This window comes from Methanolobus bombayensis (assembly GCF_017873415.1).
GTDB lineage: Archaea > Halobacteriota > Methanosarcinia > Methanosarcinales > Methanosarcinaceae > Methanolobus > Methanolobus bombayensis.
The window spans coordinates 288,358-346,028 of record NZ_JAGGKD010000002.1 but is presented as its reverse complement, the minus strand read 5'-3'; the positions used below and the strand labels follow the sequence as shown (position 1 = coordinate 346,028).

The 57,671-nt window shown below is 36.4% G+C and carries 40 protein-coding genes and 1 tRNA gene (2 of these 41 only partly in view); 19 read left to right on the top strand and 22 right to left on the bottom strand.

Annotated features, from left to right (window positions below; all coding sequences use genetic code 11):
* Window positions 1–97, top strand: the 3' portion of a protein-coding gene (locus J2746_RS03835; protein ID WP_209616556.1) for a hypothetical protein. The gene continues 341 nt to the left of window position 1, outside the view; only the last 97 of its 438 coding nucleotides appear in the window; its start codon lies beyond the left edge, outside the window; it ends in the stop codon at window positions 95–97.
* A gap of 91 nt (window positions 98–188) precedes the next feature.
* Here J2746_RS03835 and csa3 read toward each other — a convergent pair whose 3' ends face one another.
* Window positions 189–788 carry a CRISPR-associated CARF protein Csa3 gene (gene csa3 / locus J2746_RS03830; protein WP_209616553.1) on the bottom strand — a complete coding sequence of 200 codons (600 nt, stop codon included), beginning with the start codon at window positions 786–788 and terminating at the stop codon, window positions 189–191.
* A gap of 362 nt (window positions 789–1,150) precedes the next feature.
* Between csa3 and J2746_RS14950 the strand changes: the two genes are divergently transcribed.
* From J2746_RS14950 to J2746_RS03775, 11 genes are all read left to right on the top strand, one after another.
* Window positions 1,151–3,682 (top strand): tetratricopeptide repeat protein, encoded by a 2,532-nt coding sequence (locus tag J2746_RS14950; RefSeq protein ID WP_209616550.1) that lies wholly within the window; start codon window positions 1,151–1,153, stop codon window positions 3,680–3,682.
* A gap of 36 nt (window positions 3,683–3,718) precedes the next feature.
* Window positions 3,719–6,778, top strand: coding sequence for an ATP-dependent helicase (locus J2746_RS03820; protein WP_209616547.1), 3,060 nt, complete (start codon window positions 3,719–3,721; stop codon window positions 6,776–6,778).
* 97 nt (window positions 6,779–6,875) lie between these two features.
* Window positions 6,876–9,092, top strand: coding sequence for a DEAD/DEAH box helicase (locus J2746_RS03815; RefSeq protein WP_209616542.1), 2,217 nt, complete (start codon window positions 6,876–6,878; stop codon window positions 9,090–9,092).
* A gap of 139 nt (window positions 9,093–9,231) precedes the next feature.
* On the top strand, window positions 9,232–9,714 hold the full coding sequence (gene brxF / locus J2746_RS03810) for a BREX-3 system P-loop-containing protein BrxF (protein ID WP_209616539.1): 483 nt from the start codon (window positions 9,232–9,234) through the stop codon (window positions 9,712–9,714).
* Window positions 9,715–9,727: 13 nt separating this feature from the next.
* Window positions 9,728–13,468, top strand: coding sequence for a DUF6079 family protein (locus J2746_RS03805; RefSeq protein WP_209616537.1), 3,741 nt, complete (start codon window positions 9,728–9,730; stop codon window positions 13,466–13,468).
* Window positions 13,469–13,477: 9 nt separating this feature from the next.
* Window positions 13,478–16,273: a DNA methyltransferase gene (locus tag J2746_RS03800; protein WP_209616534.1), complete on the top strand. Its 2,796-nt coding sequence runs from the start codon at window positions 13,478–13,480 to the stop codon at window positions 16,271–16,273.
* A 1-nt stretch (window position 16,274) separates the two neighbouring features.
* Entirely contained in the window at window positions 16,275–18,092 is a 1,818-nt protein-coding gene (locus tag J2746_RS03795) for an ATP-dependent nuclease (RefSeq protein ID WP_209616530.1), read from the top strand.
* Window positions 18,089–19,948: an ATP-dependent helicase gene (locus J2746_RS03790; protein WP_209616527.1), complete on the top strand. Its 1,860-nt coding sequence runs from the start codon at window positions 18,089–18,091 to the stop codon at window positions 19,946–19,948. Before J2746_RS03795 ends, J2746_RS03790 begins: the two co-directional genes overlap by 4 nt.
* Window positions 19,941–22,871: a DEAD/DEAH box helicase gene (locus J2746_RS03785; protein WP_209616524.1), complete on the top strand. Its 2,931-nt coding sequence runs from the start codon at window positions 19,941–19,943 to the stop codon at window positions 22,869–22,871. Before J2746_RS03790 ends, J2746_RS03785 begins: the two co-directional genes overlap by 8 nt.
* Window positions 22,868–24,868, top strand: a complete 2,001-nt coding sequence (gene pglZ, locus J2746_RS03780) for a BREX-3 system phosphatase PglZ (protein WP_209616521.1) — start codon at window positions 22,868–22,870, stop codon at window positions 24,866–24,868. Before J2746_RS03785 ends, pglZ begins: the two co-directional genes overlap by 4 nt.
* A complete protein-coding gene (locus J2746_RS03775) occupies window positions 24,868–25,620 on the top strand; it encodes a hypothetical protein (RefSeq protein ID WP_209616518.1) in 753 nt (250 codons plus the stop codon). The genes pglZ and J2746_RS03775 overlap by 1 nt, the downstream gene beginning before the upstream one ends.
* Before the next feature lie 40 nt (window positions 25,621–25,660).
* On the opposite strand, the gene J2746_RS03770 is transcribed toward J2746_RS03775, so the two are convergent.
* From J2746_RS03770 to J2746_RS03760, 3 genes are all read right to left on the bottom strand, one after another.
* Window positions 25,661–26,341, bottom strand: coding sequence for a hypothetical protein (locus tag J2746_RS03770; RefSeq protein WP_209616515.1), 681 nt, complete (start codon window positions 26,339–26,341; stop codon window positions 25,661–25,663).
* 562 nt (window positions 26,342–26,903) lie between these two features.
* Complete coding sequence (locus J2746_RS03765) at window positions 26,904–27,224, bottom strand: hypothetical protein (protein WP_209616512.1); 321 nt, start codon at window positions 27,222–27,224, stop codon at window positions 26,904–26,906.
* 91 nt (window positions 27,225–27,315) lie between these two features.
* On the bottom strand, window positions 27,316–27,795 hold the full coding sequence (locus J2746_RS03760) for a DUF1998 domain-containing protein (RefSeq protein WP_209616509.1): 480 nt from the start codon (window positions 27,793–27,795) through the stop codon (window positions 27,316–27,318).
* Window positions 27,796–27,986: 191 nt separating this feature from the next.
* Here J2746_RS03760 and J2746_RS03755 point away from each other — a divergent pair, with 191 nt between their 5' ends.
* From J2746_RS03755 to J2746_RS03745, 3 genes are all read left to right on the top strand, one after another.
* Window positions 27,987–28,421 carry a DUF6508 domain-containing protein gene (locus tag J2746_RS03755; protein ID WP_209616506.1) on the top strand — a complete coding sequence of 145 codons (435 nt, stop codon included), beginning with the start codon at window positions 27,987–27,989 and terminating at the stop codon, window positions 28,419–28,421.
* A 12-nt stretch (window positions 28,422–28,433) separates the two neighbouring features.
* Complete coding sequence (locus J2746_RS03750; RefSeq protein WP_209616503.1) at window positions 28,434–28,652, top strand: hypothetical protein; 219 nt, start codon at window positions 28,434–28,436, stop codon at window positions 28,650–28,652.
* 255 nt (window positions 28,653–28,907) lie between these two features.
* Window positions 28,908–29,378 carry a hypothetical protein gene (locus tag J2746_RS03745; RefSeq protein ID WP_209616500.1) on the top strand — a complete coding sequence of 157 codons (471 nt, stop codon included), beginning with the start codon at window positions 28,908–28,910 and terminating at the stop codon, window positions 29,376–29,378.
* 11 nt (window positions 29,379–29,389) lie between these two features.
* Here J2746_RS03745 and J2746_RS03740 read toward each other — a convergent pair whose 3' ends face one another.
* The 10 genes from J2746_RS03740 to J2746_RS03690 all read right to left on the bottom strand — a co-directional run bounded on the left by J2746_RS03740 (window position 29,390) and on the right by J2746_RS03690 (window position 42,611).
* A complete protein-coding gene (locus J2746_RS03740) occupies window positions 29,390–29,683 on the bottom strand; it encodes a hypothetical protein (RefSeq protein WP_209616496.1) in 294 nt (97 codons plus the stop codon).
* Window positions 29,684–29,768: 85 nt separating this feature from the next.
* Complete coding sequence (locus J2746_RS03735; protein WP_209616493.1) at window positions 29,769–30,209, bottom strand: DUF429 domain-containing protein; 441 nt, start codon at window positions 30,207–30,209, stop codon at window positions 29,769–29,771.
* Between the two features lie 1,078 nt (window positions 30,210–31,287).
* Entirely contained in the window at window positions 31,288–32,412 is a 1,125-nt protein-coding gene (locus J2746_RS03725) for a ribonuclease III family protein (protein WP_209616490.1), read from the bottom strand.
* 204 nt (window positions 32,413–32,616) lie between these two features.
* Window positions 32,617–33,861 carry a class I SAM-dependent methyltransferase gene (locus J2746_RS03720; RefSeq protein ID WP_209616487.1) on the bottom strand — a complete coding sequence of 415 codons (1,245 nt, stop codon included), beginning with the start codon at window positions 33,859–33,861 and terminating at the stop codon, window positions 32,617–32,619.
* Between the two features lie 12 nt (window positions 33,862–33,873).
* Window positions 33,874–34,980, bottom strand: a complete 1,107-nt coding sequence (locus tag J2746_RS03715) for a glycosyltransferase family 2 protein (protein ID WP_209616484.1) — start codon at window positions 34,978–34,980, stop codon at window positions 33,874–33,876.
* Entirely contained in the window at window positions 34,964–36,931 is a 1,968-nt protein-coding gene (locus J2746_RS03710; RefSeq protein ID WP_209616481.1) for an NAD-dependent epimerase/dehydratase family protein, read from the bottom strand. Before J2746_RS03710 ends, J2746_RS03715 begins: the two co-directional genes overlap by 17 nt.
* Before the next feature lie 158 nt (window positions 36,932–37,089).
* Window positions 37,090–40,368: a tetratricopeptide repeat protein gene (locus tag J2746_RS03705; RefSeq protein WP_209616478.1), complete on the bottom strand. Its 3,279-nt coding sequence runs from the start codon at window positions 40,366–40,368 to the stop codon at window positions 37,090–37,092.
* Between the two features lie 71 nt (window positions 40,369–40,439).
* Window positions 40,440–41,189 (bottom strand): radical SAM protein, encoded by a 750-nt coding sequence (locus J2746_RS03700; RefSeq protein WP_209616476.1) that lies wholly within the window; start codon window positions 41,187–41,189, stop codon window positions 40,440–40,442.
* Window positions 41,186–41,794: an ATP-binding protein gene (locus J2746_RS03695; RefSeq protein ID WP_209616473.1), complete on the bottom strand. Its 609-nt coding sequence runs from the start codon at window positions 41,792–41,794 to the stop codon at window positions 41,186–41,188. Before J2746_RS03695 ends, J2746_RS03700 begins: the two co-directional genes overlap by 4 nt.
* Window positions 41,781–42,611 (bottom strand): viperin family antiviral radical SAM protein, encoded by an 831-nt coding sequence (locus J2746_RS03690; RefSeq protein ID WP_209616470.1) that lies wholly within the window; start codon window positions 42,609–42,611, stop codon window positions 41,781–41,783. The genes J2746_RS03695 and J2746_RS03690 overlap by 14 nt, the downstream gene beginning before the upstream one ends.
* A gap of 98 nt (window positions 42,612–42,709) precedes the next feature.
* Here J2746_RS03690 and J2746_RS03685 point away from each other — a divergent pair, with 98 nt between their 5' ends.
* The gene (locus J2746_RS03685; protein ID WP_209616467.1) at window positions 42,710–43,480 is read left to right on the top strand and encodes a hypothetical protein; all 771 of its coding nucleotides are present in this window, start codon (window positions 42,710–42,712) and stop codon (window positions 43,478–43,480) included.
* Between the two features lie 49 nt (window positions 43,481–43,529).
* Here the strand turns inward: J2746_RS03685 and J2746_RS03680 are convergent, their stop codons facing one another.
* The 4 genes from J2746_RS03680 to J2746_RS03665 all read right to left on the bottom strand — a co-directional run bounded on the left by J2746_RS03680 (window position 43,530) and on the right by J2746_RS03665 (window position 46,626).
* Entirely contained in the window at window positions 43,530–44,342 is an 813-nt protein-coding gene (locus J2746_RS03680; RefSeq protein ID WP_209616464.1) for a hypothetical protein, read from the bottom strand.
* 1,386 nt (window positions 44,343–45,728) lie between these two features.
* A tRNA-Gln gene (locus J2746_RS03675) sits at window positions 45,729–45,801 on the bottom strand.
* 56 nt (window positions 45,802–45,857) lie between these two features.
* Complete coding sequence (locus J2746_RS03670) at window positions 45,858–46,262, bottom strand: hypothetical protein (RefSeq protein WP_209616461.1); 405 nt, start codon at window positions 46,260–46,262, stop codon at window positions 45,858–45,860.
* 40 nt (window positions 46,263–46,302) lie between these two features.
* A complete protein-coding gene (locus J2746_RS03665; protein ID WP_209616459.1) occupies window positions 46,303–46,626 on the bottom strand; it encodes a DUF2551 domain-containing protein in 324 nt (107 codons plus the stop codon).
* A gap of 163 nt (window positions 46,627–46,789) precedes the next feature.
* Here J2746_RS03665 and J2746_RS03660 point away from each other — a divergent pair, with 163 nt between their 5' ends.
* The gene (locus tag J2746_RS03660) at window positions 46,790–47,239 is read left to right on the top strand and encodes a hypothetical protein (protein ID WP_209616455.1); all 450 of its coding nucleotides are present in this window, start codon (window positions 46,790–46,792) and stop codon (window positions 47,237–47,239) included.
* Window positions 47,240–47,547: 308 nt separating this feature from the next.
* Here J2746_RS03660 and J2746_RS03655 read toward each other — a convergent pair whose 3' ends face one another.
* The gene (locus J2746_RS03655) at window positions 47,548–48,696 is read right to left on the bottom strand and encodes an RNA-guided endonuclease InsQ/TnpB family protein (protein ID WP_209616452.1); all 1,149 of its coding nucleotides are present in this window, start codon (window positions 48,694–48,696) and stop codon (window positions 47,548–47,550) included.
* Between the two features lie 53 nt (window positions 48,697–48,749).
* Here J2746_RS03655 and tnpA point away from each other — a divergent pair, with 53 nt between their 5' ends.
* Together tnpA and J2746_RS03645 are read left to right on the top strand one after the other, a co-directional pair.
* On the top strand, window positions 48,750–49,166 hold the full coding sequence (gene tnpA / locus J2746_RS03650; RefSeq protein WP_209616449.1) for an IS200/IS605 family transposase: 417 nt from the start codon (window positions 48,750–48,752) through the stop codon (window positions 49,164–49,166).
* 2,004 nt (window positions 49,167–51,170) lie between these two features.
* Window positions 51,171–51,407, top strand: a complete 237-nt coding sequence (locus J2746_RS03645) for a hypothetical protein (protein ID WP_209616447.1) — start codon at window positions 51,171–51,173, stop codon at window positions 51,405–51,407.
* A 2,010-nt stretch (window positions 51,408–53,417) separates the two neighbouring features.
* Here the strand turns inward: J2746_RS03645 and J2746_RS03640 are convergent.
* The 3 genes from J2746_RS03640 to tes form a co-directional block, all read right to left on the bottom strand.
* Window positions 53,418–55,103, bottom strand: a complete 1,686-nt coding sequence (locus J2746_RS03640) for an ABC1 kinase family protein (protein ID WP_245249965.1) — start codon at window positions 55,101–55,103, stop codon at window positions 53,418–53,420.
* Window positions 55,104–55,378: 275 nt separating this feature from the next.
* Window positions 55,379–56,566: a hypothetical protein gene (locus tag J2746_RS03635; protein WP_245249964.1), complete on the bottom strand. Its 1,188-nt coding sequence runs from the start codon at window positions 56,564–56,566 to the stop codon at window positions 55,379–55,381.
* Between the two features lie 78 nt (window positions 56,567–56,644).
* Window positions 56,645–57,671, bottom strand: the 3' portion of a protein-coding gene (gene tes, locus J2746_RS03630; RefSeq protein ID WP_342451783.1) for a tetraether lipid synthase Tes. It continues 452 nt past the right edge of the window; 1,027 of the gene's 1,479 nt are visible here — the last part of the coding sequence; its start codon lies off the right edge, out of view; it ends in the stop codon at window positions 56,645–56,647.

The following is a 57,671-nucleotide window of genomic DNA, read 5'->3' as shown; positions in this document are numbered from 1 at the left end:
AATTGACCTGAAAGCTCATGAATTACCAAAAAACATGTTGATGTCAAAAAAGTGGAAAGTTGTCCATGATGAAAATGGAAAAGTGATTGAAGGTTAAAGATCTCCACAACATTGAGTAGATAAGCTAATATCTTCTTTTATCCAATTCTTTGCGTTAGAAGTACATTCGTTGCTATTACATATTGTGCTTATATCACTGCCAATCTTCCAGAATCTGTCAGTGAATACCCACCATCATCCGAAATATATCCCATGGTCTTAAGTTCCCTTAAATGATTATATGTCATTCCTTTGGAGATACCTATAGTAGCAGCAATATTCTCTACAGCAACATTACCATTCTGAATTATCTCAAGAATCATCTTCTTTGTAGGTGATAGGTTAAAGCTCAAAATAGGGAATTCAATCATGAAATTATCTTCTTCAGTAACGTACACTACTTTTTTGACCATGTCACTTCTTGCAAAGGCACCATATAATGCACCGAAGGCTTGAGGTTTTCTTCCACCTGACACATTTATCAGAACACCCCTACCCAATGCATGTTCTTTTTCAATAATATCTACAACATCTTTTGCAACTCTTACAGGGTCATAGAGCGATGTTATTGTTTTTTTAATTTCAATTACCTTTCCAAAAGTGGCTTCAAGAGTGTTTTCGGCCTGAACTTTCCTGTCAACTGCATTCTCTTCTGTTAAAATGATTATTTTTGAAGGTGATAGACGAGTTACACAAACCAATACAGGTTCAAGATTGTAAAGAGTGGTTATTAAAGTTGAATTGTTCATTATTCTTGTATTAAAATGAATAGTATATATTTGTTTTTCATTAGATGCGGTTATCTATAAGTTTCTATATAGTTTTGTACGTAATAACTATCATAAAGTTTATATCAGATATAATTTGTATATAGTAAACATTCACTAATCAATAATACTCGTGTATTGATTGGTGAATGGGATGTGTCGGGTAAGAGAACAGGTGGTACTATGGGAAAGGAAAAAAGGCAGCATATGTCATTGATAGGGCAATGCTGCCTACTAAAAACGAAATAAATCTCTAATCAACTTCACGTCATAAAAGTTCATAGAACCAAATAAAAAGACTTTAATCCGAACAAAGTATATTTATACTGAATGTGGGTGAGAGTGTGTCTGAACTAAAAAAATATCTTAAAAACGGTTTTGAAATCTCTCTGTTTCTGAACGATGGTAAGGTTGTAAAAGGATTCGTTGAAGATATAGGAGACAGTTATATTATAGTTAGGAATGGAAACTGGGTCAGGGGAATCAATATTCATTCTATAAACATGTGGGAAATGGAAACAGACTATAAAGAGGTGAAGTCTGAACTTGCTACTGATTTTAAACCCTGTGTTTCCAACGCCGAAATAAACGTTTCGTCTTTACCTATTACTGCTGATGAGACAATAGAAAATCTTGGTTTAATGGCCGAGTTGAACAAGCTGACCATGGACTTCAATAAAGGTTCCACTCTGACCGGATCATTCCAACTGAAGGATATGGATATTTGTCTACCTTCAAACTTGAATTTCTCTGGCAGTCAGGAGCATAAGAAAACATGGGAAAAGGTCAACAACCAGTATAGGGATGCGCTAAAGAATAATAATTTGTCACAATTGTCATATCTGGCTGAAGAGCTTTCAACCATAGCAGCAGCATATCCTTACTGTGGCATTTTCAATTATAAGGCAGGAATGTTCCTTTCCATGATAAATGACAATGTTTCTGCTGCAATTGAATTCATGAAGGCTTTCCTGGCTGAGGATAGAGTGGAATTCATCTATAATGCTGCCTGCGCATCGCTTTATGCTCAAGATGTGGAGAGTGCTTATCGATACTTTGGTATTTACTTCAATTTTGTTCTTCCATCAATGGACCTTGATGCATGGATAACTTTTTGCTTACTTGGTGAAAAAGCAAACGATTTCTACATTTTTTCAAAGGTAGTTGAACATAATCTGATGGACTTGAACAATAAAGATCTGGAAATGAGGAATAATTGGAACCTTTTGATAAGATCCCTTATCTTTGTACTCTATAAAAGAAATGATTATAAAAAAGCTGCGCATCTTAAATCCCTGATGGACATGGTGCATCTTGAAAAAGATCAGATATCCCAAATGCTTGTTTCATCTTTTAGCGGGCTTAACATAATTTCATGTGAAGAATATGAAGACATCCTCGGAAAAGTTAGTTCTCGTCCTAGCCCTCCAGATGATGGGAAAAATATTCCCGAGGACATGTGCCCTGAAATTGCTTCAGAATCCAGAAAAACTACCTTCATGTCTGGTAACATCTATGCATTCAAAAATGAAGGGTATGGTTTCATAAGAGATTCAGAAGGCATTGAAAGATATTTCTATCACAAGGATATCATTGATGAAGGGCTACAATCAGAGCTAAGTAGTGTCAGATGGGGCAACGAGATACCTGTGTTGTTTGAACCATCCAAAGGTAAAGAAGGCCAGGCAATTGCAGTTAAGATACTATCACAGATTATTCTCGATAATATCATCAAACTGGCAGAAGCTTTTGCAAAGGAAGAGGACTTTGTGAGTGCCCTTAGTCATATAAATGAAGCTATTGAGCTTGATCCTGATAATATCACTGCGGTAGATTTACGTGAAAAGTGGAAACAGGTCTGCAAATCGGAGCTCAACAAAGGAAGCAAGAGATTCAGTCTCAACCCTACAACCACAGAGGAATGGTACGATAAAGGTGTCACACACCTTCAGCTTGGGCAGTATGATGAAGCTCTCATGGCCTTTGAACATTCATCCGAAAAAAGTTCTTCATTATCAAGTATATGTCATGCAAAGGGAGTGGCCTACTTCAATTCCAGAAGATACGATGAAGCACTTGAATGTTTTGTGAAAGCCCTAGAAATTAACCCTCTAAATCACAGAACGTGGTTTGGCCAGGGATGCTGCCTTATGAGAAAAGGTGAATTTGCAGAATCGCTCAAGTACTTTGAAAAGGCAATTGAATTCAGGGTTGATTTTGAAGAGGCATGGACTAACAAAGCCATATCCTGTTTCCTTCTTGAGAATTATTATGACTCTATTCATGCTTTTGACAGGGCTCTTCAGTTAAACCCGGATAATTTCTCAGCATGGTCCTGGAAAGCTGCAGCCCACCTCAAAAAGGACCAATATCAGGAAGCATACTTCTCAGTTAGTCGTTCTCTGGATATAGCTCCTTATCATGCAGAATCCATGTTCTGCAAAGGATACATCCTTTCCAAAGAGGGCAATTTAGAAGAAGCACTTCACTGGTTTGAGAGGTCTCTTTCATCTGAACCCTATAATATCAAGGCTCTTACAAAGAAAGCGTTTGTGCTGTCTGGTTTGAACAGAAATGATGAAGCTCTGGAGGATATTGAAGCAGCTCTTGAATTAGGCAGGGATAATCCAAAAACATGGTATTACAAAGGTGTCATTTTGATGAATACCGGTGAATATGAGCAGGCCCTTGAAGCACTTGAGAGATCTCTTGATATCCAGCCAGATGTTGAAAGGGTCATCCGTTCCCAACAAACAGTACTGATGAAACTTGGCAGAAATTATGATGAGAATCTGGTATCGGATTTGGAATGCCATGAAGACAAGGTCTTGGAGGATTTCATGGCAGACTCATGTGTTTCGGAAATCAAGGTATAGACAAGGTAAAGATGTTTTTAAAATGGAGAGATTAGATTGGTTGAATCAAAACTAAATTCTGGCCAGTTAAGGGCTGTATCCTATACAGAAGGTCCCTCACTCATACTAGCTGGTCCAGGTTCAGGAAAGACATTTACAATTACTGAGAAGGTTGTCAACCTTATAGAGAATGGTCTGAAACCCGATCGGATACTTGCACTTACCTTTTCTGAAAAAGCTGCCGGGGAAATGGAGGAAAGAATCGAGAATATTATTGGTACTGGAAGTGGCATTGATGTATCAACATTCCATTCGTTTTGTAATAATATCATCAGAGAATTCTCCTTTGATCTGGGCATAAATTCTAGTGTCCGGCTGATATCAAAGGAGCATTCGAATGTATGGGGCATAAATCATATCGATACTTTCGGTTTTGAGAATATCATAATCCCGCATTCTCCGTATGACCTTATAGACAGCCTGCTTGAGGGTGTTTCACAATTCCATGATCATCTTATCTTGCCTTCAGACATTCATAGTTATGTTGATACACAGTTATCTTCGGAAGTAGAACTGGATGAGGAAAAAGTTGACACTCTCCTGAAACTGCGGGATCTTGCTAGGTTTTATGACCACTACCAGCAGTACAAGCATAGCAACAGTTTCCTTGACTACGATGACATGATCTCAAAGACATGCTTGCTGCTTGAGAACAATAATGTTGTCAAGAACAAGGTAAGAAATCGCTATGATTACATCCTTGTTGATGAATTCCAGGACACTAACTATTCCCAGCTATACCTTGTTAATTTACTGTCTGACGGCAAAAATCTTACTTGTGTAGCAGATGACGATCAGTGTATCTACAGGTTCCGTGGAGCCTATCTCTCCAACATCAGACAGTTACAGGAATATTATCCTGACCTTGAGAAGATAGCTCTGGAGCTTAACTATCGTTCCACTTCACAGATAGTTGAACTTTCAAGGCAACTCATTGGCTTAAATCCGGAGAGGGAAGAAAAGGAGATTCTTTCTGCAAATGGTAACGGTTCAAAGGTTAATGTCGTGAAAGCGCCTGATGATGCAAGTGAAGCTGAGTGGGTGGCATCGGAGGTTAACCAGCTGGTAACTGAGCAGGGACTGAATCCTAGTGATATCTATATCCTTACCAGGAAACGTGCCGATGGTAAGAAGTTCAGTGATGCTCTTCGTAAGTATCTCATACCGGTGGAGTACGTAGGATCGCTGCAGTTGAACCAGTTTCCTATAGTGCAGGAAGCCATAGCTTACATGCGGGTGGTAGCAAACCCCTTCAACAATGGTGTTGCCTTTGCAAAGGTATTTGGAAGAGAGGGATTGAGCGAGCATAACCTACAGAAGATCAATATGCTTGCACGTAAGCTCAGTAAAGATGACGATATTCAGGGAGATGGCATCTATTCAGTCCTCTTACATCACCTTGAAGAGACTGGCATTACCCAGGAAGCTCTTATCAGTTCTGTTATTGAGAGGTTGGAGGAGCTCACCAGCTACAAGAAGAACCATCTTCCATCTGATACTGTCAAGCATCTGCTGATGGATATGACGGATATCTATCGCTCACAGTTACAAGAGGATACCGCTCAGTCCAGAAAGAATCTCAGGGTCCTTAATTCACTCATTGAGATGGTGGAGGATTTGGAGCTTATCGATGGAGGCTCTGAATTTGAGACTGTTATTGAGTACCTGGATCTGGTATTCAACCTTGAGATAGAGGACGGAGAATCCAGTGATGATAATACTGTTAAGATAATGACCATACACCAATCCAAAGGCAAGGAAGCAAAGGCTGTCTTTGTTTGTGATATGGCTGCAAGGCATCTTCCATTGCGATTTACACGCAAGAAGTTCACTGTACCTACAGAGCTTGCAAAAGGTGTGCAGCGAGATGCAGATGAGAAGATACTGCATCTAGAGGAAGAACGCAGGCTTGCATATGTGGCAATGACAAGGGCCAAGGAGCAGTTATATTTGGTGTTCCCTGAGAGGTACACAGGCAATAAGCGTGGTGTCAAACCCAGCGAGTTCCTTGAACAGATTGGATATACAGATAATTCTCTTGTGGAATTTATCGAAGCTCCTCAATGTGAGGAAAGGTGTGAACTGGTTGAAGATTCTGTTTTGAAAAGAAAAAAGGATGAGTTCGAGAGGCTTGCCAGAATCTACATGGGACAAGGCCAGCTCAGGCAAGCTGTGGAGTCGCTGGTAGTGCTTGCCCAGATACAGGAACTTGAACAGAAAGGAAACTTGCAGACTTTCGATGCATCGGAGTTGCTGCGTGTGAGTCCCATGCCACCTAATGAACTTGAAGCACTGGTCGATGGAAGGCTACCTCCTCTTGTGGATGGTGACATGCGTTTCTCGGCATCTGGTATCAGGATGTATGAAGATTGTCCACTTAAGTTCAAGTACAGCTATGTGCTAAAAATACCAACGCCACAGAAGACCTTCTTCCAGGTAGGTACAGACGTGCATGCAGTTTATGAACAAATGTCCAAATTAAATATGCAGGGAGAGACTCCTGATATCTCAAAGGCTAGGGAACTTCTTGATTCTAGATGGAATCCTTCGGGTTTTAGTTCAGAAACTCAGGAACATCAGGAATACGACAGAATGCAAAGAATGCTCGATTTCTGGATGGACTTTGAGATTGCAAATCCTAACGAGACGGTTGAGGTTGAAGAATGGTTCGACCTGAATCTTGACGGCGCCAAATTTGGAGGATATATTGATCGTATCGACAGGACACCTGATGAGGATTACATTGTCATTGATTACAAGACTAACAAGAATCCTTATCCAAAGAAGAAATTGAGTGAAGATATCCAGATAGCACTCTACTGTCTAGCTGTGAAGGAGAAGTATGGTAGGTTACCTGTGCAGGCAGGCCATATGTATGTGAATCCTGATGTTGCTGAGATGAGATTGATTGATGTGAGTGAAGAAGGTGTTGAAGCTGTTGTTGAGAGAGTAAGGGAGATAGTGGATCGAATTTTGATTGAGGACTTTGAGGTGAGGGAGGAGCCGAATTGTAGGTTCTGCGATTATAAGGGGATATGTGGTTTTCATGAAGTATGAACTTCCAACCCTACTCAAAAACAATATATAGTTTGTATAAATATAATACGGCTGTACAATTAATTAATAATTCTTGTAATAAGGGTTGTGTGCAACTATGATGTTTCCTCATGAAAAAGAGTGGATGAGAAATTATGATAATCTTTCTTTTGAATACTTTAATGAAAAGAAGTTAATAGGCATTCCTATTGCTTCAGCACTTGGAGTTGCAGACGCAGAGTTGCTTAGTTATTATGATCACAAATATGACCCTGAGAATAACCGTTTTGTGTTACAGCTAGATTTCTATGACCCTTCCAATTACAAAAAGTTAGAAAATTTTGTGGCTGAAGCCTCTCTTAACGTTGTTGGAGAAAAGATTAACACTCAATTATCAGTTAATTTCAATAATGATTTTTCAGCCTTCCGCAAATCTGTCATTTCAACTCTAAGGCCTTTTTCACTCACACATCAATTAAATTTATTAAAAAAGATATCTATGGATTGTATTAAAGAAACATCCATAATAGATGATTGTTATAGAGTTTCTTCAATCGGAAGCTCTGTTTTTGCAATAGAGCTGTTCATTAAGTTGATTGCTTGTGATGAACTTGATAATTTCTCTAATAATTTGTATGCTCCGCAAGAATACTTGGCTGATCTTTCAACTAAGCCTAAGCTGATGCTAAAACCATGGCCTCATCAAGCCGAAGCCTTGGATAAATGGCTTGTAAACGGAGGAAAAGGTATTCTTGAAATGGCAACTGCTAGTGGTAAAACTTTAGTTGGACTTGCGATTGCCGAACGTTTGTTCAATACTCATGGAAAATTGAATGTTTTGGTTCTTGCCCATTCCAAAGCAATACTTAATCAATGGAGAGCAGAGGCAATTGAAAAGCTTGGACTTATAGCTGATAAGAATTTAGATTATGATTGGGATTTAGCTTTTAAGAATAAATTTAGGATTCAGTTCAATACTTTGCAGACGGTATATAAAAATCCAGATTTGTATCCAACTGATCTATTAATTGTTGATGAAGTCCACCATGGAGCAGGTAAGGAATATAGAAATGCTCTAACAGTTCCTTCTAAGTGGAAACTAGGTTTGTCAGCTACTGTAGAAGGAGGTGAACGTGAGAGAATACTTGATAAATATCTTGGTAAAACAGTGTATGAATTCACACTAAAGGATGCCAGAGAAAGGGGTATTATTCCTGAATTCAAACTTTATATCCATAAAACATTTTTAGATATCGCAGAAGAAAGAGAATTTGATAATATTACAGAGAAAATCAAAAACGTATTGAATTATATCAATGCAACTTATTCAGTAAAAATCAGAGAACTGTCCAATGGAAAATATACTCAGTTTGACAGCATATCTGATTTTGTACAAATCATGGAAAAGGCACGCTACGGAGGTAGAGATGTTCCTGAAGAGTGGAATAAATTAACTGGTTTGATTTTTCAGAGAAGAAAAATCATTCATCAATCAAGCCCTAAAATAGAGAGTGGAATCCAACTGGCATTAAATGAGGGTAAAAACAAAAAGTGTGTTATATTTTCCATGGATATAGAAACCTGTGAAAGAATATATGGAGCACTGGCAAGTGATTTGAACGCCTATAGGATTCATTCAGGCCTTAAGGAGAAAGAAGTAAAATATGAACTTGAAATGTTCAAAAAATGCAAAAGCGGTGTCCTAATTGCCCCTAGAATGCTTGATGAAGGAATAAATATACCAGATGCTGAAATTGGTATTAATATTTCTTCAGCCAAGACCAAATTGCAGCTTGTGCAACGTATGGGTCGTGTTTTACGAAAAGGACCAGATAAAAAACCTGTATTTCATCATTTCGTTGCTTTACCAAGATCAGTGAGCTTTATCAATTCAGAGGATTCATTTAGTTATCTGAGTGACCTGGCTTGGGTCCAAGAGGTAACATCCAAAATGGGAATCTCAGCTGAGCTTTATGATAAATCAAATGCAGAGATTAATGAACTTGAATTGATTTCGGAAAAAATCATCTATGACTACTACTCAAAGCATTCTGAGATCACAACTTCTGATTTTGGTACTATCAAAGCTAGCAATATTATCAAATCATTGGATGAAAGCTCAGGTAAAGGTGAGTTCTCACCACGTCAGATCTTGATACATCTGCTTAAAGATGAAAATGAATATATTTCAGATGCCAGATGGCTTGAATTATTGAGAATTGCACATGGTAATGATTCAATGGTCAATATTCCAGGTCATCATTGGTTGTTGCTTATTTCTGGAAGAGATCCTGATAAATTGAAATCAATTTTAGAAGCGAGGAGGATTACCTAATATTACTACGCAAAATTATGAAATTTTGCATTAACAATGAAGATATTCATTTAAGGCATTTTTAAATGGCAGTTTTATAATTAAAAAATAGACAAATTTAAAAATAATTAATGAGTTTAAGTAATGGTGCGGAGAAAATATGGTACACACAATTCAAAACGAGTTAAAACGATATCTAAAAGATGCAGATGATCTTTATCACAAGCTTGTTCTGTTAGTGGGGAAATCAGACTCAGGTAAAACGGCTGTTCTTAAAGATGTTGCAGAAGAACTTGGTGTACCAGTAATTAACGTTAATTTGAGTATTTCGGAACAATTAATTGAGTTGACACCAAAGCAACGTTCTCTTCGTATCTCTGATATTTTAATGGATGTTATCAGTAAAAATCCTTCAATTAAGGTTTTGGACAACCTTGAGATTCTTTTTGATAGAAAATTAAAGACAGATCCTCTCAAAATCCTGCAAAAAATCTCAAGAAATCACGTCATTATAGCATCCTGGAATGGGTACTTAGAGTATGGAAAGCTGATATATGCTGAACCCGGTCTTGCAGAGTATAGAAGCTATGATATAGACGATATATTAATCGTGGAAATGGAAAACGGCAACAATAATGACTAATGGTAGGTAAAACATGAAATATGAAGATCTTATCCAATTCGATCCAATTGAATCGGTGGTTCAGCTACGAGATGCTGACAAATCCAATGCAGCTCATCATTTAGTTGATACATATGTAATTTCAGATGAAATGGCAGAGAGACTTACTGATCTTGTTATTCCTCAATTACAATTTGATCAACCCATGGATAATAAAGGAATATTGGTTGTTGGTAATTATGGTACTGGTAAGTCTCACTTGATGTCAGTAATATCCAGCCTTGCTGAAGACGATTCTTTGTTAGATTCATTGAACCATGGGGATGTTTCTGATTCTGCTAAACAGATTGCTGGCAGGTTCAAAGTTATTCGTACCGAAATTGGCTCATCTATCATGTCATTACGTGATATTCTGATAGCCATACTTGAGGAAAAACTTGAGGAGTTGCAAGTTAATTATGTTTTTCCTGAAGCAGGTCAAGTGATCAGCCATAAAACTGCCTTCGAAGAAATGATGACAGCTTTTCACCAAGTATACCCAGATCATGGATTGCTCCTGGTTGTGGATGAACTCTTAGACTATTTACGTACACGTAAAGATCAGGAACTAATGCTTGATCTTAATTTTTTGAGGGAAATTGGTGAAGTTTGTAAAGACCTACGTTTCCGCTTTATGGCTGGTGTGCAGGAAGCTATATTTGATAGTCCACGTTTTGCATTTGTAGCTGACAGTATTCGCAGAGTGAAGGATCGTTTTGAGCAGGTTGTAATTGCACGTAGTGATGTGAAATTTGTCGTTTCTGAACGTTTACTTAAGAAAACAACTGATCAGCAGGCACAGATTCGTGAATATCTGACTCCTTTTGCCAAGTTCTATGGTGGACTTAATGAAAGGATGGATGAATTTGTCCGTCTTTTCCCAGTACACCCAGATTATATTGATACCTTTGAGCGTGTGAAAATAATAGAGAAACGTGAAGTACTCAAAACACTTTCCATAGAAATGAAATCGATTATGGATAAAGAGGTCCCTGAGGATTATCCTGGGCTTATATCTTTTGACAGTTACTGGGATACACTGAAGCAGAATTCATCATTCCGTTCAATTCCTGAAATAAGAGCAGTGGTTGATTGTAGTCAGGTATTAGAATCCCGTATACAGCAGGCGTTTACCCGACCGCAATATAAGCCTATGGCTTTGCGTTTGATACATGCTCTATCTGTGCACCGCCTTACAACAGGCGACATATATGCAAGTCTTGGTGCCACGGCTGAGGAATTGCGTGATAGTCTTTTACTTTTTGAACCTATGATTGCTGAGATGGGTGGGGATGACCTCGAAAAAGATCTTCAAACCCATGTGGAAACGGTCCTACGTGAAATACATAAGACCGTAAGTGGACAGTTTATTTCCTTCAACCAAGAAAACCATCAGTTTTACCTTGATCTAAAAAAGACGGATGACTTTGATGCTTTAATAGAAAAGAGGACTGAAAGTCTTGAGGAGTCACAACTTGACCGCTATTACTATGAAGCACTTAAGCGGGTGATGGAATCTACAGATTCAACATATGTTACTGGATATAAGATATGGCAACATGAACTTGAATGGCGGGAGCACAGGGCAGCACGGACAGGTTATCTCTTCTTCGGTTCACCTGACGAGCGTTCCACTGCTGTGCCTCAGAGGGATTTTTATCTGTACTTTATTCAGGTTTTTGATTACAGTAATAAATTAACGCGTTACATAAATGAAAAGAACTCTGATGAGGTATTTTTCCGACTGAAAGGAACAGATGAAGATTTCCATTCTGCCTTAAAAGGGTATGCTGCAGCTTTAGACCTTGCATCTACATCTTCGGGACATGCTAAAGCAACCTATGAGTCAAAAGCGAATGAATTCCTGAAGAAACTGGTACAATGGCTGCAGAAACATATGACTGATGCTTTTGAGATTACATATCAGGGAAGAACTAAATTGATGGCCGAGTGGGCAAAAGGAAAGTCAATAAAAGGTCTGCCTGGTTTAACTTCACATGAGAGTGTTAACTTCCGCGATATGGTCAATACTATTGCAGGTGTATGTCTGGAACCACACTTTGCAGATCAGGCTCCAGATTATCCAATATTCTCAGTAATGATTACAGGAAACAATAGACAGCAGGCTGCTCAGGATGCATTGAGGGCTATTGCCGGCCAGAGCCGGACAAAACAGGCTGTTGCTGTTCTGGATGCTCTGGAACTGCTGGATGGGGAAAAGACAGATCCACATGGTTCTAGATATGCGAATTCTATCCTTGAGACATTCAAATCCAAAGGACATGGACAAGTTGTTAACCGTAGCGAGATAATTCTCGATGACAATGGACTTGAATATATGAATCCAGGAGGTTCAAGGCTTGAACCTGAATGGGTAGTAGTTGTTCTTGCTGCACTTGTACATTCTGGTGATATTGTACTATCTATTCCTGGTAAAAAATTCGATGCTACAGGACTTCAACAATTGGCTGCTGCTTCCATGGATGAACTAATTAGGTTCAAGCATATTGAACAGCCAAAAGACTGGAACATGCCTGCACTTAAGGCAGTTTTCGAGCTTTTGGACATGTCACCAGGAATGGCTCTACTCCTTACCCAAGGAAAGGATGAGCCTGTGCAGAACCTTCAGGATGCAGTGGGAAAAATTGTCACTCGTCTTGTTATGGCACAACAAGTACTGAAAGAAGGTGTATCTTTCTGGGGAAAGAACTTGCTTATTGGTACTGAACTGGCCAACCAGACAAGTGGGATAGAGGATGCAAAAATATTCTTTGAATCATTGCAGGTTTATTCAACACCAGGAAAACTTAAGAATTTCAGTTACAGTGCTCAAGAAGTCTCTTCTCATAAAAATGCTGTTCAAGCACTGGATGAACTCGAATCCTTACGTGAGTTCGTAATGAATCAAAGTAGCATTGTATCATGGTTGACCACTGCAGAAACAGTACTTCCTTCCGAGCATGAGTGGGTGGATCGCTTGAGAGCTACACGTAATGATGTCATGATACATCTAGAACAGGCAAAGCTCTCTGAATTATCCAATCGATCTCAGACAATAAACACAAAACTGCAGCAGCTTAAGCAGGATTACATCAATATTTACAGTACATTACACTCCAAGTCACGTCTGGGTGTCAATGACGACAAACAGAAATCAGCATTGATGAATGATACACGTTTGCAAAATTTAGTTAAGCTGGCAGGTATTGACCTGATGCCAAAGCAGCAACTGACTGATTTTCAGAATCGTTTGGCAGGACTGAAGAGTTGTTTTAATCTTACAGAGCAGGAACTTGTCTCAAGTCCGATGTGCCCACATTGTCAATTCAAACCATCAGTAGAAGGTGAAGTACAGGCATCAAATCTCCTGAATCAAATGGAATTGCAATTGGACCAGATAACTGAGCAATGGACCACAACACTTCTGAACAATCTGGAAGACCCTGTGACACAGGATAATGTGAATCAGCTTCTTCAGGATGATGACAAGAAGCTTGTTCAGGATTTTATTTCTAAAGGAGAATTGCCTCAACCTTTGAACAATGAATTCATACAGATAGTCAGAACTGTTCTGGCCGGCCTGCAAAAAGTTCCAGTAAAAAAATCAGAGTTTATCGAGAAAATGACCGAAATAGGACCCGTAAGCCCTGCTGAACTCAAAAGCATGCTCAATGACTATGTGGATAATTTAACAAAAGGCAAGGATCCGAATAAGGTACGTATTGTGCTGGAATGAGGACTAAAAATGACTGATACCACTCTATATGATAATTTCTCCGAAGGTAGCAGCAAATCTTCAAAGCAGGTCACCTGCCTTGGCATGGCCTTCGTAAATGAAGAAGAACGCCGTACCTACTTCACCCAAAAGCTGCGTGAAAAACTACAGGATCCTGAATTCCGCAAGATAGAAGGCTTCCCTATCGGTTCGGATGAAGATATCCTACATTTAAGCGATCCACCATACTACACAGCCTGTCCAAATCCTTGGATTTCAGATTTCATTAATGAATGGGAATCAGAGAACCCTGAAAAATCAGCAGACAATCTCCATCATAGGAAACCTTTTGCGTCTGATGTAAGTGAAGGAAAGTACGATCCAGTGTACAAGTATCATCCATATCCAACAAAAGTTCCACACAAAGCCATTATGCGCTACATTCTTCACTATACTGAACCCGGAGATATCGTCTTTGATGGTTTCTGTGGCACAGGCATGACTGGTGTAGCTGCACAAATGTGTGGTGACCGCAAGACAGTAGAATCCCTCGGCTACCAGGTCAAACCTGACGGAACCATTTTACAGCAGGAGACCAGCGACGATGGAAATACTCGTTGGGTACCTTTCTCAAAGCTTGGTGTGCGCAGAGCAGTCCTTAATGATCTCTCTCCTGCAGCTACTTTTATTGCTTACAATTACAACACACCTGTAAGTGTGGAGGGATTTGAGAAAGAAGCTAAGAGTATCTTGAAAAAAGTCGAAGATGAATGCGGCTGGATGTACGAGACTCAGCATACTGATGGTAGGATAGGAAAGATTAACTATACAGTTTGGTCTGATGTTTTTGTTTGTCCTGAATGTGCAAATGAGATGGTTTTTTGGGAAGTTGCCGTAGATAAAGATGCAGGAAAAGTCAATGACCAGTTCTCATGTCCACATTGTTCAGCAAAACTTAGCAAACGTAATATGGAACGAGCATGGGTCACTAAGTATGATTCTGTTATTAGGGAGACCATCAAACAAGCAAAACAAGTCCCTGTTATGATTAATTATTCAGTAGATGGAAAACGCTTTGAGAAAATGCTTGATGAATCGGATTTAAGGCTGATTGAAACGATTGAAAATAGCGAGATTCCATATTGGTTTCCAACAACTGAAATTCCACAAGGTGCGAAGACAGGAGAACCACTTAGAATAGGGATTACGCACATTCATCATTTCTATTCAAAGCGGAATCTATGGGTTTTGGCAAAAATGAAGAAGCACGTGTCATCCTCTAAATTTAATTTACTAATCACAAAAGTTTCATATCAAATTACAAAGCTATATCGATTTACATATCAAAGTGGCGTCTGGGGAGCTGGAGGTGGTCCTTTATCAGGCACTTTATACATTCCATCTCTCATAAAAGAATTGAATATATACAATCAAATACTCAGTTCAATATCGTCAAGAAGAAAAATTTCATTTCCTCTTAGTAATCACGATTATGTCAGTACTTGTCAATCAAGTACTTCATTAGTAAGTTTGCAAAATAACTCGATAAATTATATTTTTTTAGATCCACCTTTTGGTTCTAACCTCAATTATTCTGAACTGAGTTTATTATGGGAACACTGGCTTAAAGTCGTGACAGACAACTCTCTTGAAGCAATTGAAAATAGTGTTCAGGGCAAAGGAGCTCTTGAATATCGTAAACTTATGACTGAATGTTTTAAAGAAGCATACAGAATACTTAAACCAGGCCGCTGGATGACGATAGAGTTTTCTAATACAAATGCATCGGTTTGGAATGGCATTCAGACGGCACTCAATGATGCAGGGTTTGTTGTTGCCAATGTATCAGCATTGGATAAAAAGAAAGGTAGCTTCAACGCAGTTACTACACCAACAGCCGTGAAACAAGACCTAGTAATCTCTGCCTACAAACCTAACGGTGGTTTCGAAGAACGTTTCCAGCAAGAAGCTCAAACAGAAGCAGGAGTATGGGATTTCTTAAGAACTCATTTAGAATACTTGCCAGTCACCAAATATCAGGGTTCTATGCTACAACTGATACCAGAACGTGACCCACGCATTCTTTTCGATCAGATGGTAGCTTATTATGTTCGTAAAGGATATCCTGTACCAATCTCAAGTCAAGAATTCCAGATTGGACTTGGACAACGATTCATTGAAAGAGATGGCATGTATTTCTTATCAGAGCAGGCTGCAGAGTATGACCGAAAGAAACTGACATCAGGACAGCTTGTCCAGACAAAACTTTTCGTTTCTGACGAGGCTTCTGCAATTCAGTGGTTACGCCAGCTCCTCAAGGCAAAGCCACAGACATTCCAGGATATCAATCCGCAGTTTATGCAGGAACTTGGTGGCTGGAGCAAGAATGAGCAGCAACTGGATCTTAGGGAACTGCTGAACCAAAATTTCCTGAAATATGATGGTGTTGGAGATGTACCAAGCCAGATACATAGTTATCTTTCCAGTAACTGGCCGGAGATGCGTAACCTGCAGAAAGATGATTCTGCATTGATGGCTAAGGCTAAAGATAGATGGTATGTTCCTGATCCAAACAAAGCAGGTGACTTGGAAAAGCTGCGTGAGAAGTCGCTGTTGAAGGAGTTTGATGAGTACAAGCAATCAACCAAGAAACTCAAAGTATTCAGGATGGAGGCTGTGAGAGCTGGGTTTAAGAAAGCTTGGCAGGAGAGGGATTATTCGACTATAATTAAAGTGGCTGATTTGATACCAAACAAGGTTCTGGAAGAGGATCCGAAGTTGTTGATGTGGTATGATCAGGCTGTGACAAGGGTTGGAGGGGAATGAGATGTTCTTGACAAATGTCCAGATTGAAAATTTTCGTGGTATCACTTCATTAGAGATTGAGCTCAATCATGACATTACTGTATTGATATGGGAAAACAATAGTGGAAAAACATCTGTACTAGAGGCACTACGCATAGGAATGAATTTAATAAAGTCAGATCGAGTTTTCAATTTTTCAGAATATGATTTTTACCGTAACAATGAGATAAAGAAGAAAGAACAGTTTTTACCTATAAATCTCACATTTACATATGAGGAAACAGAGGAACATCCATGGGATGAGAAAATAATACAAACATTAAATGAAGTAATTGTTGGTGAAGAGTACTCAAAGATTAAATTGCGTACAAGTGGTTGGTTCGATAATGAAGAAGGGGAACTAAAACAAAGTTATTGTTTTTTGGATGATGCTGACAATGAAATGGTAGGTAAGCAGTCTTTTCTTAAAGAAATAAGAAAACTACGTCCTTTTTATTATCTTTCTGCACTTAGAGATGCAAAAGAAGAATTTCGTAGCCAAGCTACATTTTGGTCAGCTTTTTTAAAAAGTAAAAGCTTAAATGATGATACCAGAATCGAATTAGAATCTGAACTAGAAGAAGTAAATAAAAAAATTGTTGGTTCTCACTTGTCATTTCAGGACGTTGTTACCGAAGTAAAGCAACTTTCAACTCTTATTTCTGTAGGAGATGCTAATAATGTTAGCATAGATCCTAAACCAGCTGATTTTTATAAAACAATACGATACACAGATGTAAACATTCCTACCGTCACTAATACAAAAGTTCCTATCTATAACCATGGAGAAGGTACTCAGAGTCTATGCGTGCTTCTTCTTTTTAGTGCATATTTAAAAACCCGAATAAAAGTCGATGTAAACCGTTTAGCAGAGCCAATAATTGCGATTGAAGAACCAGAAGCACACTTACACCCCAATGCAATTCGTGCAATTTGGCCTATTTTAAGTAATTTGCCAGGGCAAAAGATTATTGCAACTCATTCAGGTGACATTCTGTCGGAAGTGCCTGTTGAAAATCTTAGAAGAATGAATAGAATGTCAAATGTATGCGAATGCAACATAATTCAAAAGGATTGCTTGACTCCTGAGGAGTTGAGGAAATTTAATCACCAAGTTAGAAGAAATCGTGGAGAATTACTATTTGCTAAAAAATGGTTACTTGTTGAGGGTGAGACTGACGTTTCTGTAATGTCCGAATGTGCTCAAATATTAGAAATTGATATACATCAATGCGGTCTGCGAATTGTCGAATATAGTCAAGCAGGTGGTCCTGGTTTATTTATCAAAGTGGCAGATTCCCTTGGTATTGATTGGCATTTGTTGGCAGATAATGATCAAGCCGGAGATAAGTATATTAGAAGTGCAAATAATTTGTTGAATGGAAGAGACGAGTCTACATATGTTACAAAACTTTCTGAGTCAAACATGGATGTTCTTCTTTGTGTTGCAGGTTATGGAGATCCTTATTTAGATGGAATAAATAATACTACTACTACTTATCCAACTGCTACTTGGGAACAAGTATTAGAAGAAATGAAAGAAACTTTTCCCGAGAAACCAGGTCAAGCTTTGAATGTAGCCAGAAAACTAGAAGACAGATCAAATCCTGAAATTACAGCAGAAGAGGGAACTTCTGAATATTGGAATCAGGTATATGCTTGCCTCAAAAGACACTTTTCAAAGCCTGCTGCTTCACTTAATGCAATTATGTTAATTAAAGATAGAGGAGCAGATGCTGTCCCGGAAGAAATAAAACAGATTCTTGAAAAAGTTAATGGCCTTTCTGGAGGTGCTCAATGATATCAATTTTTCAGCTAAATGAAAGTCAACGCCAAGCAGTTGAATGGGGAGATAAATCCCTTCTCGTACTTGCCGGACCGGGATCTGGTAAAACAGCTGTATTGACTATGAGAATCGCAAATATTATACAAAATAGTTCAGATGAAAATTTTCGTATTCTTGGTCTTACATTCACAGTAAAAGCAGCAAAAGAAATGAAAGACCGTATAAGTGTGTTACTTGGGCATATGGATAATAGAGTTCAGTTGCGTACCTTTCATGCATTTTGCACGGATTTATTGCGCCAACATGGGAGTCATTTCAATCTTAAACCAGACTTTTCGGTGATAACTGATATAAAAGATCGAATTACCATCCTTAAGGAATTTGACGTTGATAATCCCGAAGACATATTAAATCGGATAGACACCATGTTCACACATGGGATTTCTGTTGAGGAATTACCAGAATATTTTGGTCCTGAAAATCAAAATGAATGTTATGAACTTCAATCAATATTTAATCAGTACATTCAAGCACTTTTAAAAGAAAATCAACTAGACTTTGGGTCTATGCTATACTTCACAAGACAGCTTCTTGAAACAAAACCACGTATTGCTCGACAACTAAGAATAGTGTACAAGTATATCTGCGTAGACGAGTTTCAAGACACAAATCTAGCTCAATATAAAATACTTAAATTATTAGCTCCCCCCAAAAATGCAAATATTTTTGTTGTCGCAGATGAAGACCAAATTATCTTCCAGTGGAATGGAGCTGATCCAAAGAGATTAGAATCCCTTAAAAGCGATTACAATATAGAAGTCCTGCAACTCCCATATAATTACCGTTGTCCAAAAGAAATCGTAGAAATAGCAAACAAACTCATTGAACATAATTCCTATAGAATTCATACAAAAACACCTGGGATTCCGTTCAGTAATGAAAGCGGCACAGTAAAATTAACATCATATGAAAATTTTGAGCACGAGCTTTTAGGTCTAGCTAATGAGATAAACAGTATCCCTCTACAAAGTAGAGATAAATGTTTATTGATAGCAAGAAGCAATAAACTACTTACTGCTGCAAATAAGTACTTAAATGAGCATAGAATAAATGCAGAAATCGTCAGCAAGAATCAAGATTTTTCAAGTCCTATTCTACTGACAATGTATTTTTGCCTTAAATTGGCCAATGCACCTAACTCTCGTAGTGTTCTCAACAAGCTTTGTGCATCAGCAACTGATATAAACGGTTTAGTACTATCAGCTGAAGATATCTCTGCCAAAGCACATGTTGAAGGTAGTTCTTTGCTTCGTGCTTTCTTTGATACTGCCTCTCAAAGTGAAATATTGAATCCAGTTTGTAATGCCGGAATCACTTATCTTTGTGATACAATCCAATTTCAAAAATTTATTGACATATACATTAATCATTTCGATCACTTGAATAGTGACGATGAAAATGATGATTTATTTCCTGATTACAAAGACGATAAAGAAAATTGGACGAGAATTGCACAATACATTGAGGATACTTATGAAGGAAATGCTGGACTCCACGTATTTCTCCAAGAAATGGATTTAACGCCCAAGTTGAAGTCAATTGGAAAAGATTGCGTCCGATTACAAACAGTTCACTCTGCAAAAGGAACGGAGTTTGAGCACGTTTTTATCATAGGATTAGCTGAAGAGCAGTTCCCAACTTATTTTGCAGTTAAAAGTGGAGATAAATCAGTAGAAGAAGAGAGAAGGAACTGTTTTGTAGCAATTACTCGTGCATCAAAATCTCTGTATTTGAGTTATGCAAATGAATATTTTGGATGGCATAAGCAACCTTCTCGCTTTTTAAAGGAGATGGGGTTGCTAAATGATTAAAGAATGGCAGTACTCTACCATTCATAACTCACCCTGCAAGGTGATCGAAGAACAAAACCTGTGGGGAAACATAGTTTACCGAATCTGGCTTCCAAATCAGGATACTGTGGTCAGGGTTCCACAGTCAGCATTGCGAGCATTGACTGCAGAGATACAGCCGGAGATTGAGACAAATCGGATTGCCTATGTAGCTGCAGCAGCAAAGGTAGCTGAGGTACTTGAGGGAGGTTCACATGATTCGGACGGGCCTGTGCTTTTGGCTCCAATGGAGTCGAATGTCATTCCGCTTCCACATCAGATACGTGTCCTTTCAAGAGCTGTTTCTGGAGATAAGGTACGGTACCTGCTGGCTGATGAGGTTGGCCTCGGAAAGACCATTGAAGCAGGGCTTATCATGCGTGAGCTCAAATTAAGAGGTCTGGTTCGTCGTATTCTTGTAGTTGCGCCTAAGGGTCTGGCTACACAGTGGGCCAGTGAGATGCTTACCCACTTCAATGAAGATTTCCAGCTCGTTTTTGGTGAAGACCTTGGTATGATAAAAAGAATAATCAGTGGTAACCATTCTGGCTATTGGACACAGGGCACTAAACTCCAGTTTTTAGATAAATCTGCTGAATTACAGCATGCAAACCCATGGAGGATATTCGATCAGGTGATAGTATCCCTTGACTCAGTCAAACCTATGGACAAACGTAGAGGATGGAGTCAGGAACGTATTGATGAGTATAACCGCTCCAGATTTGAAGATTTGATAACTGCAGGGTGGGATCTGGTAGTAGTTGATGAATCACACAGACTAGGAGGTAGTACGGACCAGGTTGCCAGATATAAGCTAGGAAGAGGGCTGGCAGAGGCTGCACCGTATCTTCTATTACTTTCCGCAACACCACATCAGGGTAAAAGTGATGCATTTCATCGTTTGATGAGTCTACTGGATGACAAAACATTCCCTGACATGGATAGTGTTACCCGTGAACGAGTGGCACCGTATGTAATCCGTACAGAGAAACGTAAAGCAGTTGATGGAGAAGGGGAACCACTATTCAAACCTCGTGTTACAAAGATGGTACCTGTTGCCTGGGAAGTACGCCACAAATCACAACAGATGCTCTATGAGGCAGTAACAGAATACGTTCGTGAAGGATACAATCAGGCACTAAGGGAAAAGAAGCAGCATATTGGCTTCCTGATGATACTAATGCAAAGGCTTGTGGTTTCAAGTACAAGGGCTATTCGAACTACACTGGAACGTAGGATTGAAGCCCTTAAAGACATAGAACTTCGAACTACTCAGCGTCTAGAAGATATAACAGGTTCTAGTGATGACATTGATGAACTTTATGACATGGATGGGCAAGAATTGCTTGATGAACTTCTCAAATCACGTATTTCTGCCATGCAGAATGAAAGGATCCAGGTGGAAAAACTTCTGGAAGCTGCCTACAAATGCGAGCAAGAAGGACCCGATGCTAAAGCAGAAGCATTAATAGAATGGATTTATCAACTCCAGGCTGATGAAAATGAGGTAGACCTTAAATTACTAATATTCACCGAATTCGTCCCTACTCAGCAGATGCTCAAGGAATTCCTTGAAGCTCGAGGTATCTCTGTAGTAACACTTAATGGTTCCATGGATATGGACGAAAGAAAAAGGGTTCAGGACGATTTCTGCAAAAAAGTCCGTGTACTTATATCCACGGATGCAGGTGGTGAAGGTCTGAACCTGCAATTCTGTCATGTTATCATTAACTATGATATCCCATGGAACCCAATGAGACTGGAGCAACGTATCGGCCGCGTTGATCGTATCGGCCAGGCCAAGGTTGTAAGAGCAATAAACTTCCTTTTTCAGGATTCAATAGAATTTAGGGTAAGAGAAGTCCTTGAGCAGAAGCTTTCAATAATTCTTAATGAGTTTGGTACCGACAAAACAGGAGATGTGCTTGACTCCGCTCAGGCCGGAGAATTATTCGAAGGCATCTTTGCTTCTGCAATTATTGATCCTGACAATGTTGAAGCTTCAGTTGATCATACAGTGTCCAAGATCCGAGAAGAAATTCATGAGATTCGCGAATCATCACCCATCTATGGAATCTCCGAGGAACCTGATATGCAAACCGCAGAACGTCTTCGCTCACATCCACTACCTCATTGGGTTGAACGTATGACCGTTGGTTATCTCAACTCTCATGGAGGTCAGGCAGTTCGCAAAAAAAAGTCATGGGAACTAATGTGGCCCGATAGTAAAGTTTCTCAGAATTGCACATTCAATTCACAGGAAGCTGAACTTAACAATGATGTTGTGCTACTCAATCTGGAAGACAACAGGATTAGAGGACTGGCACTTAACCTACCAATGTTCGCTTCCGGCCAGCCAATTCCATGCGTATCTATAGATGAGTTATCATCCAACATATCCGGTTTGTGGGGATTATTTGAAATTCGCTTGCTAGCAGGAATACACTATGGCAGCCATACCATGACCATTCCGCAAATAAGGAGACGATATCTTAGTGTTTTTGTATCTGACGAAGGGAAGTTATTCCTTCCAACCGCCCGTCATATATGGGATATCATGCAGACAACAAAACTGGAAATTTTACATTCTCTTGACCACACAGCATCCATAGATGTATATGAAAAACTTGTCAATGCTGCTGAATCTTCTGGGCAAGAATTATTTAATGCCCTTCAACAAGAACATACATCTGCCATTGAACATGAAGAAACAAGAGGAAATCATGCATTTGAAGTCCGAAGAAAAGCTATAGAGCGTGTAGGTCTACCTGAAGTTCGCCAATACCGTTTAGTTAAATGTATTTCCGAAGAGAACGAATGGAAAAAAGAGCTTGAAATTGCAAAACAGACAGTGCCAGAGATAAAACCACTTTTACTAATGCAAATACAAAGGAGCGAACTATGAATCCAGGTAGTTGGAGAGACACAATACTTGACGAGTTTGTACCAGACATAAGCAAGCTTATCATTGTAATTGACCCTGATGATCTGCTGACTGAAGAAAAACTCTCGCTTGAACTCAAAAACCGTGGTTTTGATCTGATTGATTTCAAAGACTCTATTGAATTCAGGTATGCATATGAATCTGGGTATAGAACTCAATGGGATCAAGGAAAACAACCTGAACAAACAGTTATACTTCGAATAAATGACGCAGAGAATGATTCCATTCCTTATGATCTTCTCAATGCTGGAAGACCATTGAAATTTAGTCTTGGCAACATTTTTCCCAATCTAAGTTATTCTGTCATCGAAAAACTTGATCGTAGTTTCCTGGAAAACTTATTTGCTGCTCAAAACAAATATTCTCCAGGCAAGTTAGGTGATAATGGCACTAAGGATTTTGTACTTCAACATGTTTTTGGTATTGTACCAAATATTATCAATAACGATATAGAACTACTTCGTACACTGCTTAGGATTCACTACAGTAAGCTTAACCTACCGTCAATCTTATCTGATAGACTGGTTCAAATCTTAAAAGATAACAATCATTTTAATGATTGGCCACTTGACATTATTATCTCCGAGGATGGAGATTTTTTTGCGTTTCTACAGGAACGTTGGTCTGCGTTTCTTGATGTGCTGGCTCACGGAAACCATGTTATTAAAGAAACATCAGCTTACAATCTGAAATATGCAGGACCAGTTACATTACCATTCGATCACAAAGACATCCGCGTTTACGTTGACAATCTTTTTGTTGAGGGTAAACTCACACCAGTTCAAAAATCTGGCACAAATATAGAAACAAATCCCTGGATCAAAAGCGGTATATCTGAAATTAATGTCAATGATCCTAACATTCGTATTAATGGTCTTTTCGAGATAATCGAAAATGGAATTCCCTCTTTAGATTCCCTTTATTCAGAGTGGATTGACTTTGCAATGAAATGGGCAGAATTGAGGGCACTTATTCATACAACCAATCAAGTGAATGAACTGGAACGATTCAAGCAGACCAGTTTTTTAGTCAACAATGAGTTCAGAAACTGGATGCTTGAACGCTATACTAGCCTGATCAACCTTCCTCCAACAAATCCTGCAATGCTTCATCATGTTCCTCGCCGCATGGCTAGGGAACTTGAATCTGAAAAGAACATTAGGTTAGCTCTTGTTGTTGTTGATGGTCTTTCCCTTGACCAGTGGGTCACTATCAAAAAAACTCTCCATGAACAAGATCCTAATTTGGTTATGAAAGAATCAGCAACCTTTGCTTGGATACCTACATTGACTTCCGTATCAAGACAGGCAGTATTCTCAGGAAGAACACCTATTTCCTATCCAAAATCAATTAACACAACAAACAATGAAGGTAACATGTGGCGCCAGTTCTGGGAAGACTATGGTGTATCACGTCAGAAAATTGCTTATCAGCGTAGCTTAGGAGATGGCAATGTTTGTGAGATTCTGGATGAAAGTTTTAATCTAAACCAAATCAAGGCCATTGGTTTGGTTATTGATAAGGTTGACAAGATTATGCATGGAATGCAACTAGGTGCCTCTGGAATGCACAATCAGATCAAACAATGGTCTGAAGGAGGATTCCTTTCTTCTCTAATTGGCTATCTTTTGGATAACAATTATCAAGTATGGCTAACATCAGACCATGGCAATATAGAATGTAATGGAAAAGGACGTCCATCGGAAGGATCTATAGCTGAAACTCGTGGCGAGAGAGTCAGGGTTTATCCAACTTTAGAACTTAGAGATTCAGTTGCCAAAACATTACCTTTTGCAATAAAATGGAATCCTATCGGTTTACCACCTGGTTATTTTCCATTGGTAACTGCGGGAAGCGATGCATTTGTAAAAGAAGGGGAAAGTATAGTCGGCCATGGTGGGATTTCAATTGAAGAAGTTATCGTACCATTGGTAGTATTTGAAAAGAGGAACGTTTAATGAGTAAAAGACACAGTTCCATTGGTATTAAACAGCTTATTCGCTATGAATGGATGGAAAAAACATCCAGCATGCTTCTTGCAGGAATGGATGAAATTTCAATAAGAAAAGAGTTAAATGATTACCTGCTGAATCACAAAGGTGATGGATCTGAGGAACAACGCAGTGAAAATACATGCAAATTTGCTGTTAGTAATTTGATGAAAGTATGGGTGTCTCCTGAGAAAGATCTCTTGGATTTTCGGGATTTTGCACTTGAACTATTACAAAAACATCCGTCTCAAACTATTGCAATACATTGGGCAATGATTTCTGCCGTATATCCATTTTGGTTTAATGTAGCATTGCATATTGGAAGATTATTAAATCTTCAGGATAAAATCACTCATCAGCAGATAATTAATAGGCTTAAAGAGCAATATGGTGATAGGCAAACAGTTAGTAGAAATGCTCAATTTGTTATTCGTTCTTTCATAGCATGGGGAATTTTAAAAGATTCTGATTGCACCGGAAATTATGAACGGGGATCACGAATTAATATTGATAGTGGAGATGTATCTTTTTTACTTATTGAATCAATATTATACACAATACCAGATGGAAAAGGATCTTTGAAAATATTAACCAACTCACCTGCACTTTTTTCGTTCCAATTGCCAGTAATAAGTGCAGATTATATTTCCAAAAAAACAACTAGAATAAACATAATATCACATGGTATAGACGAGGATTTTTTAGAACTAAGAATATAATCATTATCATTTGAATATATTTTGATTAGATTAAGCGATACTAAAGAGTATTGTCACAATTAGTATTTAATGAACTAATTATTGAAATAATCTCTTCTCGGTTATAAATTCCTATTCTCGCAACACCTTTTCTTTCTAGTATTTTTACATTAGGCATATCAGAAAAGTTGTTTTTAAAATTCTTACTTGTAACTAATACAACCGTAGTATTTGTATTTAAACAAGAGAACCAGTTGATTGATAATAAATAATTTATGAAATAAGATGGTAAAAACATAAGTATAAGATCGGATTCCTTTGCTTCTTCAAACATTTTTTTGCAAAATTTAGTCCTCTTATCAAAAAGTTTGACATCACCAACATTCGATATATTAGATATATATGGTACTATTATTTCATCTTCTTTTAAAAGACCATATCTACCAGATATTATGTAAAGAGATGTATGCTCATAATTTGACAACTCATTTTTAAAATTAAGAACCTCGAAAAACATACTCGCAAACATTGTTTTTGCTGGTCTGAGAAACTCATGTAAAACGTTACGATATTTCATTTCTAATTCAATATCGTATTCTGGCAAAGAAAGATCGTTCTTTTTCAGCAATGATATTAGCACTTCATCTTTGCTAATATCCTTCCCTTTGCCAGATGATTTCTTCCATTTCCTTATTTCTGGTAACTTAACTCCAGACTCCTCTGTAAAAATGGTTATATTCATCGACTTCTAATTATATTGGACTCTTATAAAGGTGTTGTTGAATTAATATGCTTTTAGACATATCTACCTAACTTTACTATTTCTCAAAATCAGAAGATACTTTATACATGAGTTAATCATGTTACAAATCATTTAATCTGTTCCTCACAAACCTCATAGATAAAGAAATGAACTCCATCATCAAGTAACTATACCTATTCAATCATTATTCTGGAATTTGCCTATCATTTCCAGATCTCAGATATTTATGCTTAACCTCATGTTTTTCAAAGAGCCATTCATGTTCTGCAATTGTAGCAAACTTTGTAGGTGGTAGGAAGTCCCTCTAGCCATTGTACATTGTATGGAACTTGGTATCTCCAACTATTTCATGATTATCTGATATCATGTTGAAGAATTTAGGAATATTAGGATACTTTCCAGCAGACAAAGATACTGAATAGTATTTCTAGATGAAGTTATGGACATTGGTATTAGTGAAAATGGTATGAAAATTAGGTAACTAATGCCCATTTCTTTTTCTATACCTCAGCACTTATTTTCTGTGTATATCCACTTTCATTTATCTCCACCCACGTTTTGCTCTCTCTTCAAATGCATCTTCAATCATAGTTAGCCTACGGTTAAGAACTTCTGTGAACTCCTCTGGAGTCGAATTGTGTTTAAACGTTGGAAGGTTGATGCGTATTCCCATTTCTTCGCGAGCAAACATCTGAATGGAGCCACCCACAGCGAACACTCCAAAGTCCTTTTCTGCTGCAGTTCCAGTGAGAATCCTGCTCAATAGTTTCTCATTTATAGGCTTACCATTAGCTGAAATTACCCGGCATTCGCCAAATCTTTCGTGGATTTCGATTTCTATTCCGTGTATTTCAATAATCATTTATGCATCACCTTTGTTTTAGAGTAGGAGCTAAATCAGTATCTCTGGAGAATCCTCCTTTGTAATGGTGCTTTTTCTTCTTTTCTTTATTTTACAAACAATATTCTTCCAAAAATTTAATCACTTTTCCTCTGTTCAATTCGTCATGACAGAACTGGTTGGCAAAAGTCCTTAAACAGCCATAACAACTTGCATCCTCCTCATCACCACAAGTACATCCTTTCATTTTCATATATGTGGTTTCAAGGAGTTGTGAAATTGAATATTCATCCTGTGCAATTCTCTTGACATGCCCAGCACCACCTGGTACATTGTCAAATAATAAGAGAGCTAAAGAGTCTGGATTTCCAATATAAGGATAAAGACATCCATCAAGATCCTGGCGATCGATGTCAAATGCATCACTTGCTCCTTCTATTAAAGCATAAAGAAGTGATAACCAGAATCCTTTGTCTTCATTTTCATATCCTTCAAAACACAATTGAAGAATATCTGTGGTATATTTATGCCCAAGACTGTAACGGATAAGTTTTCCTTTATAGTCACCTCCCCAGGCATTTTTATGATTCATGGGTGTTTCCTCATTGCCTAAGAATGACATGAACTCATAATCCTGTTCGCCACTCTGTTTTACTTAGAACAACACAATCATCCCGCCGCAGGCGGCACAGTCCATGATGATAACTATTGAACTAATGCAGATACTAAAAACGGATAACCCAGAACGCATATATTAAGACATATAATTGTTGAGGGTGAACCATGACAGACGATTTGAGTGAACGCTTGCAGGCACTGGTGGCATTCCTGCCGATGTTTGAAGATCCTGAATTCAGCTTTGGTCACTGGAGCGAACCCAAAGAAGTACATCCCGGTGTGATGGAGATGCCATATTATTGTTTCTCAGTGGTTGCCTTGGAGTTCCTTAAAATATCACGTGAGTATGGTTGGGTGCTTAACGGATTTGACTGGCCTACATGGATGGGAACACCAGAGGCTGAGCAGCTTCGCAATAATCCTGATGCTCTGAATAAAGCCACACCTGAACAACTGGCACGCATACTCACAGCAATCATCCGAGGCGAACGATTCTGTGATGGAGCAATTGCCGATTGCTTTGAGACAGGGCTAATTACTGGTATCTGTCACCGTGCAGCACAACTATTGAAAGAGAGTGATGAAAATGCTGAAGCATGACTCTCGTAGGACTTGCCAGATGAGGGCAAAATAGAGGTGCTTTCAATGGGATCTGCATCTGACATAATTGTTATGATTGTTGGAATTTCAATAATGCTAGCTTTGAGGGCCGCAATAGCATCTTTGGAGGGCATTTCACTTGGTATGCTTGGTACTATAGCAAGTTATTTTGTAGTAGTGTTTATATTTGGCTGTGTTATTGGACTTATAATGTGGGTAGTCTTTGGGTGAATGATATGTACGGAAATGTCTGTGAATGGGTTCAAGGTATCTATTCCTACAATAGTACTCCTTTAAATGAAAGTAGTTATGAAATTGCTCCTGACAGAGTTATTCGTGTTTGCTCTTTTATTGGTAATGCGCAATTTCAAAGGTCTGCATACCGAGTCGTACATTTCAAATAAGACCAAATGATAATAATAGTTTTGTGTCTGGTTTCTGTCATGTAATGGAAGTATAATCCCTTTTTTGACATGGAGAATAAATATGAATGAGACAAATCAATGTAATATAAAAAACGGTGAAGTGACGTATACATTATCTCTCGATGATAGAAATTTTTTAGTTGTCACTGATATTGGGAACAAAAAAGATACGTTGTTAGAATATTTCGAAAAATTCCTTGGAGATGACTGCCCACAGTTTTCACCTGCACAAGACATTAGTAGGGAAGTGTTTAAGTACATTGTTGAACCGCTTGAGCAAAACAAACCTTTTGTTTTTAGTAGTGGCTTATTTTATAAATTTGGGAAATGGGCTACATATCAAGCAAATTTCCACTCATGTCGGGGAAGTGCAGCAAGTAAAATATTAAAGGAAATTCTTGGATATCGAATATCCAGAAAAGACATAAGTGTACACTATTCTGACTATCATCCGCTGAAGACTAATGAAATATATGCAAACTTATTGAATCATGTGAATACTAATAAAAATGTATCTATAATAAAAAAATGATGTATTCGATGTTACTTAAAAGGCTTTATATCTAGTTGATACCATGTTGAATCACCAGACCTCATAATTTTCTTATCCTTTGTATAGAATGGTGTTCCTCCGCGATGTCCATTAACTGCTTTTTCGGGTATCTCATCAATTCCAATGCAATTTGTTTGATACCAACTAATGTTTTTTGTTTTTGGAATGTAATGTTCCATAATTTCATCAGAAGTGAAACCGGAAATATTGCGTATTTTCTTTGAATCTGCCTGCAGTTTCTGTTTTCTTTTTGCCTCTATTTTCTTTTGTAATTCTGAAACCATAAATCTTACTTTTTACTTAATGTTTATATGGTTTACTATAAGTATCATCTCCAAACAATACCACATCGAACCAATCTTCAGAATACTATTGGATAGGTGTGCAAATGTATCCTTCTTCCATATTGCCAAAAACATGACAATTTTGCGGGTTGGCCCATGTATAATATGCCAGGTAGGAACAGAAAACAGCATCCAGAGTATCTTCATAGGCTTTAAGGTTCTTTCCTTTTAAACCATTTACTTCTACATCGAGAACATCATTAAGAGCTAGAGATGAATTCAACCCTTTAAGAGCTTTTATTTTTGATTGATAAGTTTGAAATGCTTCCCTTATTGTATCATAGCTTCGACCGGATTTCTGTTTGTATTGCAAGATTCTATCCATATCAAATAGCACGACTATTGCTGGATGAGGGTAAACCTCAAAGAATTTCCTTTGTTCTTCAAATTGAGCAAGGTGGGGATTCTGACAAAAATTCATCGATTCCAGTTCATGACTCAATTCTTCTCCACGGATTGACCACATTATGACTATTTGATTTATGTTCTTCTAAGTTTGCCTTGAGCTTGAAAATTTTGTCACAATAGGTACATTGATGTGTATGTTCCTGCAGATTGTGTTGCTCATAAGATTTTTCATCAAAAAAATACTGAATGCATATGTTACAGAATGGATGTTGCTCACGGATGTGCTCTCCAACATTACTAAAATATTGGTTACACACGTGACACTGATGTTTTTCTAGTATATGAGAATCAAGATGTATCTTGTCCTGGAAATTATTTCCACAATACTCACATTTTGGATGATCCTTCATGTGTTCTTTAAAAATATCCCAATTTAAAAATCTCTTTTCACATAACTCACAATAAGGATGCGCCATGACAAGGTGTTTTGAAACTGAGCAATAGTATTCATTGCATATAGGACATTTATGATTAGATTCAATATGTTTTTTTAGTGCATCTTCTGAGAGGAATCTTTCCTGGCAATAATCACATTTTGGATGATTTTTGAGATGATCCATATAGTCTGAAAAATCTCTAAAACGCTTATTGCAAATACTACATTCTTCAAAATCAGTCTTATTCTTATAGGAGACTATATACTGCTGACAGTGATGACAGTATCCTTTAGAATCTAACTGCGTTCCACACTTACAGTTTCTCATGCTAAAACTCACTTTAATATAAATTTTTACATAAGTTTTTACTAGATTGCACTTACATACTCCATAATAGCTAAAATCATCAAGTTTTAAAATACTTTAGGAATATAATGTTGTTGATTTTATATTAGGATATTGATTTTGAAAAACAATAACGATGATAACAAAGAGAATGTACCTAATTCTCAGAAATTGAATGGACACAATAGCAAATTAATCCATGCAAAGGAATTCTACGAAAGACGCAATAAAGTAAAATCAAACATTTCTAATACGACAAAATCAAATTTTGAGTCATTATTGAACCAGATTAATGGGGCATTATTTGGCTCAAAATAATCCAATTTCATTCTTTCAAGCTGGGAACCTCTTCGAGGAGGACTCACACTTTGCTAGAAGAGCATCATAATCTCCGATACAATTGAAAATTAAATATTAGATTGATTTACCGGCATAATGCTCCTCAATCCAGTGAATGACATTGGATTGCACCATCATATTTTTCCCTGCGTTCTTTTTAGCTTGTGTATTACTGGACCCGGTTCCAAATGCAAAATACATCTCATCTCCCAGCCTTAAATTGATCAAGCACAATAATCCCCCTTCAATGGTCTCGCAAAGCCAACAGGTTGTACTCACATCAGTGAGTCTGCCGCTGAGTAGAATTAACATCCGGAGTGCATCTTTTTTTGCCTTGCGGTTTGCCCAGTCCACAAGCAGTTCCCCGTTGCCGGTACTTACTTCTTTCTTGGTCTCAGAATGCATTCTATAGAAAACAAGCTCTTCGCAATCGAGAGATGCTTTTGGTTTGATTGAAACTTCTTCTACTAATTGGGTGTCAAGTGCAGGATCAAACCTTCCGTACTCGGGATTTTCCCTTGATATCCTGCAAAGAGCTATATAAGAAGCCTCTTGTTCTGCCTTCTTCGTCTCTGAATATTGAGAAGTACAAACCTCATATGGTACACCCTTAAAACAAATATTTCCGATGAACTGGTAAGCCTTCCTTCCATTTGGTAACAATTCTTCTTTAGGTTCAATCACAGGTTTCTCTAAATGTTCAGCTTGGAACAACTCAAGCAACTTTCCCTTGTAGTTTTGCGAAGGGTCAAAGACATCTTGTTCCTGCAACTTTTTTTGCTCTTCCAGAGTAAAATCAATGAAACGATAAACAATTGGTTTGCATGCATCAAGTCCATTCTCCTTAAAAGCTGCACCAAGCAATGCTTCGAAGGATTCGGCCAAATCTCTTTCTTCTGGACTATACGTTCTGTCCAAGGGATGCATAAATGCCTGAATACCTAAAAATTCCTCTGCAAATACTTTAATTACTGATTCTTTATGTATCGTTTCTTTGTACCCATTGATCTGCCCTTTCAGCATCCATCCTCTGTCAATGAAATAATTGTACAGATGCATGTTGATTACGGAATCTCCGTATAGTGCGAGCTGTTCGAACTCTGCATTTCCTCCACATGACCGGGGACGAAGAGCCTTTTCGAATAAATCTTGATCATTTTCCAGGAGAAAGAATTTTTGGAGCTCAGACTTGTTAATCATATGTACAGATAAACAGTAATAATATATTAAGCCAATTGTAAAATAAATGTGCCTTTAAAAAGTCTACAGAATAATTAAAAGGAAAAACAATGAAACATAAACCCGTCGTCATTTCTGCATAACTAAAAACAACACAATCATCCCGTCACAGGCAGCACATTCCACGATGATAGCTATTGAACTATGCAGATACAAATATTATTTTTAGTCTAACACCTGATCAGCAAAAAACAGCACATTACGCCGGTCTCTTTGATACCAATTTTCAAAATCTTGTCCTTTGCTCTGCAGGTAATCCACAAAGAAAGACCTCTTTTTTTCGTCAATCATACCTGTTTTTTGAAAGACGAACAGTGAATCCCGAAGTCCCAATGGCTCAAATGGACTTTCTTCATTCAGTATTTCTAATAACAGCTTATTTACTCCAGACTGAACTGAATCATGGAATAGCAAATATCCTCCATCTAAGATGTATTTTGACCAGGATTCAAAATCCGCTTTCACGTTATCATAGTCATGTAAAGCATCAATAAAGAGCAAGCCAATATTTGTCTTCTCCCACTCGTTTGCTGCAGTCAATGACTCTTTAACGATATACTCTACATGAGTATCCAATTTCCTTGCTTTGATGTTCTCCTGTAGATGGTCAAAAGAATCTTTTTTTCCATAAGCTTCAATTCCAAAATGAGGATCTACCGAATGGAGCTTTGTACCATTATCATTGATACCAGAAGCTAAGCATATCGCTGATCTTCCCTGGAACGATCCTATTTCTACTATTTGAGCAGAGTCACAAACCTGTTTTGCAAGTTCTTGTAGTAGTAAACCTTCTTCAATTGATAGCCACCCACGCACATTTTCAAGTGCAGATCTGACATAGGGTTTATTGGATTCCAGATCCTCAGCAGGTGGTAACCTGTCATAGGTGCTCAAATTCTCCAGCAGGTCAAAAAGACCAGATCTTTTTTGTTCCAGTGCCATTTTCAAGGTCTGATATGCACCTAAAACCAACAGTGTGTCTGCTAATGAATAGAAAAATGGAGTGTCTTCTGATAGTTCCTTGAAATCACTGAAATTACTATAACCTAACCTTTCCATGTCAAATGATCTGTAGACAATTCCTTGCGAGTATGGAATACCTTCTGGATCAACTTGAGTTCCACTGCTGTTGAGCAGAGAGTAATTGGTCAGAACAGTTCTGGCTTTATCGACATAACCAAGCTTTGACAAGATCCTTGCATATGTTATGTCTTTTATGAAATGATTTGTACCCTCATAGTTTCGCACGTCTCTGCATGCGGAATCCATATCGCTTAAGTATTCCCATAATAAAGATCTTAGCAACAAAAATTCTTTGTCGTATTTGAGCTTTTCATCAAGGAGGACAACAGCATCCATTATCTTTTCATTTTTAATAAAATCCTTCAATCTGAATTTTACGTCTTGCATGTTAAACCCCGATTAGACTTTTAAAATTCCAAGAAACACAACTATGAAGATCAAACTCATTACAAACTTGACCAAGGCCCACGTTTTTTCGTGTTTCACATGTATTCCATCACAAAAATAATCGAACCTTTCAAATAATCCATTAACTCTTTTCCTTGAAATATTTCCTATCAATCTGCCCATGTCGTTAGAAGCTCTGATAGTCATAGAGATGAATGCTCTTGATAATGAATATTCTTTCTTCAATATTCCCAGTTTCAACCATTCTCCAAAAAACTCACCAACAAATATGCCGCAGACAACTGGTAACAATGGTATGTGAATATTCAGTGCATAACCTGCAATTCCAAACATCAGTGCAATAAAAGTAAACTCTATGACATTTGGCAAATTATAGTATCTATGTTCCGGGTGCTTGTTAGGCAGTAAGCTGTCACCGTAAGCCCATCTGAAGAAACGTTTGTATGCACTTTCTTTACTTTCCCACCAGGGATGAGTGACCTTTGCAGATGGTAAACAAACAAAACGTCTGCTGCACCCCGAAATTATGTTGAGACAAAAGTCGATATCTTCTCCCCCTCCTTTTTTTGGGAAGGATGCTGAAAAACGGATGTCTTTTATTGCATCTCTTTTTATCAGAATGTTTGCTGTAACTCCCCATGCCATTTCAGTGTAATATCGGGGAAGGATGAAAAATGTTAAAATATCACTTGAAAGAACACCTTTTGTGAAAATAGTCTGTGCAGCAGGATATTCTGTTAAGCCTACAAATCCTGGAACATCTTCTCCCTCTTTTTGTATTGCTTCAACATAGGCAAATAGAATATTGTCATCAGGTACGATATCGTCATCAAGGAACAGTACCCATTCACTTTTACTCTTGTCTATCCCTACATTCCTGCTGGTATGAGCACCTAAATTTGTTTCATTGATGAATATTGACAGAACACCACGATCGATATACGGGTTTAAAGATTCCGGTATTTTGATACCTGGATTGTCAGCGATCAGGATGAAATTTAAATTACAATCATCTGGTTTATCAAGTTCCAGGATTGGTAACAGGAATTTCTCATTTAAACGATACGAAGGGATCACTACATCAATTGTGATTACCATTTGACATTCTCCATTGATGATTAAAATTTTGCAGACAGAAACAGTAAGCTCCGGTTTGGCATAGGTGAATTGTTTCAGCAAACCGTTTTCTGGCCTGCATCACATTTTCTATGTTCAGCTGATCATAGGTTTGGCCGTATGTTGCATTGTTGTTCCAGAAACAAAACTTGAGATCTCCTCTTATAGCAATTGCCTGGCGATCCTTCAGTCCACAGGAAGTTGCATCCAGCTCTCCTCCTTCAAGAACAGATGCTAGCGCAGTCCAGAAATTTATATGATTGGTTTTGACATGACAGTTTCTAACAACCATTTCACCTATATGGATCACTTCTGATGCATCTGCTTTGTCCAATAACAACCATGGTGCATTTTTAGAAACAAAACCGTCATCAAAAAGAGAATTAAACTTCAGACAATCAACTGAATGAGAATTGCAGAAATCAACCAGTTTGCTCATTATTTCAGAATCGAGATTCGCTTTTGATATAACGGCATTAATGCCGATCTCAATATTATCGTCCAATTTCCTTCTTTGCAGGACCTTAGAGATATTATTTAATACGAGATCATGTTGCTCTTTGCTAAGCCCTCGTGCTTCAAAGGCAACTCTATCTGAAATACCATCGAGTGAAAATGTAATTCCTGTAAGACCTGCACTTAACAGACTATCAAGTCTTTCTTCTGTAAGGATGAGTCCGTTGGTTATGAGGATGATGGATCTGACATTAGTTTGTGCATAATATGAAATTATCTTCTCAAGATCGTTGCGTATAAGGGGCTCTCCTCCTGAAAGTACAACCCTTTCAACATCAAGAGACTCTATGGTCTTTTTTGGAATTAAAATATTGGAATTGGTTTCATCATCGAGTCTGGCTTCTTGGTTAGTTGACCACTGACAGTATGAACAATTACCATTACAGCGGTATGTAACATCAATTACTAGGGAGAATTGTGTGTCAATTAGATGAGCGTTATTTGATGACATTGTCGTGGCAAAATCAGTTTTTTCGGCAAGTACTGTTCTTCTTAATCCTTCATCAAGATTGATCTCAGGTTCCCAGCCTGTCAACTTATTAATCTTTTCTATACAGGGTCTTCTCCATAAGGGATCGTCATCCTCGCGGTCACAATATTCTGTTTTGTAGGTTACTTCCAGTATGTTAGAGATTTTGGCTGCCAGATTAAGTATGGTTATGGGTTCATCGTTGCCGATGTTGAGTACATCTGGCAATTCCTTTTCAAAGAAAAACAAGGATAGAATTGCATCAACAGCATCATCAATCCATAAGAATGATCGGATTTGAGTTCCATCTCCAAATATCTGTATTGGTATTCCCTGAAGCATGTTATGTATAAAGTTAGGTATTACTCTCCCGTATCCCGTATTTTTTAGATCCATGCCAGGACCATACACATTAAATAAACGGAAGATAGAAGCATCTCCTCCTTCTTTTTTAAAATTCCAGATAAGCTCCTCACCTAATCTTTTTGCAGCAGCATAGCAGCTTCTATTTGATAATAAAGAAACTAAAGCATTGTCGCTTTCCTTGATCCCTCTGTTTCCTAATATCTCCTCGTTGAGATTGCCATATACTTCACTTGTAGAGGCAAACAAAATTCTGACGTTGTCCCTTTTTGCAATCTCGATCATCTTTCTTGTGCCTATGGTGTTTGGGTCAAGCACCGAAGAAGGGTTTTTCAGGTAGACCAATGGTGAAGCTACTGAAGCCAGGTGTATTACACCCGATACTGTGGGTACATCAGAAATATTTATTGTAGAGACATCTTCTTCGAACCTTTTAACGTGTTCACTTTGTATGTTTGGATAACTAGTGACATGATTGTCAATAACTATCACTGGAATATCCAGATTCAACAATCTTTTTACAATATTCTTTCCGATGAAACCGTCCCCACCAGATAAAAGTATTGGTTCTTTTGATGATAACATGAAAACTCCATAAATATAAATCATGTAGCATTAAAACATTTCTTATTGATATAACTGTTTGCCAAATTTTTGACTTAATTCGTTTTTGGGATTTATGGATAGTCCACTAATGAGCTCCCCACACGTGGAAAACTCATTCCAAAAAAAGTAGAGGAACACTATACACTACCTCCTCCATAGATTATTTCAATAATCTCATTTATCTTTTCAACGGTATCAAACCTTTTCTTAGATACAAAGTCTATCCCCTTACAACCATAATGTGCTGATCCATTACGGTATTTTGCAATAACTGCACATCTTTCGACGAGAGCATACCATTTAGATTCTGACATGCATCCTTTTAAAAAACCGTACGAGTCTATGATGTATAGGTTTTTAATCAAGCCTGAATCAGGCCAAAAAACTTCGTCAGATATGAATTTTTTCCAACTGCCTAGTGATATGGTTTGTTCATCCCTAATGCTTAATGCTTTTGCAAGTCCTTTGGGTGAAATGTCAAGAATACCTTCTCCTTCGTAGTCTTTTTCCCCAACAAAAAAGACATCGTTGATAGGCTGCTCATGTTTTGAAAAAATGTAGCTTCTAAGTGGTTTGATAAATTTATTGTACAGAGCAGTTTCAATAGCCTTTCCATATTCTACAAAAGCAAGGGAGTAATCAATTTTTTTGCCATTTTGTTCGAACAGGTATGATAATATCATTTCAGCTGTCTCTAAAATAGCTCGCACGTCAGGATCATCAATCTTATCATAGTTGATGGTGTTTCCTGCAAGATTGTGGTAAACTTCCTTTAATTCCATGTATGTTTTTATTTTGAAGTTCTCCGTAGAATCATTGCATTTTTCCATGTTATAAATTGCCTGATCAATGTACTTTTCAGCCTTAACAAAATCAAAGGTTTTTGCAGACAATATAGCTGCTTTATGAAATACTGAAGCCATTATCCCGTAATACTCTGACTCATTGTCAGATCTATTTTCAGACCTGAATGCTTCATCAACTATATTATCCAACAGTTTCTTAGTTGAAACAAGGTCACGATCCAGATAATAGATATAGGCCTTTTCTTCAAGAAGCTTTAATCTTGTTAGTTCGTCTTCATGTAGACCACTTTCTATAAAGTGAAGTGCTTCATCTGTAAGTCCTATCTGATTGAATGTACTGACCGCTTCTAAGAATGCATTATCCTTGTACAATGAGTCTTTCTGAGCAGAGTCCACTTTGTTGATGATCTGATCTACAATCCTGAAAAATGATGTCTTATCTAACGAGGATAATAATTCATCCCTACAATGTTCGACAATGTACTTTTTGTGTGGGAATCCAGTATCAATAGCCTTTTCAAAATGACGTATGCTTTCTTCCGTTCTTCTCTTTCTCGCGAGGACAATGCCCAGCAGGCAATGTGACGTAAATAGTACATAGTCATCAGTAGCAGATTCCAGGATTTTATTCAATATATCCTGGGCTGTATGATATTGTCTTAGTAAATAATGGCAACGGGCCTGTTCCAGCTTTAACCTTTTTATCACGTCGAAAATAGATATTTCACCGAGGGTTGCGTCTGGACTTAACTTTTCCATTTGCTTGATAGCTGATTCTACCTTACAAAGAAGCTTGCCTGGTTTTGAAGTGAGAGGCACTATTGACTCGTTGTCACGTAATATGTTTGTCAGTCCATTTACCCTTAATATAGATTCAATGACATTTACCTGATCTTTTCGGGATATGAACTCCGGATCTAAATAGGTGTTAACTTCAAACGAATCAGAATCCAGTTTGCTGTCATAGCATGCGGAATCTCTTAGATGCTTTTCAGCACTGTCTCTTAAGTTGTCAATGAATTTATCAATACAGTCCTGGCGCGTAACATCTGTGGCATGCTTTGAATAATCTATATGTTCTTCAATATCTCCTTCAAGGTAGCTTGATTTGTTGTTAGTGTAAAAATCACTTAGTGTTATTATTTTCTTTTGAATAGCAGAAGCTGCTTTCTCCTGTCGGTGATAACATGATACAAAAATCTCGCGCCATATGAGTATCTGTTTTGGAACTGAAAACTGTCCCACTTCTTCCTTCAGCTGTGTAAGTAACTCATCGGTTCTTGTCTTGTTACCGGAACTAAAGTGCATTTCAGCTATATTAAAAAGCTCAACATACGGGATAAAATTATTAAAATTCAATCTCCGATAAAGCCTATCTGAACGTTTTACACCCTCTAAGAACTTTAACTCATTATCATTTACCATGTCTGGCAGTCTGGAGAGATCATATGCTGTTGTAAAGCAGTTTGCAGCGGCAAGATATTCATTTCTTACCTGATGGATATCTCCTATTTGAGAAACACACAGGTACTTCAGATAAACGTCATCTGTAACCTCACTCAGAGAACTCAGAATTTTAATTGCTTCGTCATAGTCCTTTTGCCCATAATGATTATACAGACATTGAGCACTCTGATAGACAAAATAGTGCAATACTGTGGTACCTGAAAACATGTTGATATTATCAGACAGAATCGTAATTTCCTGGTCATCATAGTATCCGTTCAATAAAGAGAGCTGTGAATCCCACTTCTGACAGATAAACCAGTGGAACTGAGAAATCAAAATAGCATCCGTATAGATTTTCAGATATTTTGCAACTTCATAGTTGTTCAGGTTATTATGATAACCATATTCCCTTAGCATGCTTTTAATTCTAGCAATAAATTCTGTGTTGAAATTGAGAAAAGCAAATAATGGTGCATTGAAAAAATGGAACTCTTCTTCATGATAAGTTCTGAAAGTTGACTCTAAGTTTTCAAACATGAAACGGCTTTCATTACGAAAATCTGTGATGTCTTTTAGATTTTTGAGTGCACTGTTTACTTGAAGGAGTCGCAATCTGTTCATAAACAAATTGTCCCTGGATTTGACACCTATAAAGGGGTCTGGAATTATGGTCACTCCGTCCCAGTTATCAAGTGACATTTCTTGCCATCGACTATCTATATCTTCACCCTTAAAAGGCAATGATTTAATTGCTTCTTGGAACTCATTCTGCAGATTGTAGTAAAAGGGACTGTGTTTGAGAGCCTGATATTCATGTTTTTCTTTCAGGAGGTCTTCCATTCTAATATTTTCATCTTTAGACGGTCTGTTGTTCAGTAAAAGACTGCCAGCAAGATATTTCTCCATAAGCACATAATTTACGTAGGCAAGAACGTCTCTTTGATCAAAACCACTATCTTTAATCTCTTTTGATACATAAATACTAAAATATGGATCAGTAAGGACTCTTTTAATAAAGAGGTCTTCCAGTATCTTTCTATTTTTATCGTTAGGCTTACAATGAGCCCTGAAAAAAGGTTCTACATTTAATTCCCTTTCCAGGAAGAATCTTTCCCTCAAGGTCTGTTCGAAATTATCAGTTTTGAAAGTATAATTTAACATAATATTCACCAATCCACCATTTCATCTTTTAACACACATTATAACTATATTTAATATACGACATAATAAAGTCAATAAATTCGAATTGATCCAGTTACCAAAAAATAGTACCGGATTGCCACATCTTTTTTTGATAAAAAAACCGGTTTATTGCAGTGATCAAGCCTCAGATGACTATGCCTTCTAGTGAATTCTTTGAATTCTGCTTCGCTGACCGATATATTTTCAAGATAACTATTCTGATACAGCCCTGGAAGAGTTTGATACACATTCCAGTAATAGGGTTTCATTCTCTGAAGAAGAGGATGCAGATCATCTTTGCTATTTAGTTTTGTAACAAGGGTGTCGATTCCTAGTTTTATTCCTTCTTTATGAATCATGTCAGAAGTGGTTAGCATATCGCTTACATGGAACCCATATCCTCTTCCCATCTTTTTTTGTTTAAGATTGCAGATACAATCCACTGGGATTGTGATACCATCAATATATTCAGAAAAATGTTTGATATTTGTTTCATTAAGAAGAGAGCCATTCGTTGTAAGCCATATATCAAATCCTTCATGTTTTACAATACGCAAGATATCCAATAAATCAGGATGAAGAAGAGGATCGCCTCCTTTAATATTAAGACATTTAACAGTAACATTTTCCAAATCTTTTAGTTTCTGTATTTCCTCTTTTGCACATTCAAGACTTTTGACTTCATATTGGTGATTGTGAACATTGCAGAATTTACAATTATATCCACATCTGGGAGTAATATGCCAATTGATTGAATCGAGGAAAGTACCTGGTTGAAAACCTTTTGTCAGATCCTTCATACTTCGCACCTGTGTAAAATATCGAGCATTTTTTCAGCAGCATCCTCACCCATCTGAATCACATGAAGTCGTATCCCATGCTTCTCTGATATCTCAGAAGCTACCTTCCTTTCAAAATCAAGCTCTTTTCTGATAACATCCAGATCAGTGATTCTTTTCTTTTTGGAATCCCTTTGCCGATGGTCAAGAATACGTTCAGGATATGAATCAAGCAGGATAATGTCCGTATAAAACCCATAATCCATGTGGGTAAAGATTACATCAATTTCTTCTGTCTTCAGGTTGTAGACCGTCAGGTGGGAATCAACCAGCAGGTCCTTGCTATTTTCCTCCTGCATCTTGTGAAGTGTATCTCTTATCTTCAACCTGTAAGCATATTTATTGTATTCCGGTAAGAATTCAAATTGGGAGTAAGCTTCTCCCATCATATCCTGCAGTATGTCAGAGCCTGAAGTAAAACTAAAATTCAGCTTTTCTTTGTTAATCTCTTTAAGCACGCTTGACTTTCCAACTCCCCTTACACCTGTAAAACAGATCCTTCTCAATGAATTCAGATTATCCTGAGAAGAATCTGAAAAAGAAAAAATTGGTTTAGTTCCAGTCATAGACAGCTCTCCTTCCATTGTACTTGTCTGCATCAACCAGATCTGTAAACTGCATATAATGAAGTGATTCAAAAGGAATTGTTGAGCGCTGATTGCCTTTACTTAGAAGAATATCACCATCCGGACCTATGATGAAATATGATTCCAGCATATCTTCAACAGATTCAAAGACAGGTGAGGTACCATTTTTGAATACAATTCTATCGTTTATATTCCTGAAGATATCAAATTCTTCCTGGTTAAGAAGAAGATCCAATGCATCATCATTCTGGCCTTTCATATGAAGCATCTGGAAGACCTTCCACCTTTCCGGACACACGGATGATATGAACGGCTTCATATCTTCAGAGTAGTTCATCTTGGTGACTGTAGTGTTGATCTTTAACTTCATGCCATACCCGTGGACAAGTTCGCAAACCTTACGGACATGTTCCACATGATTCCCGTTTCCCCTCCCCAGTTCTTTTTCGATCAATTCATCTGCAGAATCTACTGATATACCTACCCAGTCCACATACTCACTCATTTCCCTGAGATTGTTCTCATTGAGTAGAGCTGCATTTGTGACAATGCTAACTGTGAACCCCATATCCTTTGCCATCTTTAGAAGGTAGTCCAGATTTTTGTATAACAAAGGCTCTCCGCCAGCAAAATTGATCTTCTCAATTCCTTTTGCCTTTAAGGTTTCAAGTTTTTGTCTGGCTTTTTCAATATCTTTAAATTCCCCACTCATGTTTTTGTAAAAACAAAACCTGCATTTGTAGTTGCAATTCATGGTCACGTGCCAGTTTACAGATTTTATTGTTGTATTCGTCATCAACTGGAAATTCGTTCAAAAGTACTTAATAATTCTTTAGATTTACTAATTATTTAATAAATAGATTTATTAAATAATAAACTTAAATGGAATATAGAATGACAAAAAAAGAAAAGATTCACATAATGAGTGCTGGAGCGAATGTACACAACACATTCCCAGTAGCAATTTACAATATTGCACCTGCATCCGAGGTTTATGTTATTGCTGAAAAGCGAATCTATGAGAATTCAGACGATCCAGAAATACAGGACTCAAGAGAAGCAATAAGAAAGTCTATAGAGATTTTAAAAGAGCAAGCCAGTCCAATCACAAAAAATGGAGTGCATGAGGAAATTATAAAAAATGACACTCTTGATTGCATCAGGAAAAAAGTCTTTGAAATATACAAAAAAAATTCCGATGCACAGTACTACTTCAACGTATCTGGAGGTACAAAAGCATTATCTATTGGTTTATTTATGATGGCACTATGGCTTGAAGAAACTCCATATCATGTAGATATGGACAAAGTGGCTAAAATTATTACTATTCCCAAAGTTCATATCGAAGATTTCCAATCAAATCAAAATAGAGAAACAATACTGAGAATCCTGGATGCACAAAAACCATCAGGTGATGATAATTTAAAAACGTTATCAAGAATAAAGTTACGTGAAAAGTTGTCGAAGAAATACATTCCTGTAAGAGATACGAAAAGAGCAGACAGAACTCTAAAAGATGGTGTATTCAATTCCTTGACACGTGATCTTCTCAAATGGAATTTAATTGATGAAAGATATGTTGAAGGCAGCAAAAAAGAGAAAGAATATATTTTGACACCTGATGGGGAATTTACTTTAAAGTTTGTGAGCCTTAAAGGAAAATAATGATCATTAACACTAATCATCATGTAATTTTAGAAGGTTGATATCTACTTTACACATTCCTACTGTTCACCATTTTAGAATCAACCTTAAATGCTGCAGGGAAAGATTGTCCATTTGGAAGCACTATACTTTCCGAATCAAAACAATACGTAGTTCCTGCCGGTGATTCAACAATACCGTCCTTGGAAATATATACTCCATGCTGATATGCTTCCTCTAAATCAAAAATAATATGACCATTTCCCAGAGGCATGCTGACCTCACATTTCCTTAGCTTTATATCAGTGACAGAAGAGCGAGTTCTGATAGTACTGTAATCTTCCTTTGAAGTTCGTGATTGTATGTATTTAAAAACACATTCATAGATTGAACGATAATCATCGTGGTTTACAGAAAATTCATAATCTATCATTAAACTGTTAGGCAAAGCATCTATAGGTCTCACACCATTAGCTTGAAACATTATTTTATCGTACTTTCTTTTGCATTTTTTATCGATAAAACCGCCGTTGTGAGTCCAAACATGCCTGATATTCCAAATTAATAGAATTGTTAATTCATAAGAATCAGACAGGTTATATTTTTTATAATTGCCTGTAGATGATCTTTTCCCATGATGTTCTTTAAAAAAAACATCGAAGGCATTCATCAACAGTTGTAATGGATTATTATAATCATCTGTTCCTTCTACTCTTGCCTTGTCGGCCCTCACTACAGCTTGTGCTACTGAAGACATCGAAGCACACGTTTTTGGAAATCTTTCAGGGTACTTTAGGCCTAAAGTACAATTAAGGGCACCAAATTTCTCTGAAACTTCGTTTGGTTTTTTAAGATTAGATCTACTCTCTTTACCAGAAGACATCCACTGATTTATTTGTAACATTAATATAAAAAGATATAGTTGCCTTAAAATGAATGAGCAGGTAGATATCCCCTACAGAGAACAAGAGATTTGAAAAATAACTGGCAATTAATCTACAAAAAATCATTCAGTAAAAATCTATAGAAACTTCAAGTTCAGTCCTTATACGATGTGTTTTTGGAGAACATAGTAGCACCTAAATGTGCTTGAAGCTAAGACCATGCTATCCCTGTGACGTATCAAAGTTCTATTTCATTAAAATAGAGCTTTTGATGCATACCGAAAATAAATGTTAGAAAAAAGTACTGTACGTCAAGGATGGATATTTCAGTATTCTTATGAACTCAAGGTATACATGTTTTTGATGGATAGATAATTTATAGCCTTATCGTCTATTTGTTTTTAAAATCAAATAGCTCAAAGGTATTAATTCAAAACCTCCATACGTTAAAAACATGTGAGTGTAGTTGCAATATGTCTTGCAATCCTAGAGAACACATGTATTTACCATTACAATTGGTAATTCTTAAAAATAAGACATAAACGTGTATTGCTGTAAATACGCTAGTAATTATCTTAGATCATGGAGATTACAAAAAACGTCCAATAATGAGGCTATTTTAATAGAATCAATCTGAATGGAGAGTATCTATACCTTGATATCTACTCTCTATGAGCCTCTACATCAATCCTCAAGGCTAAATTTAATCAAGCCATCTTGTAGTCCAAAACGAAAACAAACTAAAATTGAATGTGCTGAAATCATAGTTTATACAAGAAATTATCAATTAAAGTAAAGAATCACTCTTGAAGTCTCTTCAACGTATATATATTATCTATAATTCTCTTCTGTAAACCGTGAGCATGAGGGGATATATCAAAATTAACTAGTAAAATCGAGGGGCGATGAGTAGATTCAATAATGAATAGCAGTAGGATTAGTCAATAAGAAAGTGGCATACGTTAGGAAGTTGTTCCAAGCTCTATATGGCAATCCTAGTATTCAGTAGATAGAATATGCGTGAAGATGCTGTTCTGTCTGAGGACAAATATGAAAAGTGCGTACATCAAATCACTTGATAGAGATAACTGAAGGGGATGCTATCTTCGTCCTGCACACCCGTGAGGTGCTCACCGTTCCAACTCCAGCGTACAATCACAGATTGAACGCTTACGTTCTCACTGTACATATAGGAGTAGATTTATTCATGAGTAAATGATACCAAAAAAACTAATATGAACTGTTGATATAATATAAATCAACGAAAACTTATCTCAAAGTTCATCCTTTGAGTTGCGCATGAAATAGCCGAAACGTATATGACTTTTTTGTGAATGTAAAGCTGAAAAATCGCATTTAGAAGAGGACTATCTAAATAATTTTTATAGCCCGGCACGGATTCGAACCGAAGTTGCGGGATCCAGAGTCCTGCATGATTGACCACTACACTACCGGGCTACGGTGAATGCATCTCCTTAATTGTAAAGGTTGTATATTAAGGTATCGGAGAATTGTTAATCCAGACCTTCCGGGTGCTCATTAAGAACAGCAGTCCACCACCATCTGGCCATATCAATAAGATCTTTGCTGAACTGACCAGATAGACGGTATTCTTTATTTTTATGAGTAATTAGACCAGCGCCTAGCAGTTTATTGCGCATAGCATAAAATGAAGCACGCCCAATATCGAGTTCCTGAAGAAGAGCTTCCCACTCACTAGTCTTGATAGGATTACCTGTTTTTTGACGATCTTCGACCATCATAAGAAACTTTTGGCCACGAATGGCAGTTGCTTCTTCCTGGAAAAGACGTCTCATAAGATTGTAGTAAGGGTCCCTGGAATGAGTTATACGTGAATTGGAATCAGAGCGTATGACAATTGTGGTGGATGTACGTGGCGCTTTTTTTACTATGGACATTTGAATCAATATTACTAATTTTTATTCAAGATCTAGCAGCCTAACATCCGGATGTCGATGTCTTTGATTCCAGAGTGGATCTAATAAGATCCTCATATTCTTCTTTTAAAGAATAGACTATTGGAGTCTTATAAGACTCTTTATGAGATCTGAGCACACCCAGCTTAGAGTAGATGTAACCTACCATAGACGCTACAGCACTGCGTGAAATATCATATTTCTCAGTGATATTTGCATGCAATTCATCTACTGTTGTCTCTTTTACTTTTAGGAAAAGTGATAAGATATGACTGCGCAGTCCATTTACGTCCAATTCAATGAACTTTTGCAATCTTCGTTTTATTTTTGCGCGAATTGAGTCCATAACTTCACCTCAGATATAGCACAAATTTTTATATGTGCTTCAATGTATATATATGTTTTTAAAATTTTATAGTATGAAGTCAATAATAAGTATTTAGAAGTAAAAACACTAATATGATAAATGCATTAATGCATTATTTCCATCCTCAATTTTTGGTGACGATATGGATATTAAGTACGATATTGAAAAAAATGTAATTCAGATCGATGATGTTGACCTATATCCTGAAAATCTTGACCGTAATTTTATAGGACTGTGCAATTCCTGCGATTCAGATGTTATAAGCCTCAGTTATCATTCTTATGATGGTGGGATGGTTGTTGTGGGACAATGTAATTCATGTGAATCCCTATATGCAATATTTTATGATGAAGAATGGAACTGGCAGGGTGAAGAGTCAATCTGTGATTTTTTCGACCTAAATAACAGCAACAATATAAGACTTCTAAATAATATTGACCGAAAAAAACTCGAAACTGTTTTTACTCCGGCTGAAACAAATGCATTGTATGCAAAGGCACGTGGTGAAAAGTGTGTTCGGCAATATTTATACCGTGCCAGAAAAAAATATAATGACTTTTATGATTTATTTGGTATTAGGATAAATATATAAAAATTCTAAATCCGAGATTTAACCAATTACATATATAATTAATTTTAGGTGCGTATATTACAGTAAAATAATTCACATAGTTAAAAATATATAAGAATATAATTATATATTAAATCTATGCCTGTATTTGATAGCAGTTGTAAAACCAAAAGTACCTAAAAAGCATACTGATAATTATAAATATAATTGATAATAAAAGTCGTTTTTTGACTAATGTAATGTGCCATTAAATATATTTTTGTGCAGAATGAAAACAATAAAATATAAATAGCAACATTTGCATATTAAAAGAATACCGAGGGAGTGAACTACCACTGGTTAAAACCAGTGGCTTCCTGCTTCATTATCGAGTCCAACGACTCAATTCCACAGGCTTGAACTGTAGTTCCTACAGCACGATTGAGAATATTAATAGCGGCATTATGGTCACGGTCAAGAACTAATCCACAGTGAGGACAGTTGTGTGTCCTTACCGCTAATGATTTTTCTACCTTTTGACCACAGTTGCTACATAGTTGAGATGTGTTATATGGATTTACTAATTCTACAAACTTACCAGCTTCTTCCGCTTTGTATTTTGTGATTTGAATCAAGTTACTCCATGATGCATCATGTATTGACTTTGATAGTCTTGAATTTTTAACCATGTTCTTTACATTCAGGTCTTCAAAAGCTATGTAATCGTAAGCATTAATGAGTTCCCTGCTTAGTTTATGGTTAAAATAGTTCCTCTGATTGCGAATTTTACGATGCAAGGTGTTTACCTTATCACATTGTTTCTTCCAATTGTTAGAGAATTTCTTTTTACGACTAAGGTTACGTTGTTGTCTTTTTAATTCGCCTTCCGTATTGCGATAATATTTCGGAGGATCTATCTGAGTACCATCACTCAAAGTTACCAGAGAATTGAGTCCTACGTCAATACCTACAAAGGTAACAGGTTCAACAGGTGTAACATTGTTCTCAATGATTACAGAGAATGTAACATACCATTGTTTCCCATCTTTGCGAATAGTACAGGTCTTGATCTTGCCTTCAATCTCTCGGTGCTGAACTATCTTGATCTCTCCAATCTTCGATAGCTTCAACTTCTTTCCAGAGATACTAAAACCAGATTGGGGATAGGTAAAACTGTTATATCGTCTCTTGCCTTTGAACCGAGGATAACCTACTTTTGCTTCTCCGTTCTTACATCGTCTGAAAAAAGCATCAAATGATTTACCTAATCTTCTGATTACATCCTGTTTTACCTGAGAATGCACTTCAGTATCAAATTCAAGGTACTGAACCTGATACAGTTGTTCTATAGTGGATAATCCTTGATTGCATCTTTCGTATGCATTTCTACGATCTGCAAGAAATTCGTTATAGATATGTCTACAAACATCAAGTGTTCTGTTCAAATTCATTTCCTGTTGTTTTGTAGGATATAACCTAAACTTATATGATTTCTGCATTGAAAACCTATAGGTCAACAATGTTTAAATAGCTTTTGTAACTATATGAATATATGTCATATTCGAGTTCTGCTGTATATGAAATTAATTATCATATTGTATGGTGCACTAAATACCGGAAACAGGTTATGAATGATGAGTTAAAGGAGTTTCTTGATGATCAGATAAGAACAATAGCAGATTCTAAGGAATGGGAAATACTTGAACTTGAGGTCATGCCTGAACATATCCATCTTTTCATATCAGCACCACCATTCATAGCACCTACTGATATTGTTAAAATTATGAAAGGTGTTACTGCTAAGAGGGTTTTCCAGAAGTTTCCCGAATTACGAAAAAAGGAATTTCTGGGAAATCATCTTTGGTCGCCAAGCTATTATTTTGGTACTCATGGTCAGGTATCAGCTGAAACGATTAAGAGATACATTGACGGTAGTTCCAATAGGAGACGTAATTCATCCACCGGATGAATCCGGTGGTCTTCTTACTCCAACGGTGATAAATGTAATTTATTTTAATATTTTACTCCAGCTTTTATCTCCAAATTGATAAGCATATATATACACTAATAATAAATTTTAACCTTATATCACTAAAATAATTTAGTTTACAATAACTATATGTAGTGTTATATAAAAATTAACTGTTGCATAGTGCAGGAGTGTATATCATACATCCTCTCAAGGCCTGTAAGGATAACCACTAAATGCCTAGCCTAATCCTAACATAATCCCATCAGGCATTTATTTATTAATTATTTTTTGTTGGGCTTAAAACATAAAATTTGAAAATGCGATTTGAACCATAAACAAAGAGTAACAATTACACAAAAGCAAGTGAATTTCTAATTTGGACATGCTCGTAAGTTTGTGTCATCTGCTGTCTGATAAGCATCAAGTATAATAATAACCCTGACAAACCTTATCAGGCAATCTTCGTTTTTTGTGCTTCAATTTTTCATAAAATTAGCAGCACTATTGCTAAAAAACCATCTTTTTCGCAATGTTTCTAAGAATTTAGATTAAAATTTTCTTTACATCACATACTAAATAAATTACTCAATTATACTAATCATTTATATTATTTGTATAAACTTATATATAAATTTAAAATAAAATATCTATGAAGGTTGGAGTAAATAATTAAGATTACCCTCCTTTTTTTGCCTGATGTGATTTTTTGCCACCTAACCAAGCCTAACATGTTTCACATCAGGCAACTTCCTTAATCTCTAAAACAGTTCAAATCATGTGAACCTATTTTTAATTTTTTTTATTGGAATACTTGTAGAGCTTATTTATTACCTGATTTTCTTTAGACTAACAGATGAAATGACTATCAAGATATAGAATCAATCAGCGATGCTTAGGAGATGAAGTAAGAGTATTAGAGAACTATCATTATGCACCTGTAGATGATAGAAACACGGCCTATTAACATGTTCACCTTTCAAGGATATGATTTCTACTCTTATTGTGTGATACTGTTAATGGCGTTCAAAATTATAACGACTTTATTATTTCAAAGAGCATCGTAAATAAAAATGCAATTTGTTTATATAACTGATTAAACAAATAAATGAATTGGAGAATGGGACTAAGCACACTGGGGAGTGAGTTTTGGGAGATATTAATCATATAACAAAATATTTGCTGATCCAGGTTATATGGTTAATATGCTTCAATTTAGTCTGATAGAGGGACTATAAATAGATCATACCAACCAACCATCGGTCTACATCAACCTCTATCAGACCTGAAAAATAATAGTTGTCTTATATGGAAGAAAAGCTATTGTCCTCCGATAGATGTAAACGACTACTTTTTCCTGTAAGACAACATTCCCTATTCTCTTTACAGAGATTTAACCCTTGTAAGTATATTTCTATATTTATTCAAAACTATCCGCCTGTTAAGGATATTGGTTCCACATCTTTGATGTGAGATTATAGCAATAGCATAATAAGATACTACTAGTATAATAACGTATAAATAGGATTAGTAATAAGGTAGATGTTGCACAGAATAATTATAAACAATATAATCCTACTGTGCAATACTTTACTTCGCCTGATATGATTTTTGACCACGTACCACCCCCAACCCCACCCCAACCATATCAGGCAATCTATTTTATTCTCCCAAAGGATTTTTTTATATAGATAGGTTAACAGTGATAATTTATTTAATAAAGTTTAAATATTAAAACATCAGTATTTGTATTCGTATATACCAAAAATACATAAAAAAGAAGTAATAGGGATATGCTACATGATGGCAATATATCTCTTTTTTTATTGATTTTTTTTTGTTGGTATGTTATCCCCAGAACACTGATTTTTATCAGTGTTCATTCATATTAGCCTTTAAATGCAACTTTTTTAATTTCTCGATGGATATTTTACCTTCGCAGGCTTTTTTGTTATATTATATAATAGGTAGAATGAGGGCGATTTCATTTGTGGTCCTCATTGGTTGCTAAATGATACGGAAGTTTCAAATGATGCAGCATCAGGAAATGCATTTGCACATGTAAATGAAACAGAAATTACCGTAGAAAATGAGGATACCGTAACCCTTCAAGTGAAGTATACTTCATCTGCTGAATCCCGTTACATTGCAATTAGTAATACCAGGATAGCTGGAAATGTGGTAATGGTTCCAGTAAATAATGATAATATATCTGCAATATACTACCATTTAAATAAATAGTGATCTGTAAGGCTCTTAACTGGAAACTCAGATTATTGCATGAATTAGTCCATGAAATACGACCTGAAACATGTTAAGATCAAAGACCTGGTAATTGTGTCCTGGGAAATTTTCCGGAGTGAATCATTCGATACTTCAAAGTTTCACCAAAAAAGCAATATGTAATTATTTTTAGTTACGTTTATTCTATTCTTTTGTGTATATTATGATGTAATAATATTTGGTTACGCATATGATTTACAATTCTAATAAAAAAATTAATACATTAACATAAATTTATAAAATCATGCTTAATTAATTATTGATTTCGTAAAAATACGAACAAAATAGCACTTTTTGGCCTATTTTGGAGATTTAGTGAACAAGATCCCAGAATGATAATTATTTGAGTAGATTAATATTACTATCAGTTATACTACAGGGAAGTTACTAATAAAATATAAGAAGTATTTGGTAACTAGTGTATACTTTATATTAAAATTAAAAATGCAAGATAGTATTTTATATATTTTTACTAAAGTTAGTTCACAGTCAATTATTATTTGCTATGTATGAACGCCACCAAACCGAATTTATTATGCTATTTTTATATAATATTTTTCAAAGCTTTTAGTATAGAGTCACAGCATTGAAAAGACCAATCTAAAATCGGCGCGGATTTTCTGAACAACAAGTGAAAAATGAGTGTTGACTTAAATAATTTTTAAACTGTGCAATGGATTGATTTTTGTGGTTTTTATGAAAATCCATATTCATATAGTATGTAGTATTGGTTTTGCTATTTTCGAGATTTTGCAAAAAAGGGTATATTTTTCTAAAATCGATTGTTCCATAGTATATATGAATAGACCTACTTTGACTTGCAACCCCAATATGATTTATACAAAAGTATCAGGAAAAATTAGAGCAATTATAGTACATATTCTATTCATATAGACTTTGAAATTTCATATTATGCTCAATAAACTGACTAATACGCATAAAAACACTACCAAGAAGTGGACTTTTAACTGAAAACTATACATCACATGTTGTAAACAAGCTGATTGAAATAAAACAGCAAAATTACCTTTATTTTTTAGGAGTTTAATAAACAAATGCAGATTAACTTCAAAGCTTCATATTTTAATTAGATAATAAAAATTTACAATGACATGAAAATTTATATGTTGGTATGAACTGAGACATTATTATTAGATTATAGTAAAAATTAATTGATAAGTGATAATAAAATAAAACTAATATTATATTATAGATTATTAAGTGTTTTGTCTATACTATTCATCTTATATTATAATATATAATAATAGCCGCATAAAATTAAAACATATTAATAATTCATACTTAATAAATAAAAAATTGTATCTGAAAATTTAAATGTATAGTTTATAGTATACATTATAATGCTCGTTTATTAAAAAAATAGATATTTTCAGTTGCCAAATCTATGAAAATAAAGCATATACTATAGTATATGTTTTGACATTAAATACGACATAAAGTTAAAAACCACGGTCTCAAACTTAATACTAAATAATATGTCAAAGATCAGTACATCCGAAAGTAGATGAAACTTCCTCTTCGATATTATGCACTATATTTAATAAAATTGAAGAGGACAACATCATATCAACATGTAACCTATTACCATTATTTGCAGTCATCAATAAATAATATTTATAATTAAACATCTAGTTGTACTTGTACATCACATCTTCTAATTGTATAAATAAAGTTTACTTTACCTTGTCATTAATGTCGTTACCTTACATACTCTAAAAGATTTACAAGCATATGTGGAAATTAATAAATCATCAACTTTAACTACTTATTTAGTATTCAAAAATAAATAGCGTTATTTTTAACGATATACCATTGACATATATGCACTAATAATTCTGCCTGGTTGTTATACAATGCATTTAAATGATTTATTTTTTTTCTATGTTTTTCATTTCTGATGTCGTTGGAAGATTACTGTTTATCGCTTTTAAGCTTAGATGAATGAATCTAATTGTAAATACGTTCCGTTTTGAGAATAGAGATAACAAACCCCATTCCTAAAAGGAAAGCTATGATAAATCCAAAGACTCCAAGAAATGGAACGCCCCAGACGAGTGGTTCCATATCAGTTTGCAAAATCAATGATGAACCTATTATTATGGCTGACACAATAAAACTAAATGCAATACGATTACTTGCATCATTAATTTCTTGAGGTAATGTTTCAAGTTCATTATGCCTGAATTTGATATTTAGTTCACCTTTTTCTATTAAAGACAGAATTTGTGATATCTGCATCGGCATTTTGTGCAGTACACGAGAATATTTCGGTACATTCTTTAATGCTGAATTTGTAATATTCTTAGGACTCAAACGTTTTTTCATATATTTTTTTGCATGTGGTTCAAAAACAAGTGCCAGATTAAAATCGGGCATCAGCTGAGAACCAAATCCTGTAATCATAATTGTTCCCCTTAAAAGTAAAGCAACATTTGGTGGAAGTTTTGCATGATGTTCTTGCAATATAACGAATATATCACTAATCATTGATGCTGCATCCATTTGCTTTAAAGATCTGCCGTAGTATTTATCTAAGAATGTTTCAATATCATTTTTTAATCTCTGAGTATCTGCATCACTTCCAATAACATCATACTCATACATAATTTCTACAAACTGCTCAACATCACCCTTTTTCATTGCGAAGAGTGCATCAATAAATCCATTTTGAAGGTCATTCGACAACCGACCAACCATGCCAAAATCAATCAGTGCAATAGTTTCATTGTCCAATATAAAAACATTACCAGGATGAATATCTGCATGAAATAAACCATCTTCAAATATCTGTTTCATAAAGGCGTTGGAACCAATCATTGCTATTTTTTCTCGATCATATCCTAATTTGTCAAGTGATTGAAAATCATTTGCTTTAATGCCATCGATATATTCAAGCGTCAAAATCTTTTGACTACTATAGTTCCAGTATACTTTTGGAATGTAGACTGACTTTTCATCTTTGAAATTATAAGAGAAACGTTCAATATATTGAGCTTCTTGTGTGTAGTCGAGTTCAGTACGAATTGATCTTGAAAACTCATCTACAATTTTGACCAATCCATATTGCTTGGCAGCCTGAACACGTTCTTCAGCAAGTCTGGCAAGACTATTCATAATATCCAGATCTGTTTCAATAATTTTATTGACATGTGGACGTTGGATTTTAACAACCACATTCATACCATCTTTCAACTTAGCTCTATGTACCTGACCTATAGATGCAGCTGCCATTGGTTTACGTTCAAAAGTTTCAAATAAATCATCAAGAGTGGCTCCCAACTCATCTTGAATTACATATTCAACATCTTCCAATGCAAATGAAGGGACATTGTCCTGAAGTTTTGCAAATTCATCTGCATATTCAAGCGGTATCAAATCCTTACGAACACTGAGTATTTGTCCTAATTTCACATAGGTAGGACCAAGTTCTTCAAGTACTTCCCGTAATCTTTCAGGACGTGATACTGCTTCTTCTTTTGATGTATAGAGTTTATTTGAATCTAAGATGTGAATGTGAAACGGACGAAGTTTCAACTGATCAACAAGATAGTCAAATTCATATTTTATCAAAATATCTATTATTTTTTTGTACCTTTTTATCATTGAGTATTTGCGTAGTATACTAAGGTTCATACCGATTCTCCTATTTTTATATAAGATTATAATACGATACAATAAAATATATAATAGATGTATTGATTATTGCGATCTTTAGCAAAATCTCTATTATTTTCTTGTATCGTTTTACTATCAAGTATCTCTGTAGTATACTAAAATACATACAAGGTCACCGATTTCACAATATATTGTGCAGCATTACTGTAAAGTACATCAAAGAAGGCGCAAATAAAATCACCAAGTATAGTTTGCTACAATCCATAGATCTGCGCTCCTTTACCAATTCCGTATTAGATCACAAATCCCGATGTGTCTTCCACCATTCCCTGGCCACTTCCAGTAGTATCCAGTGTAATTACATCATAATTAGTTTCGATTTTAAGATCAATGACTTCTACAAGATTTTCAATGTATTTAAAATCAAAATCTTTCCTGAAGCTGAATGACTTTTTACAGTAGCTTTTCATGACTACAAATACCTTATTTCCTTCAGCAGTAACAATCCACCTTTTATCTTCTTTCTCTGAAGGATATTCATGAACACTAACCTTTTCGAAATAGTGCATTTTCTGAGTCATGGAATCGTAAAAACTCATAGAATTGTAAATATCATATTCCACCCCCATTACCTCAATCGAGGGTACAAAATAAGTCAATATAGAACCATTCCTGAAAACTATCCTTGACCATTTCCATGGAATGAACGGACCAACTACTATGACCTTTTGAGCATAACATTTACCTGAGAAATCGTTACAAGAAAGCTGACCTTCGAAATCAAAATAAAGGTTAGCTAGGCGAAAACCAAACAAACCTTTGAATTGCTCTGACAACTCGGAAATGAATTCAGTATTTTCAGGTTTCTTTATCGTCAGAGAACAAAACTTTTTACCAGCTTCCATAATATTCAGAGAATATTCAGGAAATGAACCACAAAATTCAGCACTGATATTATCATTAAAACAAGCTATAATATCATCCTTAATTTCAATGGTGCAGAGGTCATCTGTAATCGTTCTCTGTTTTTCATCATATTCCCATGAAACACAATAACCCTCTGTTCGGTTATCAGACACTTTGCTATCTTTTATGTAGCGACCATTAACCTCGATGTCACCGTCTGTTCTACCAAACATCAAAAAAAATTGACGTTTTGAGCCATCATTAGCAGTAAATTTCATGAACCAATATTCTTTTCCAAAAAGAGGAAGATCATCAAATGAAAAAAGAAGGTCATCGATATTCTTTCCTGATTTCTTCTTCAAAAAAAGTCTTTCAATACTATTCTTACTTTCTTTCAGTTCATTTATTGAAGCAATAAATGCTTGTTTTTCCTTTTTAGGCAGCGTTTTGATGTAATTGTTTCTTTTTTTTATGAAATTCAGCAACCTATTCTTATCCATACCAACCTGATTTCCAACATCGCTATTTCTAGAATCGTTCTCTGTTAATGTCGGGCTTACAGCTTCTTCAATCATATTTAACACCCATTTTTTCCATTTCTAAAATATTCCACATTCTCCGGTCAGTATATTACAACTGGGGACAGTAAATGTCTATGAGTAAAACGGTTTTGAGAATTTTGCCTCTACTTCCTGTCGATGGATTGTATTATATGCACAGAATGGAATCACACGTCCATCTGGTGTAGCGTAGTGTATTCCACACCTCTGCACCCTCTCGATATCAAAATTATAGGGATCTTGAAAATGCATTGATCCAAGGAACAAACTATTCCTGTGGAAGGGCTTTAAAGCTTCTCCTGTACCTTTATTGAAAAAATCCATTATCATTTTCGTGACATTGATAGACTGTGGAGCAGTTTTCTGATCGATGAAACTGGATATTTTGTGAAGGGCTTTACTAGTAAGACCTGCTTTTTTTATCTGAAAATTCGTATTACTTATCTGAGGGGATATCTCATCTAGATATTCAAACAAACCGTCTACATCCACAAAACGAGTAATAGGAATTAGCTTATCTCCATCTTTGAAAATATATGTAACAGTTCCACAGTGAGGATGTATTGTGAATTGTAGAACTTGTTTGTTCAACATGGCTGCTATGAATCTGGATATTGACGTTGATTGTGGTACAGAGAACCAATCATCCCTGCAGATAGTCCCATTTGTTTGTTCTTCAGTCATTAATAAAAAATCTGGAATTGTAATTCTTTTTTTCTCTCTTTCTGTCTGATCAATGCGACCTGTGAAAGCAACTGGTTGGAAATTGACGCCTTTGATAACATCAAGCCTTTCTGAAGCAAAATTGATTATATTTCCAACTTGATGATCATTTACTTCTTTTATAAGAGTTGGTACCAACACAATGCTCGCAATTCCTGCAGTACGACAGTTGTTTATTGCAGCATTTTTCAATGGAAAGGCATTAAAACCACGTGTAATGTGATAGGGTTCTTCTCCTATACCATCAAATGACAAATAGACAGTCTGAAGACCAGCTGTCCTTAATTTATGTGCAAATTCTACATCCTTTGCAATTCTTACTCCATTAGTGGCAATTTGAATATGTAAAAAATCAAGGTCTTTTGCCATTGATATTAGCTCTGGCAAATCATCACGT

Coding starts and splice junctions, on each gene's coding strand:
- J2746_RS03695 (WP_209616473.1), bottom strand. CDS start 41,794: ATGACTGGAACTAAACCAATTTTTTCTTTTTCAGATTCTTCTCAGGAT.
- J2746_RS03775 (WP_209616518.1), top strand. CDS start 24,868: ATGAGTAAAAGACACAGTTCCATTGGTATTAAACAGCTTATTCGCTAT.
- pglZ (WP_209616521.1), top strand. CDS start 22,868: ATGAATCCAGGTAGTTGGAGAGACACAATACTTGACGAGTTTGTACCA.
- brxF (WP_209616539.1), top strand. CDS start 9,232: ATGGTACACACAATTCAAAACGAGTTAAAACGATATCTAAAAGATGCA.
- J2746_RS03760 (WP_209616509.1), bottom strand. CDS start 27,795: ATGAATCATAAAAATGCCTGGGGAGGTGACTATAAAGGAAAACTTATC.
- J2746_RS03710 (WP_209616481.1), bottom strand. CDS start 36,931: ATGTTATCATCAAAAGAACCAATACTTTTATCTGGTGGGGACGGTTTC.
- J2746_RS03800 (WP_209616534.1), top strand. CDS start 13,478: ATGACTGATACCACTCTATATGATAATTTCTCCGAAGGTAGCAGCAAA.
- J2746_RS03745 (WP_209616500.1), top strand. CDS start 28,908: ATGAATGAGACAAATCAATGTAATATAAAAAACGGTGAAGTGACGTAT.
- J2746_RS03815 (WP_209616542.1), top strand. CDS start 6,876: ATGATGTTTCCTCATGAAAAAGAGTGGATGAGAAATTATGATAATCTT.
- J2746_RS03735 (WP_209616493.1), bottom strand. CDS start 30,209: ATGTGGTCAATCCGTGGAGAAGAATTGAGTCATGAACTGGAATCGATG.
- J2746_RS03805 (WP_209616537.1), top strand. CDS start 9,728: ATGAAATATGAAGATCTTATCCAATTCGATCCAATTGAATCGGTGGTT.
- tnpA (WP_209616449.1), top strand. CDS start 48,750: ATGTCATATTCGAGTTCTGCTGTATATGAAATTAATTATCATATTGTA.
- csa3 (WP_209616553.1), bottom strand. CDS start 788: ATGAACAATTCAACTTTAATAACCACTCTTTACAATCTTGAACCTGTA.
- J2746_RS03655 (WP_209616452.1), bottom strand. CDS start 48,696: ATGCAGAAATCATATAAGTTTAGGTTATATCCTACAAAACAACAGGAA.
- J2746_RS03680 (WP_209616464.1), bottom strand. CDS start 44,342: ATGTCTTCTGGTAAAGAGAGTAGATCTAATCTTAAAAAACCAAACGAA.
- J2746_RS03640 (WP_245249965.1), bottom strand. CDS start 55,103: ATGAACCTTAGTATACTACGCAAATACTCAATGATAAAAAGGTACAAA.
- J2746_RS03790 (WP_209616527.1), top strand. CDS start 18,089: ATGATATCAATTTTTCAGCTAAATGAAAGTCAACGCCAAGCAGTTGAA.
- J2746_RS03660 (WP_209616455.1), top strand. CDS start 46,790: ATGGATATTAAGTACGATATTGAAAAAAATGTAATTCAGATCGATGAT.
- J2746_RS03705 (WP_209616478.1), bottom strand. CDS start 40,368: ATGTTAAATTATACTTTCAAAACTGATAATTTCGAACAGACCTTGAGG.
- J2746_RS03795 (WP_209616530.1), top strand. CDS start 16,275: ATGTTCTTGACAAATGTCCAGATTGAAAATTTTCGTGGTATCACTTCA.
- J2746_RS03770 (WP_209616515.1), bottom strand. CDS start 26,341: ATGAATATAACCATTTTTACAGAGGAGTCTGGAGTTAAGTTACCAGAA.
- J2746_RS03665 (WP_209616459.1), bottom strand. CDS start 46,626: ATGGACTCAATTCGCGCAAAAATAAAACGAAGATTGCAAAAGTTCATT.
- J2746_RS03635 (WP_245249964.1), bottom strand. CDS start 56,566: ATGATTGAAGAAGCTGTAAGCCCGACATTAACAGAGAACGATTCTAGA.
- J2746_RS03785 (WP_209616524.1), top strand. CDS start 19,941: ATGATTAAAGAATGGCAGTACTCTACCATTCATAACTCACCCTGCAAG.
- J2746_RS03715 (WP_209616484.1), bottom strand. CDS start 34,980: ATGGTAATCACAATTGATGTAGTGATCCCTTCGTATCGTTTAAATGAG.
- J2746_RS03700 (WP_209616476.1), bottom strand. CDS start 41,189: ATGAAGGATCTGACAAAAGGTTTTCAACCAGGTACTTTCCTCGATTCA.
- J2746_RS03765 (WP_209616512.1), bottom strand. CDS start 27,224: ATGATTATTGAAATACACGGAATAGAAATCGAAATCCACGAAAGATTT.
- J2746_RS03740 (WP_209616496.1), bottom strand. CDS start 29,683: ATGGTTTCAGAATTACAAAAGAAAATAGAGGCAAAAAGAAAACAGAAA.
- J2746_RS03755 (WP_209616506.1), top strand. CDS start 27,987: ATGACAGACGATTTGAGTGAACGCTTGCAGGCACTGGTGGCATTCCTG.
- J2746_RS03690 (WP_209616470.1), bottom strand. CDS start 42,611: ATGACGAATACAACAATAAAATCTGTAAACTGGCACGTGACCATGAAT.
- J2746_RS03685 (WP_209616467.1), top strand. CDS start 42,710: ATGACAAAAAAAGAAAAGATTCACATAATGAGTGCTGGAGCGAATGTA.
- J2746_RS03720 (WP_209616487.1), bottom strand. CDS start 33,861: ATGCAAGACGTAAAATTCAGATTGAAGGATTTTATTAAAAATGAAAAG.
- J2746_RS03670 (WP_209616461.1), bottom strand. CDS start 46,262: ATGTCCATAGTAAAAAAAGCGCCACGTACATCCACCACAATTGTCATA.
- J2746_RS03725 (WP_209616490.1), bottom strand. CDS start 32,412: ATGATTAACAAGTCTGAGCTCCAAAAATTCTTTCTCCTGGAAAATGAT.